Annotated in this window: 55 protein-coding genes and 1 tRNA gene (1 of these 56 running past the window's edge); 29 read left to right on the forward strand and 27 right to left on the reverse strand. The window is 65.1% G+C overall.

What is annotated here, in order from left to right:
- The 4 genes from ACOJTD_RS04465 to ACOJTD_RS04480 form a co-directional block, all read right to left on the reverse strand.
- Window positions 1–936 (reverse strand): DUF2339 domain-containing protein (locus ACOJTD_RS04465; protein ID WP_420131725.1); only part of this gene is annotated, 936 nt, incomplete at its 3' end.
- A 53-nt stretch (window positions 937–989) separates the two neighbouring features.
- A complete protein-coding gene (locus tag ACOJTD_RS04470; RefSeq protein WP_420131726.1) occupies window positions 990–2,012 on the reverse strand; it encodes an NUDIX hydrolase in 1,023 nt (340 codons plus the stop codon).
- Between the two features lie 13 nt (window positions 2,013–2,025).
- Window positions 2,026–2,532, reverse strand: coding sequence for a tyrosine phosphatase family protein (locus ACOJTD_RS04475; protein WP_420131727.1), 507 nt, complete (start codon window positions 2,530–2,532; stop codon window positions 2,026–2,028).
- Between the two features lie 129 nt (window positions 2,533–2,661).
- Window positions 2,662–3,297, reverse strand: coding sequence for a YfbR-like 5'-deoxynucleotidase (locus ACOJTD_RS04480; protein ID WP_420131728.1), 636 nt, complete (start codon window positions 3,295–3,297; stop codon window positions 2,662–2,664).
- Between the two features lie 213 nt (window positions 3,298–3,510).
- On the opposite strand from ACOJTD_RS04480, the gene ACOJTD_RS04485 reads away from it, so the two are divergent.
- Window positions 3,511–3,684: a hypothetical protein gene (locus tag ACOJTD_RS04485; protein WP_420131729.1), complete on the forward strand. Its 174-nt coding sequence runs from the start codon at window positions 3,511–3,513 to the stop codon at window positions 3,682–3,684.
- On the opposite strand, the gene ACOJTD_RS04490 is transcribed toward ACOJTD_RS04485, so the two are convergent.
- Together ACOJTD_RS04490 and ACOJTD_RS04495 are read right to left on the reverse strand one after the other, a co-directional pair.
- Window positions 3,675–4,331 (reverse strand): DNA-3-methyladenine glycosylase I, encoded by a 657-nt coding sequence (locus tag ACOJTD_RS04490; protein WP_420131730.1) that lies wholly within the window; start codon window positions 4,329–4,331, stop codon window positions 3,675–3,677. The two genes, ACOJTD_RS04485 and ACOJTD_RS04490, sit on opposite strands and share 10 nt — an antisense overlap.
- Complete coding sequence (locus ACOJTD_RS04495) at window positions 4,328–5,209, reverse strand: YgfZ/GcvT domain-containing protein (RefSeq protein WP_420131731.1); 882 nt, start codon at window positions 5,207–5,209, stop codon at window positions 4,328–4,330. Before ACOJTD_RS04495 ends, ACOJTD_RS04490 begins: the two co-directional genes overlap by 4 nt.
- Before the next feature lie 177 nt (window positions 5,210–5,386).
- Here ACOJTD_RS04495 and ACOJTD_RS04500 point away from each other — a divergent pair, with 177 nt between their 5' ends.
- Both ACOJTD_RS04500 and ACOJTD_RS04505 read left to right on the forward strand, forming a co-directional pair.
- Entirely contained in the window at window positions 5,387–6,721 is a 1,335-nt protein-coding gene (locus ACOJTD_RS04500) for a dihydroorotase (protein ID WP_420131732.1), read from the forward strand.
- Window positions 6,722–7,053: 332 nt separating this feature from the next.
- Complete coding sequence (locus ACOJTD_RS04505) at window positions 7,054–7,209, forward strand: hypothetical protein (protein ID WP_420131733.1); 156 nt, start codon at window positions 7,054–7,056, stop codon at window positions 7,207–7,209.
- 91 nt (window positions 7,210–7,300) lie between these two features.
- On the opposite strand, the gene ACOJTD_RS04510 is transcribed toward ACOJTD_RS04505, so the two are convergent.
- The 4 genes from ACOJTD_RS04510 to ACOJTD_RS04525 form a co-directional block, all read right to left on the reverse strand.
- On the reverse strand, window positions 7,301–7,564 hold the full coding sequence (locus tag ACOJTD_RS04510; RefSeq protein WP_420131734.1) for a hypothetical protein: 264 nt from the start codon (window positions 7,562–7,564) through the stop codon (window positions 7,301–7,303).
- Window positions 7,565–7,690: 126 nt separating this feature from the next.
- A complete protein-coding gene (locus tag ACOJTD_RS04515; RefSeq protein WP_420131735.1) occupies window positions 7,691–8,068 on the reverse strand; it encodes a TIGR02301 family protein in 378 nt (125 codons plus the stop codon).
- Window positions 8,069–8,127: 59 nt separating this feature from the next.
- Entirely contained in the window at window positions 8,128–8,550 is a 423-nt protein-coding gene (locus ACOJTD_RS04520) for an NUDIX hydrolase (protein ID WP_420131736.1), read from the reverse strand.
- Window positions 8,551–8,556: 6 nt separating this feature from the next.
- Window positions 8,557–9,063: a hypothetical protein gene (locus tag ACOJTD_RS04525; protein ID WP_420131788.1), complete on the reverse strand. Its 507-nt coding sequence runs from the start codon at window positions 9,061–9,063 to the stop codon at window positions 8,557–8,559.
- Window positions 9,064–9,127: 64 nt separating this feature from the next.
- Between ACOJTD_RS04525 and ACOJTD_RS04530 the strand changes: the two genes are divergently transcribed.
- Window positions 9,128–9,901, forward strand: a complete 774-nt coding sequence (locus ACOJTD_RS04530; protein ID WP_420131789.1) for an SOS response-associated peptidase — start codon at window positions 9,128–9,130, stop codon at window positions 9,899–9,901.
- Between the two features lie 75 nt (window positions 9,902–9,976).
- Here ACOJTD_RS04530 and ACOJTD_RS04535 read toward each other — a convergent pair whose 3' ends face one another.
- Both ACOJTD_RS04535 and ACOJTD_RS04540 read right to left on the reverse strand, forming a co-directional pair.
- Window positions 9,977–11,404 carry an FAD-binding oxidoreductase gene (locus ACOJTD_RS04535; RefSeq protein WP_420131737.1) on the reverse strand — a complete coding sequence of 476 codons (1,428 nt, stop codon included), beginning with the start codon at window positions 11,402–11,404 and terminating at the stop codon, window positions 9,977–9,979.
- Between the two features lie 122 nt (window positions 11,405–11,526).
- The gene (locus ACOJTD_RS04540) at window positions 11,527–12,510 is read right to left on the reverse strand and encodes an L-threonylcarbamoyladenylate synthase (RefSeq protein ID WP_420131738.1); all 984 of its coding nucleotides are present in this window, start codon (window positions 12,508–12,510) and stop codon (window positions 11,527–11,529) included.
- Window positions 12,511–12,746: 236 nt separating this feature from the next.
- Here ACOJTD_RS04540 and ACOJTD_RS04545 point away from each other — a divergent pair, with 236 nt between their 5' ends.
- The 5 genes from ACOJTD_RS04545 to ACOJTD_RS04565 all read left to right on the forward strand — a co-directional run bounded on the left by ACOJTD_RS04545 (window position 12,747) and on the right by ACOJTD_RS04565 (window position 17,322).
- Window positions 12,747–13,649, forward strand: coding sequence for a helix-turn-helix domain-containing protein (locus ACOJTD_RS04545; protein WP_420131739.1), 903 nt, complete (start codon window positions 12,747–12,749; stop codon window positions 13,647–13,649).
- Window positions 13,650–13,773: 124 nt separating this feature from the next.
- A complete protein-coding gene (locus ACOJTD_RS04550; RefSeq protein ID WP_420131740.1) occupies window positions 13,774–15,060 on the forward strand; it encodes an MFS transporter in 1,287 nt (428 codons plus the stop codon).
- Window positions 15,053–15,955 (forward strand): amidohydrolase family protein, encoded by a 903-nt coding sequence (locus tag ACOJTD_RS04555; protein WP_420131741.1) that lies wholly within the window; start codon window positions 15,053–15,055, stop codon window positions 15,953–15,955. Before ACOJTD_RS04550 ends, ACOJTD_RS04555 begins: the two co-directional genes overlap by 8 nt.
- A gap of 122 nt (window positions 15,956–16,077) precedes the next feature.
- Window positions 16,078–16,154, forward strand: a tRNA-Pro gene (locus tag ACOJTD_RS04560).
- A 190-nt stretch (window positions 16,155–16,344) separates the two neighbouring features.
- The gene (locus ACOJTD_RS04565) at window positions 16,345–17,322 is read left to right on the forward strand and encodes an NADPH:quinone oxidoreductase family protein (protein ID WP_420131742.1); all 978 of its coding nucleotides are present in this window, start codon (window positions 16,345–16,347) and stop codon (window positions 17,320–17,322) included.
- Between the two features lie 8 nt (window positions 17,323–17,330).
- On the opposite strand, the gene ACOJTD_RS04570 is transcribed toward ACOJTD_RS04565, so the two are convergent.
- A complete protein-coding gene (locus ACOJTD_RS04570; RefSeq protein ID WP_420131743.1) occupies window positions 17,331–17,486 on the reverse strand; it encodes a hypothetical protein in 156 nt (51 codons plus the stop codon).
- Window positions 17,487–17,637: 151 nt separating this feature from the next.
- Here ACOJTD_RS04570 and ACOJTD_RS04575 point away from each other — a divergent pair, with 151 nt between their 5' ends.
- The 6 genes from ACOJTD_RS04575 (at window position 17,638) to ACOJTD_RS04600 (ending at window position 23,381) form a co-directional block, all read left to right on the forward strand.
- Entirely contained in the window at window positions 17,638–18,231 is a 594-nt protein-coding gene (locus ACOJTD_RS04575; protein ID WP_420131744.1) for a cytochrome c oxidase subunit 3, read from the forward strand.
- Window positions 18,232–18,236: 5 nt separating this feature from the next.
- On the forward strand, window positions 18,237–18,506 hold the full coding sequence (locus ACOJTD_RS04580; RefSeq protein ID WP_420131745.1) for a cytochrome C oxidase subunit IV family protein: 270 nt from the start codon (window positions 18,237–18,239) through the stop codon (window positions 18,504–18,506).
- Between the two features lie 105 nt (window positions 18,507–18,611).
- Entirely contained in the window at window positions 18,612–19,064 is a 453-nt protein-coding gene (locus tag ACOJTD_RS04585) for a c-type cytochrome (protein ID WP_420131746.1), read from the forward strand.
- A 36-nt stretch (window positions 19,065–19,100) separates the two neighbouring features.
- The gene (locus ACOJTD_RS04590) at window positions 19,101–20,447 is read left to right on the forward strand and encodes a cbb3-type cytochrome c oxidase subunit I (RefSeq protein ID WP_420131790.1); all 1,347 of its coding nucleotides are present in this window, start codon (window positions 19,101–19,103) and stop codon (window positions 20,445–20,447) included.
- 63 nt (window positions 20,448–20,510) lie between these two features.
- Complete coding sequence (locus tag ACOJTD_RS04595) at window positions 20,511–21,323, forward strand: CbbQ/NirQ/NorQ/GpvN family protein (RefSeq protein WP_420131747.1); 813 nt, start codon at window positions 20,511–20,513, stop codon at window positions 21,321–21,323.
- Between the two features lie 147 nt (window positions 21,324–21,470).
- Window positions 21,471–23,381: a nitric oxide reductase activation protein NorD gene (locus ACOJTD_RS04600; protein WP_420131748.1), complete on the forward strand. Its 1,911-nt coding sequence runs from the start codon at window positions 21,471–21,473 to the stop codon at window positions 23,379–23,381.
- Between the two features lie 12 nt (window positions 23,382–23,393).
- Here the strand turns inward: ACOJTD_RS04600 and ACOJTD_RS04605 are convergent, their stop codons facing one another.
- Entirely contained in the window at window positions 23,394–24,377 is a 984-nt protein-coding gene (locus ACOJTD_RS04605) for an HAD-IIA family hydrolase (RefSeq protein WP_420131749.1), read from the reverse strand.
- Window positions 24,378–24,544: 167 nt separating this feature from the next.
- Here ACOJTD_RS04605 and ACOJTD_RS04610 point away from each other — a divergent pair, with 167 nt between their 5' ends.
- From ACOJTD_RS04610 to ACOJTD_RS04625, 4 genes are all read left to right on the forward strand, one after another.
- Window positions 24,545–26,107, forward strand: coding sequence for an ABC transporter substrate-binding protein (locus tag ACOJTD_RS04610; protein ID WP_420131750.1), 1,563 nt, complete (start codon window positions 24,545–24,547; stop codon window positions 26,105–26,107).
- Between the two features lie 75 nt (window positions 26,108–26,182).
- Window positions 26,183–27,163: an ABC transporter permease gene (locus tag ACOJTD_RS04615; RefSeq protein WP_420131751.1), complete on the forward strand. Its 981-nt coding sequence runs from the start codon at window positions 26,183–26,185 to the stop codon at window positions 27,161–27,163.
- 2 nt (window positions 27,164–27,165) lie between these two features.
- Window positions 27,166–28,080 (forward strand): ABC transporter permease, encoded by a 915-nt coding sequence (locus tag ACOJTD_RS04620; protein WP_420131752.1) that lies wholly within the window; start codon window positions 27,166–27,168, stop codon window positions 28,078–28,080.
- On the forward strand, window positions 28,080–29,906 hold the full coding sequence (locus ACOJTD_RS04625) for an ABC transporter ATP-binding protein (protein WP_420131753.1): 1,827 nt from the start codon (window positions 28,080–28,082) through the stop codon (window positions 29,904–29,906). The genes ACOJTD_RS04620 and ACOJTD_RS04625 overlap by 1 nt, the downstream gene beginning before the upstream one ends.
- 391 nt (window positions 29,907–30,297) lie before the next feature.
- Here the strand turns inward: ACOJTD_RS04625 and ACOJTD_RS04630 are convergent, their stop codons facing one another.
- The gene (locus tag ACOJTD_RS04630; protein WP_420131754.1) at window positions 30,298–31,515 is read right to left on the reverse strand and encodes a Zn-dependent hydrolase; all 1,218 of its coding nucleotides are present in this window, start codon (window positions 31,513–31,515) and stop codon (window positions 30,298–30,300) included.
- Between the two features lie 11 nt (window positions 31,516–31,526).
- Window positions 31,527–32,927 (reverse strand): amidase, encoded by a 1,401-nt coding sequence (locus ACOJTD_RS04635; RefSeq protein WP_420131755.1) that lies wholly within the window; start codon window positions 32,925–32,927, stop codon window positions 31,527–31,529.
- A 202-nt stretch (window positions 32,928–33,129) separates the two neighbouring features.
- On the opposite strand from ACOJTD_RS04635, the gene ACOJTD_RS04640 reads away from it, so the two are divergent.
- Window positions 33,130–34,083 (forward strand): phosphotransferase, encoded by a 954-nt coding sequence (locus ACOJTD_RS04640; protein WP_420131756.1) that lies wholly within the window; start codon window positions 33,130–33,132, stop codon window positions 34,081–34,083.
- Window positions 34,083–35,039, forward strand: a complete 957-nt coding sequence (locus tag ACOJTD_RS04645) for a phosphotransferase (RefSeq protein ID WP_420131757.1) — start codon at window positions 34,083–34,085, stop codon at window positions 35,037–35,039. Before ACOJTD_RS04640 ends, ACOJTD_RS04645 begins: the two co-directional genes overlap by 1 nt.
- Before the next feature lie 367 nt (window positions 35,040–35,406).
- Here ACOJTD_RS04645 and ACOJTD_RS04650 read toward each other — a convergent pair whose 3' ends face one another.
- From ACOJTD_RS04650 to ACOJTD_RS04660, 3 genes are read right to left on the reverse strand one after another with little or no spacing between them, the layout of a single operon-like run.
- Window positions 35,407–36,201 (reverse strand): inositol monophosphatase family protein, encoded by a 795-nt coding sequence (locus tag ACOJTD_RS04650; protein WP_420131758.1) that lies wholly within the window; start codon window positions 36,199–36,201, stop codon window positions 35,407–35,409.
- Between the two features lie 46 nt (window positions 36,202–36,247).
- Complete coding sequence (locus ACOJTD_RS04655; RefSeq protein ID WP_420131759.1) at window positions 36,248–37,183, reverse strand: helix-turn-helix domain-containing protein; 936 nt, start codon at window positions 37,181–37,183, stop codon at window positions 36,248–36,250.
- A 59-nt stretch (window positions 37,184–37,242) separates the two neighbouring features.
- Window positions 37,243–38,079, reverse strand: a complete 837-nt coding sequence (locus ACOJTD_RS04660; RefSeq protein ID WP_420131760.1) for a DeoR/GlpR family DNA-binding transcription regulator — start codon at window positions 38,077–38,079, stop codon at window positions 37,243–37,245.
- A gap of 358 nt (window positions 38,080–38,437) precedes the next feature.
- Between ACOJTD_RS04660 and ACOJTD_RS04665 the strand changes: the two genes are divergently transcribed.
- Window positions 38,438–39,778: an aspartate aminotransferase family protein gene (locus tag ACOJTD_RS04665; RefSeq protein WP_420131761.1), complete on the forward strand. Its 1,341-nt coding sequence runs from the start codon at window positions 38,438–38,440 to the stop codon at window positions 39,776–39,778.
- Between the two features lie 18 nt (window positions 39,779–39,796).
- Here the strand turns inward: ACOJTD_RS04665 and ACOJTD_RS04670 are convergent, their stop codons facing one another.
- Together ACOJTD_RS04670 and ACOJTD_RS04675 are read right to left on the reverse strand one after the other, a co-directional pair.
- A complete protein-coding gene (locus ACOJTD_RS04670) occupies window positions 39,797–40,492 on the reverse strand; it encodes a sulfite exporter TauE/SafE family protein (protein WP_420131762.1) in 696 nt (231 codons plus the stop codon).
- A gap of 148 nt (window positions 40,493–40,640) precedes the next feature.
- Window positions 40,641–42,599 carry a primary-amine oxidase gene (locus ACOJTD_RS04675; RefSeq protein WP_420131763.1) on the reverse strand — a complete coding sequence of 653 codons (1,959 nt, stop codon included), beginning with the start codon at window positions 42,597–42,599 and terminating at the stop codon, window positions 40,641–40,643.
- 322 nt (window positions 42,600–42,921) lie between these two features.
- On the opposite strand from ACOJTD_RS04675, the gene ACOJTD_RS04680 reads away from it, so the two are divergent.
- Entirely contained in the window at window positions 42,922–43,962 is a 1,041-nt protein-coding gene (locus ACOJTD_RS04680; RefSeq protein WP_420131764.1) for an AraC family transcriptional regulator, read from the forward strand.
- A 230-nt stretch (window positions 43,963–44,192) separates the two neighbouring features.
- Here ACOJTD_RS04680 and glnT read toward each other — a convergent pair whose 3' ends face one another.
- From glnT to ACOJTD_RS04710, 6 genes are all read right to left on the reverse strand, one after another.
- A complete protein-coding gene (gene glnT / locus ACOJTD_RS04685; protein ID WP_420131765.1) occupies window positions 44,193–45,491 on the reverse strand; it encodes a type III glutamate--ammonia ligase in 1,299 nt (432 codons plus the stop codon).
- A gap of 33 nt (window positions 45,492–45,524) precedes the next feature.
- Entirely contained in the window at window positions 45,525–46,850 is a 1,326-nt protein-coding gene (locus ACOJTD_RS04690) for an FMN-binding glutamate synthase family protein (protein WP_420131766.1), read from the reverse strand.
- Between the two features lie 11 nt (window positions 46,851–46,861).
- Window positions 46,862–47,548, reverse strand: coding sequence for a protein glxC (locus ACOJTD_RS04695; RefSeq protein ID WP_420131767.1), 687 nt, complete (start codon window positions 47,546–47,548; stop codon window positions 46,862–46,864).
- Window positions 47,548–47,676, reverse strand: coding sequence for a hypothetical protein (locus ACOJTD_RS04700; protein WP_420131768.1), 129 nt, complete (start codon window positions 47,674–47,676; stop codon window positions 47,548–47,550). The genes ACOJTD_RS04695 and ACOJTD_RS04700 overlap by 1 nt, the downstream gene beginning before the upstream one ends.
- Window positions 47,677–47,688: 12 nt before the next feature.
- Complete coding sequence (locus tag ACOJTD_RS04705) at window positions 47,689–48,444, reverse strand: glutamine amidotransferase (protein ID WP_420131769.1); 756 nt, start codon at window positions 48,442–48,444, stop codon at window positions 47,689–47,691.
- Window positions 48,445–48,652: 208 nt separating this feature from the next.
- Entirely contained in the window at window positions 48,653–49,306 is a 654-nt protein-coding gene (locus tag ACOJTD_RS04710; RefSeq protein WP_420131770.1) for a helix-turn-helix domain-containing protein, read from the reverse strand.
- Between the two features lie 440 nt (window positions 49,307–49,746).
- On the opposite strand from ACOJTD_RS04710, the gene ACOJTD_RS04715 reads away from it, so the two are divergent.
- The 6 genes from ACOJTD_RS04715 to ACOJTD_RS04740 all read left to right on the forward strand — a co-directional run.
- Entirely contained in the window at window positions 49,747–51,063 is a 1,317-nt protein-coding gene (locus tag ACOJTD_RS04715) for a transporter substrate-binding domain-containing protein (RefSeq protein WP_420131771.1), read from the forward strand.
- Window positions 51,064–51,204: 141 nt separating this feature from the next.
- Window positions 51,205–52,107, forward strand: coding sequence for an urea ABC transporter permease subunit UrtB (gene urtB, locus ACOJTD_RS04720; protein ID WP_420131772.1), 903 nt, complete (start codon window positions 51,205–51,207; stop codon window positions 52,105–52,107).
- A 27-nt stretch (window positions 52,108–52,134) separates the two neighbouring features.
- The gene (gene urtC, locus ACOJTD_RS04725; RefSeq protein WP_420131773.1) at window positions 52,135–53,241 is read left to right on the forward strand and encodes an urea ABC transporter permease subunit UrtC; all 1,107 of its coding nucleotides are present in this window, start codon (window positions 52,135–52,137) and stop codon (window positions 53,239–53,241) included.
- Between the two features lie 10 nt (window positions 53,242–53,251).
- A complete protein-coding gene (gene urtD / locus ACOJTD_RS04730) occupies window positions 53,252–53,992 on the forward strand; it encodes an urea ABC transporter ATP-binding protein UrtD (protein ID WP_420131774.1) in 741 nt (246 codons plus the stop codon).
- Between the two features lie 2 nt (window positions 53,993–53,994).
- Window positions 53,995–54,693: an urea ABC transporter ATP-binding subunit UrtE gene (gene urtE, locus ACOJTD_RS04735; RefSeq protein WP_420131775.1), complete on the forward strand. Its 699-nt coding sequence runs from the start codon at window positions 53,995–53,997 to the stop codon at window positions 54,691–54,693.
- A gap of 33 nt (window positions 54,694–54,726) precedes the next feature.
- Window positions 54,727–55,166, forward strand: partial view of a N,N-dimethylformamidase, small subunit gene (locus ACOJTD_RS04740; protein ID WP_420131776.1) — the 5' portion only. It continues 1 nt past the right edge of the window; the window shows 440 of its 441 coding nt (coding positions 1–440); it begins with the start codon at window positions 54,727–54,729; the stop codon is cut by the window's right edge — 2 of its three bases fall inside, at window positions 55,165–55,166.

Here is a 55,166-nt window from a genome sequence, read left to right on the forward strand (position 1 = left end):
GAAGGCCGGCGGCGCCAGTGATTGCGCCGCGATGTCGAGGCCGGGCAGCGTCCACATGAAGGCCAACGCGATCGTCGCCAGCGCCAGCCAGCGCCACAGCCGGATTCGCGCGAGGCCGAACGAAGCCGCGGTGATCACCGCGAGATAGATGTACAGCGCCCAGTAGTCCGGCTTGTCCGACGACACCAGGATCGGCGTGACGAAGCCGGCGACGACGCCAAGACCAGCGAGCGCGGGACCGTGGAGCAACGCCGCCGCGAGCGTGCCGAGCGCCACCAGACCGAGCAGGATGAAGGCGCTGGCCGGCGCGAGGAAGTCGTATAGCGCGTAGGCCGCGTACACGGTCGCGAACGCCACCGCGGTGCCGGCGGCGGTGAGGATCGCTGGGATGTTGGCGATCGGCAGCGCGCGGATGTTGGTGATGTCCTCCTTGCGCCGCGTCCATTCGCCGGCGCCGAGCAGCGCCAGCGCGAACAGACCGCCGAGCAGCACGCGCACGCCGGGGCCGAGCAGGCCTTGCTCGATCGAGTAGCGCACCATGAAGAAGCCGCCGAGCGCCAGCGTCAGGCCGCCGACCCACACCACCCAGCGCGTGCCGATGCGTTCCTCGAAGCCGGGCTTGGCCAGCGGCGTGCTCGCCACCTCGGGCGGGACGGCCGCGGCGGCCGGCTGTTCTGTCGCGGCGAGTGGCGGTTCGACCGGGGCCGTCGCAGTCGTCGCGACCACCTCCGGCTGAAGCTCGGGTGCAAGCGGCGCCTCGCTGACGGCGGGCTCCTGCGACGGCGCTGCTGCGGTTGGGACGCTTGGCCTCGGCGCCAGCGGCTGCCCGGCTTGCAGCGCGTCGAGCCGCGCCTGCAGCGCCAGCGAGCGGGTGTTCGCCTTGCGTGCCAGCACCAGGGCGACGATGGCGATGATGATCGACAGCAGTTCGAGCATTGGGTCTCCAGGCGCGGCGCCCGGATTCGGGGCTCGTCGCGAATATTACGGGATCAGCGGCGGCCGCGCACGCGCAGGCCGGGGGCGGGGCGCTCCTGCAGCACTTCGCGGCGGAAACGAAACAGCGCGGCGGGACGTCCGCCTGTTCGTGTCGACATCTCGCCGGTTGGTTCGACGAGCTTGCCGGCTTCGACCAGCCGGCGGAAATTCTGCTTGTGCAGATGCCGGCCGGAGATCGCCTCGACGGTGTGCTGCAATTCCGTCAGCGTGAATTCCGGCGGCAGCAATTCGAAAACCACCGGGCGGTATTTCAGTTTGGCGCGCAGCCGCGCGATCGCGGTGGCGAGGATGCGGCGATGATCGAACCGCATCGCGACGCCGAGCGGCGGCAGCTTGGCGCGGGCCAGCGCCGCCGGGCGGCCGTCGCGCCGCGCCTCTTCGATCAGGCCGGCTTCGTACAGCAGCTCGTAGCGGTCGAGCACGCGCTCCTCGTCCCACTGCGCACCATCGATGCCGAAATACAGCCGCACCCGGTCCTTGCGCGCCAGCGCACGCGCCGTGTCCGGCTGTTCGGCCTGGTTGGCCCAGGTCGTCAGTTCGGGAATGATGCTCCGCTCGATGATCGCGGGCCGCTGCTCGCGCCAGTCTTCCCACGGGAAGAACCGGTACCACGGTTCGAACGTCGCCCCGGCGGCGCGGGCCGCGTTGTCCACCGCGCGGGTCAGCGCCAGATAGCCGATCGAAGCGACGTGGACGTCGGTGTCGCCGATCCGCGCATGACGGCCGCGGTCGCCGAAGGTGTAAAGCTGCTCGACATAGCCGAGCCGCAGCCCGGTCTGCTCCTCCACCCAGGCGCGCAGCCCGATCTCCAGCGTACGGTGCGAGATCGCGTCGAACGGCCCGTAGGGCAGGCCGAGGCCGGCGCTGCCGCCGGAGGCGGTCAGGATCAGAGGCTCGTTGTTTTCGATCGCCACGATCGCGGCGGTGAGGCCGATCTCGATCGGGATCGGCAAGCCGTCGCCCGAAACCTTGTCGCCGCCTGGAGCCTCGTTGCTGCTCGAAAGCCTGTCGCTCATGCGGTGGCGGTCGTCATTCGAGGTCGACGCGGAACGGCTGTCCCTCGACGCCGAGATTGCCCGGCCCGATCGCGTCCAGCGCGCGCAGCATCCGCCCGTCGCGGCCGAGTGCGCGGTCGGCCAGCGTGACGATCAGCCGATTGGGAAAGGCGCTCGGCGAAGCATCGCGGATCTGCTGCGCGATCGTCAGTTCGTCGCGATGTGGATTGAGCGCGCAGGCGGCCGCGAAGGCGCTCGCGGTCGAGCGGCTGATCCCCGCATAGCAATGCACCACAAGCGGCGCCGCGCGGTCCCAGCCGCGCACGAAGTCGAGCAGGTCGGCGACGTGCGCTTCGTTCGGCGCGACGAAGCCGTCCATATGCTCGGTGATATCATCCATCGAGATCCGCAGATGGTTGACCTCGAGCACCGAAGCGGGGCGCTGCACCTGCTCGACATTGGCCATCACCGACAGGATATGGCTTGCGCCGGTCGCCGCGACGGTCGGGTGCAGGGCTGCGAGGGAGCAGACGTGAATCATGAGGTCTTCCGAAGGTTGCGGGCGATCTTAATCCTGCGCCGGAGGCGGTGAAAGCGCGATGACGCGAGCGATTGCCAACTGGGGACGGCGGCGGAGCCGGCAGATGCTAACGCATCGCAGCAGGCGGCGTCAGCCGGCGAATGCCCCAAGTTTGCCACATAAAGCTTCGAACCGGGCGAGGAACCGCTTTTCCGCCTTCCCGGCCGACCACGGCGTCAGATAATCGTCCTGCATGCTCGCCGGCAGCCCGGGATCGCTGCCGAACAACCGCTTCGCTTCGGCTTTTGTGAAACCGGCCAAGCAGGTTGCCTCAAGGTAAGCGGCGCCGCGATCGGCCGCCTTGATCTGCCGCTCGATCGCCTCGTCGAGTTCCGCCGGCAGCCCGAAGCGAATGTGAATCGCTCCCAACAACCGCTTCTCCACGCTCTTGTAAGACGCCCCAATCACCGCCTTGAACGGCGAGATCATGTCGCCGATGACGTATTCGGGCGCATCATGCAGCAGCGCGGCGAGGCGCAGCCGCGCGTCAACGCGCGGGCTTTTCTCGCGCATCACTGCCTCGACCAGCAGCGTGTGCTGCGCCACTGAGAAAATATGCGCGCCGCTGGTCTGCCCGTTCCAGCGCGCGACCCGTGCGAGTCCGTGGGCGATATCGGCGATCTCGATATCGAGCGGCGACGGATCGAGCAGGTCGAGACGACGGCCGGACAACATGCGTTGCCAGACGCGTTCGTCCGATCGAGAGGGCGGGCCAGCTTTGCTCATGCGGGTTCGTCAGTAGTGCGATTCGGTCCCTATATCGACGACAATCCGCGGTTGCGCTCTCGCCCGGACGCATGTGCCCGATCTCGGCCGCCATGCTGTCGAACTTTTGCGCAATCCGACTGAGAGATTGAGCGGCATTTCAAAATTAAATAAGAAAGAGTAAATTAAATTGGTGGATTCGCCGTCGAGCCGCGTTGTGAGGAGTTTTATTAAATGGCCGGACAGTCTGCCCGCCTTGATCCGAAGCGCTCACCGCCCGATGGCGTACAGGATGTGCACGCGTCCGAGCCTACGCTGGAGTCATTGCAGCAGGAGAACGAGTCGCTGAAGAAGCTCGTCGTAACACTGTCCGAGATGGTGCTGCGGCGGACGGTCGATCAGCGCTGACGTGTAGTCTGCTTCGGCAGTTTTGAGCTGGTGCGCCGCTGCGGCTTGGTCATGGTGCCGCATCGCGCATGGCAATGACAATCGACCAGGTGATCGTTGACCATGCCGACCGCCTGCATGAAGGCGTACACGATGGTCGGCCCGACGAATTTAAATCCGCGCGCCGACAGATCCTTTGAAATTTTAACCGACAGCGGCGTCGAGGCCGGTACGCCCGCGGTGGTCTTGAACGCACTCACCTTCGGCGCACCGCCGACGAAGTCCCACAGCAGTTTCGAAAAGCCGGGGCTTTCTTCCTGAATTTTCAGCCACGCCTTGGCGCTGCCGATCGCCCCCTCGATCTTGGCGCGATTGCGCACGATGCCGACGTCGTTCATCAGCAGCGCGATCTTGTCGGCATCGTAGCGTGCGATCTTGGCAGGTTCGAAATCGTCGAAGGCGCGACGAAAATTGTCGCGCTTGCGCAGGATAGTGATCCACGACAGGCCCGCCTGGAAACCATCGAGGATCAGCTTCTCGAACAGCGCACGATCGTCGTATTCCGGCACGCCCCATTCGGTGTCGTGATAGGCGACATATAGCGGATCATCGCCCGGCCAAGGGCAGCGCATCAGTCCATCGGCGCCGAGGCGGGGACCGCGGCTCATGTGCCGGTCCTGCGTTGCGCAGGCGTCAGTTCCTCCGGGTCGGTGATCGTCAGCGTGGCGCCACCGGCGCTAAGCGGCTGTCCGGCCTCGCGCGCCTCGGCAACACGATCGATCCGCAGCAATGCGAGCCCGCTGCGGGCCCCAGACGAGCCCATGGTGCCGACAGTTTTCTCGCCGGCCAAGATGTCACTGCCAGGTTGCGGGGCCGAGCCTTCGAAGTTGACGCGCACGATGCGCGTGCGCGCGGTGCCGCGATGATGCATCCGCGACACCACTTCCTGGCCGATGTAACAACCCTTGTTGAAATCGACGCCGTGCAACCGGTCCATATTGGCTTCATGCGGGAAGGCGTCCGCATAGCCGAAATCCGTGCCGCCGTTCGGCACGCCACAGGCGATCCGTTGTGCATCATAGTCGCTGATGGCGACCAGCGTTGCGCCCAGCGCGTCGGCGGTCGCCTTTGCCAGCAACTCCGGCACGATGATACGCCAGCCCATCTGCTCCGAGCGCGGGTCGGCGAAGCCCATCTCGGGCGGCTGCGACGGTTCGCCGTCCCACAACGCCAGCACGCCGAGCCGATCGGACAGATTCTCGATCAGCACCTTGGCGCGAAGCTTGTAGAATTTCAGCTTGGTGGCGAGCGGTTCGGCCAGCGCCTTGGGGCAGTCGAGCAGCAGGCCGCCATCGTCTTCGGGCGGCAACTCCGTGATGAAGAAATCGCTGACGATCTTGCCCTGCGGCGTCAGCAGCGCGCCAAACCGGCCCTGTCCGGCGGCGAGCCGCGTCAGGTCGGTCGTGACAAGGCCGTTCAGCAGGTGCCGCGCGTCAGGACCGCTGATCTTGAGCACGCCGCGGTCGGGGAGAAATGTCGCCTTCATCAAATTCTCGATCGAATTCTGTCGAAACGCCGGTCAGGAACATCCTTTGCGGAGACGCCCGGTCCGGCTATGACTGCCAAAATAAGCGGCTCCACTGCGCGCAACAAGGCTGGCTCGAACAAGGCTCGGTCAACAAGCCTTGCAAGACGCGCACCGCCGAGAGGCTTTCGAGGAACCATGACCGGCACATTCGACACGATTCTGAAGGGCGGCACCATCGTCAACCAGGACGGCGAGGCCATCGGCGACATCGGCATCAAGGACGGCCGGATCGCCGCCCTCGGCTCGCTCGGTGCCGAGAAGGCCGGCGAGGTCATCGATTGCCGCGGCCTTCATTTGCTGCCGGGCGTCATCGACACCCAGGTGCATTTCCGCGAGCCCGGCCTGACGCATAAGGAAGATTTGGAGACCGGATCGCGCAGCGCCGTGATGGGCGGCGTAACTGCGGTGTTCGAAATGCCGAATACCAATCCGCTAACGATCACCGAAGAAACCTTCACCGACAAGGTGAAGCGCGCCGAGCATCGCATGCATTGCGACTTCGCGTTCTTCATCGGCGGCACTCGCGACAATGTCGAAGAGCTGCCGAAGCTCGAGCGCGCACGAGGCTGCGCCGGCGTCAAAGTGTTCATCGGCTCGTCGACCGGCAGCCTGCTGGTCGAGGACGATCCCAGTCTGAAGCGCATCCTGTCTGTGATCCAGCGCCGCGCCGCGTTTCACGCCGAGGATGAGTACCGCCTTAACGATCGCAAGGACGAACGCATCGAGGGCGATCCGCGCTCGCATCCGGTGTGGCGCGACGACGTCGCCGCCCTGCAGGCGACGCAGCGGCTGGTAGCGATCGCGCGCGAGACCGGCAAGCGCATCCATGTGCTGCACATCTCGACCCGGCAGGAGATGGAGTTTCTGCGCGAGCACAAGGACGTGGCGTCGGTCGAGGTGACGCCGCATCATCTGACGCTGGTGGCGCCGGAGTGCTACGAGCGGCTCGGCACCAAAGCGCAAATGAATCCGCCGGTGCGCGATGCCTGGCACCGCGACGGCATCTGGCATGGGCTGGCGCAGGGCGTGGTCGACGTGCTGGGCTCCGACCACGCGCCGCACACGCTGGAGGAAAAGGCCAAAACCTATCCGGCATCGCCTTCGGGCATGACGGGGGTGCAGACGCTGGTGCCGACCATGCTGGATCACGTCAATGCCGGCCGGCTGTCGTTGGCCCGCTTTGTCGATCTCACCAGCGCCGGCCCCGCGCGGCTGTTCAACATTGCCTGCAAGGGCCGCATCGCTGCCGGTTTTGACGCCGACTTCACGGTGGTCGATCTCAAGCGCAGCGAGACCATCACCAACGACTGGGTCGCCTCGCGCGCCGGCTGGACACCCTATGACGGCGTTCGCGTCACCGGCTGGCCGGTCGGCACATTCGTGCGCGGTGCCAAGGTGATGTGGCAAGGCGAGCTGACCACGCCGTCGCGCGGTGAGCCCGTGCGGTTTCTGGAGACGCTGAAGGCGTAGGCAAGCCGGCTCGCTTCGCGACCTTTAGTTAGTTGGATTTCTCCGTCGTGGCCGGACTCGTCCCGCTTGCCCGGCCGTAGCCGCTTCGCTGCGCGAACGCTCGCGGGCGGCAACCTGCGTCGTTTTGTCAGTACCTCCGGGGAACTCCGGTGGGGGATTCTGCGTATCCTCGCCGCAAGCATCTTCAGCGATGATGCATCCGATTCGGCTGGCGCCCGCCGGATCGGGTTCGAACGTTGGTTAATAGCAAATCAACGAATGCGGCGCAGCCTACGACAGTCGCAACGATCGCCGGGTCGTCGAGTGACCGATACGCTTGAGGGGGATTCCAGATGGAAGCTCAGAAGACCGCGGTCGATGCCATCGTGACCTTGACCGGATGTGACCGCGCCGCCGTGACCGAGTTCATCCGCCGTTTCTATCTGGCGGGCGTCAAGGATCCAAAGCGGCTGACGTTCAAGGGGCTGCAGGCCTTCGCTCGCAGCTGAGACGCGAACCTCTACCTAGGCTGGCCTGCGGTCGTCGAGGCGCGGCGCACTTGTGGCTTGCTGATCAGAAGGTGTTAGCGCTTTGTCGCGCTTACTGCTTCGCCAGCGCGACAGAGAACTCGCCATTGCGCACGCGGCCGGGTAGGCCCTCGACGAACTTCGCCACGGCATCTTCGCCGTAGGTCCCGACGAGCTCCGCGAAGGCGGTGAACAGGCTCGCCTGCGCCAAGCAGTCGCCGTCCACACCGTCGTGCAAAGCTTCGGCCCAGGCTTCGCTGAGATAGCTGAGGGCAGTCTGCTTCTGCTCGCGGTCAGCCTGCAGGTCGCGCTCGGAAGGGTAAGTCGTGACGCTCATGAATCTCAACAAGGTATGGCCCGGTCCACTGCGGACCGGCAATATCGAAGTGTTACCACGCGCAGTGGCGCCCGCTAGGCAGTTCTTTAGGAAAGGTTAACGGCCTGGGATAATTCCCAGGTGTGCTCAGTTCGCGTAACGGGCGGTCAGGTCCCGCGAGATCTTGGAACCCTCTTCGAGATATCGGCGAATCGCCACCTTGGCGGCCGGCGTGCAGGTCCGATAGGTCTGCTGGAACCCGTTATAGCCGCGGTTGAATCCAGCGATCAGCCGGGTGCGACGCTCTCCCGAGGGAGTTTCCGCGTCGATCAGGGCTTGCATTTCGTTGCGCCATTTGGCGCCCTCGTTGCTGCCGCAGATCCCGCGCAGATAGTGCAACGTCCCCAGAATTTCGGCGAATCGCTGGAGGTCGGCATCGAACGGCGCGGCGCCGTCCTGCGCACGCGCCGGTGCCAGGCTGCAGGTCGCAACCACGAGTGAAATGGCGAACAGGCGCTTCAGCATGAGGGGATCCCGACGCGGCCTGATAGGCCTTTTCGCCCGCAGCGGCAAGCGATGGCGGATCAGGTGCCGATCAGGGCATATGCGGTGGCGACAATGCCGGGAAGGCCTTCGGTCACCTTGAAATCGCCAACCGCCGCTGGCGCCACCCAGACCGCATCGTCGAGTTCGTCATTCAGCGCAGGCTCGCCCCGGGTCCAGCGAGCCGCGAAAGATAGAATCACATAGTGGCCGGCATGGCTTGGTCCCGGCACCACTTCGCGCCAGCCGGCGAGGCCGGCGATGGAGACCGTCATCGAAGTTTCTTCCGCGATCTCTCGGGCCAGAGCGGTCTCCAGCGTTTCGCCGTATTCGACCCGTCCGCCGGGCAGTGAATAGAACCCCTTGCCGGGCGAGCGGGCGCGGCGCACCAGCAAGACGCGGCCGTCGCGGAAAATCGATGCGCTGACGGCAAGCTGGGGATGGCGGGGAGGCTCGGGCGTCACGGCAGCTCAGTGCGACATGATGAAATCGACGTCGGCGGCGCTGCCCTGGCCGTTGATGATGCCGCCCGCGCGGCCGATCAGCGGCTTGATCCAGCCGACCGCTTCCTCGGCCAGCTTGGTGCGCGTCGAGTCCTGACTGGCGCTGCGCATTGCCTCGCCTATCGCCGAGAGAATCGCCGTCATGTTGCTGGTGACTTCGTCGAAGTCCTGGCGAATGCCCGGGTCGGCATGCTCATAGGCTTCGATCGCCAGATCCCGCGCCTTGAAATTCGAGAGCTTGAAGTGTTCCGCATAGGACAACGGTTGCCAGCCGAGAAAATCCTCGGAGCACTCCGGCATATCCGGGATCATCTCCAGCAGCATGATGGCTTCGTTGAAGTGATTCAGATAGTCGGTGGCGAGACCGGTTTTCGGATTGATATTGGCAGCCGACAGTTCCGCCGCACGCGCTGCGGCCTCTGCGCCACCCGATGCACTTGGGCGCTGTGTGGGGCTGGTCTGCATGGATGCCATCATTGGTATTCTTCGGATACCGGGGTTAATAGGCTCTGAAGAATCCACCTGGGATAAACGCGCAATGTGCGGACGCTTTGTCATTACTTCTGCACCGGCCGCGATCCGCCAGGCGTTCGCCTATGTGGATCAGCCGAACTTCCCGGCCCGCTACAACATCGCGCCCACGCAGCCGGTTCCAGTCGTCATCGCGGATGGCGGCGCGCGTCGATTCCGGCTGATGCGGTGGGGCTTCCTGCCAGCTTGGGTGAAGGATCCGAAGTCCTTCTCCCTCGTCATCAACGCGCGTGCCGAGACGGTGCTGGAGAAGCCGGCGTTTCGTAACGCGATCCGGAGACGGCGCTGTCTCGTGCCCAGCGACGGCTACTACGAGTGGAAAGTGACGGGATCACGCAAGCAACCGTATTTCATCCATCCGCAAAACGACGCGCCGATCGGCTTTGCCGGCATCTGGGAAACCTGGGTCGGGCCGAACGGTGAGGAACTCGATACGCTTGCGATCGTCACCACGGCCGCCAAAGGCAGCATGACCGAGTTGCACGACCGGGTGCCGGTGACCGTCGCGCCGCAGGACTACGCGCGTTGGCTCGATGCCGATGAGACCGATGTCGAAAGCGTCATCGCGCTGTTGCGGCCGCCGCCGGAAGGTCAGTTCGTCTGGCATCCGGTATCTGCCGCAGTCAATCGCGCCGCCACCGACAATCCGCAACTGATCCTGCCGATCTCGGACGAAGAATTGCGGGCTATCGAAGCGCCGCCTCCCACACAGTCCGCAACGAAGCGGGCCGTGCGGACGAAGCCTTCGACCGACGACAGCGGGCAGGGCTCTCTGTTCTAATCAGCGTGATGCGCAGGTCTTCCGAGCCGGAGGCAATCTGTCTCGGAAGATGGCCGTTGTGCCCGAGCGGCGAGACTACACTACCTTGCCCGGGTTCATGATGTCGTGCGGATCGAGCAGCGACTTGATCGACCGCATCAGCTCCATCGCGGTGGCGTCTTTCACGCCGGGTAGCTCGTCGCGCTTCATCACGCCGATTCCGTGTTCGGCCGAGATAGAGCCGCCATGGCGCAGCACGATGGCGAAGACGACGCTGTTCACCTCGTGCCAGCGCGCGAGAAACGCGGTTTTGTCGGCCCCCGGCGGCTGGCTGACATTGTAGTGGATGTTGCCGTCGCCGAGATGGCCGAAGGGCACCGGCCGGGCACCGGGGATCAGCTCGACAACCGCAGCGTTCGCCTCTTCGATGAACTGCGGCACCGCGGCCACCGGCACCGAGATGTCGTGCTTGATCGAGCCACCTTCAGGCTTCTGCGCCGGCGAGATTTCCTCGCGCAGTTTCCAAAACGCTTCCTGCTGCTGCAGGGACGCGGCGATCGCCGCGTCATCGACGATGCCGTCCTCGAAACCACGCTCGAGAATTGCTTCCAATGCGCCGCGGATATCATCGCGCATTGAGGATAGTTCCATGAGTACGTACCACGGATAACGGCTTTCCAGCGGATCGCGGTTGTGAGCGTGGCGCACCGAGAAATCGAGAGCGATTTCGGCGATCAGTTCGAAGCTGGTGAGGCTGCCGGCGGCTTGACCCTGGGCGATTCCGAGCAGCTTCAGCGCAGCTTCGGGCGATTGTAGCCCGACAAACGCGGTTTCGACCGCGCGCGGTTTCGGAAACAGCTTCAGCGTCGCCGCCGTGATGATACCCAGCGTGCCTTCGGCACCGATGAACAGATCGCGCAGATCGTAGCCGGTGTTATCCTTCTTCAGCTTCGACAGCAGGTTCAGCACCCGGCCGTCGGCGAGGACAACTTCGACGCCGAGGGCCATGTCGCGCGCAAGTCCATAAGCGAGCGCTGCCGTGCCGCCGGCATTGGTCGAGAGATTGCCGCCAATGGTGCAACTTCCCTGCGCACCGAGCGACAGCGGAAACAGTCGATCGACGCTGGCGGCTCGCTCCTGCGCGGTCTGCAGGATGACGCCGGCTTCGACCGTCATGGTGTTCGATGCGAGGTCGATCTCGCGGATCTTGTCCATCCGCTTCAGCGAAATCACCACCTCGCCATTGTGCGGCGTCTGACCTCCGACAAGGCCCGTATTGCCGCCTTGCGGCACCAGCGCGATGCGCTCTTCGTGCGCCAGTTTGCAGATCGCAGAAACTTCATTCGTCGAGCCGGGGCGCAGCACCAGCGGCGAGTGGCCGTGATACAGATTGCGCTCCTCGGTGACATAGCCCTCGAGTTCGAGCGGATCGGTCAGCGCGTGCTTGTCGCCGACGATCGCCGTGAAGCGCGCGATCAGGTCGGGCGACAAGGAGACGGGCGAAGCTGATGTGGCGATATTCATGTTGTTTCCTCTTCCCTGTCGTTGCGAGAAGGCCGGCGACGAAGCGATCAGGATCGTGGGTCAGGAATCTCGAGATTGCTTCGCGCCGCTCGCCGCGACGTAACGATTTGTTTGTCCCGTAATCATGGGCGCGGAGCCGCGGCACGACGCAGGCGATCATTGATTGCTTCGCCGAGCCCGTGCGTTGGGATGGGCATCACCGCGATTGCGCGTACACCAGCGGCATCGAGCTCGCGTAGCGCGCCGAACAGATGCGCCGCGGCTTCGGCAAGGTCGCCGCGCGGTGACAGATTGCGGACTGCAACGGCCGCTTCTGAGCCCGGAGGCAGATCCGATCCGAAAGCGAGCAGCGCTTCACCCTGCTCGATCCGCGTGGCGCCGAGCCGGACGTTCGCGTGAGGCGCGTAGTGCGACGCCAGCATTCCCGGGGCGACCGGCGCGTGGCCGGCATCAGCAACCGTCGCCGCCGCGATCAGAGCGCGCCCGAGGACACGCTCGATCGCTTCCCGCGGTACGCCGCCGGGCCGCAGCAGCACGGGCGAGCCGAGACAGCCGACGATCGTGGACTCGACGCCCACGATCACCGGGCCGCCATCGACGATCGCATCGATACGTCCACTGAGATCAGCCGCCACGTGAGCTGCCGTGGTCGGTGAGACATGGCCGGAGCGGTTCGCGGACGGCGCCACCACGGCACCGCCGAACGCGCGCAGCATCGATTGCGCGATCGGATGAGCCGGCACCCGAAGCGCCACACTGTCGAGCCCGGCGGTGGCCAGATCGCAGACCGGACAATTCTCCGCCTTCGGTAGCACAAGCGTGAGAGGGCCGGGCCAGAAGGCCTCGGCCAATCGCAACGCCACGTCGTCGAACCGGGCGATCGTGCGAGCCGCATTGAGATCGGCGACATGAGCGATCAGCGGATTGAATGACGGCCGCCCTTTGGCGGCGTACAGCCGGGCCACGGCGTCGGCATTGGAGGCGTCCGCCCCCAGCCCGTACACCGTCTCGGTCGGGAACGCGACCAGGCCACCGCGGTGCAAAGTCTGCGCGGCAGTCTGTGCGTCCTCGGCGGTCAGCAAGATGGTGGTCGGGTCGAGCATCATGCCCGGTTCATAGCTCAATTCGTGCAGATGCGAAGTAGCAAAGTCGACGCGCTGCGCTGCATCACACGCGGGAGCCACCCTGCTCGACCGGGAGGCGACGCTCGCGCAAATCGCGAATCCGGCATTGCTCCGCGCCCGATATCACCGCGGAAGAAGCTCGCATAATGCTGCGCGGCGGGCTTGCAACGGATTTCAATATAGAGTGAGGATAGTTTGTTCACACAGGCGCTTCTTCAATGCAACTCAACCCGCTGCTTCATGCCGAACGCGTCACCGGCCGCAGGCAATCCGCACTGATCGATCTTTGGTCAACGACCGGATTTGCCGCCGCCGTGAGCGAAGTGACGGGGCCGCACCTCTATGAGTTCGGCGAATTGCCGGTCCCGACCGTGGCCATCACGCTGTACGACGTCCGCCGCCACGTCCTGATCGAGAACGGCAAGGTGCGCCGCGATGCGCCCGTCCGCGCCGGACGGTTTCGCATCGGTCAGCCGGGACGGCGGGTCGTTGTGGATGCCGTGCCCGATACCAATCAGGGCAAGCTGTTGCTGCTTTATCTCGGCGAGCCGCTGCTCAAGGATGTCGGACGTTCGCTGGGCGCAGCCGATGCGATCGCGCTGCGCGACACCGCCTGGGACGTCGACGATGCGCTGCTCGAAGTGGCGGCGAAGCGCCTCGTCGAGGCCAGCGAAAGCGGTGGGCGGCCGAACGCGCTGCTCGCCGAGCAGCTCGCCTACACGCTCGCGCTGCATCTGACGGACCGCTATTCGGCGCTTCGGTCGATCGCGGCCGAGCAGACCGTACTTCTGGAAATGCCGGTGCGCGATCGGATCGCCGAATTCGTGCGTTCCGATCCCGGGGCGCCGATTACTTTGGCCGCGATGGCAGAGGTGGCGGGGATGAGCCCCTCCAACTTCATCCGCAGCTTCAAACGCTCCACCGGAATGACACCCCATCGGTTCGTGGTGGAACAGCGCATTGCCGCCGCCCGTCGGCTGCTGGAAGCCTCTGATCTGCCGATCGTGGAGATCGCCTTGGGCGTCGGCTTCTCGTCGCAGTCGCATTTCGGTGTCGCGTTCCGTCAGGTGACCGGTGAGAGCCCGGCGCGCTATCGCCGGCTGCAGCGCGGACGCGAGTAATTTTTCGACAGAAAGCTGCGCGCTCCGCAGTCGCCCGGCGATTTTTCGGCAGACGCATTCTCGCGATTGATAAATTTGTCGCGCACGACGGTCGCCCGGTGAAGGCGAACGAGGGAGGATACGTATGACGACATCTTCGAGCACGGTGGCGCCGATCACGGACACCAGCCTGACCGGCTTCTACAAAGACATGACCGTTCCCGAGAAGCGGACCTTCTGGGCCTGCGCGACCGGTTGGGCGCTCGACGGCATGGACTTCATGATCTACCCGCTGGTGATCGGCACGATCATCGCGCTGTGGAAGGTCGATGCCGGCTCGGCCGGGCTCGCCGGCACCGTGACGCTGCTGGCATCGGCGGTCGGCGGCTGGGCTGCCGGCTACCTGGCGGACCGGATCGGACGCGTCCGCACGCTGCAGTTCACCATCATCTGGTTCTCGCTGTTCTCGCTGCTGTGCGCGTTCGCGCAGAACTTCGAGCAATTGCTGATCCTGCGGGCGCTGCTCGGCTTCGGCTTCGGCGGCGAGTGGGCCGCCGGCGCGGTGCTGATCGGCGAGACGATCCGTCCGCAGTATCGCGGCCGCGCGGTCGGCTCGGTGCAGTCGGGCTGGGCCGTCGGCTGGGGCATGGCGGTGCTGGCGCAGGCTGCGCTGTTCTCGCTGCTGCCGGCCGATCAGGCGTGGCGCTGGATGTTCGCGATCGGCGCGCTGCCGGCGCTGCTGGTGCTGTATCTGCGCGCTTATGTGAAGGAGCCCGAGGTTGCTGTGCAAACGCGCGCCAAGCTGACGGCGGCGGGCGGCAGCCGTTCGATTCTTGCGATCTTCCAGGGCCGTATTCTCAAGACGACCATCCTGGCGTCGCTGGTCGCGACCGGATGTCAGGGCGGTTACTACGCGATCACCTTCTGGGTGCCGCGCTTCCTCACGACCGAGCGCAAGCTGTCGATCGTCGGTTCGACCGGCTATTTGGCGACGCTGATCGTCGGCTCGTTCGTCGGCTATCTGGTCGGCGCGTGGTTCGCCGATCGGTTCGGCCGGCGCAATTTGTTCCTCACTTTCTCGCTGGGCGCGATGGTGGTGGTGCTGGCCTATACGCAGCTTCCGCTGTCGAATGAACTGCTCTGGGTGCTCGGCTTCCCGCTCGGCTTCTTCGCCTCGGGCTATTTCTCCGGCATGGGGGCGTTTCTGACGGAGTTGTTTCCGACCAGCCTGCGCGGCTCGGGGCAGGGCTTCTGCTACAATTTCGGCCGCGGCGTCGGTGCGTTGTTTCCGTTCCTGGTCGGCTATCTGTCGCAGGTCACGACGCTGGCGAACGCCATCTGCTTGTTCGCTGTGTTCGCCTATGTGCTGTTCTTCGCGGCCGCCTACGCGCTGCCGGAGACGCGCGGCACGGTGCTGAGCGCCGATGAGTAAGCCGGGAATGCCGACGGATTCGGCCCCGGCCTGTCCGGGGCCTGATCCGTCGCCGCGCCGACCGACGCGATTCGTCGTGCCACGGGGGGCAGTCGATACGCACGCCCATGTCATCGGCCTGCCGCCGGCCCATCCTTTCGTCGAGGCCCGCAGCTACACGCCGCCAGCGGCCACGCCGGAATCCTATCTGGCGATGCTCGATGCCACCGGCATGACGTACGGCGTGCTGGTGCAGGTCAGCGTGCACGGCACCGACAACAGCCTGATGCTGGAAACGCTGCAGGCCCATCGTGATCGGCTGAAGGGCATCGCGGTGATCCCGCTCGGCCTTTCGGACAGCGAACTGGCGGCGCTCGAAGAGGCCGGCGTCGTCGGGCTGCGGCTCAACATTCTGTATGGCGGCGGCATCGGCTTTGAACGCGTCGGCGATTACGCGGCGCTCGCCAAGGAGTTGGGGTGGCACCTGCAATTCCTGATCGCTGCCAAGGATCTGGTGCCGCTGGCGCCACAGCTCGGGCGGCTGCCGGTGCCGTTCATCGTCGACCATTGGGGGCATTTTCCGGTGTCGCGCGGCATCGACGATCCGGGCTTTCAGACCCTGGTGTCGCTCGTGCGCGACGGCGGCTGGGTCAAGCTATCGGGCGCCTATCGCAACTCGGTCGCGGGCTTCCGCTATGCCGATACGATCCCGTTCGCCCGGCTGTTGCACCACACCGCTCCGGATCGCTGCGTGTGGGGCAGCGACTGGCCGCATGTGGCGACTTGGAACCATATGATGAATGTCGGCGATCTGCTCGATCTGCTCGCCGATTGGGTGCCTGATGCGGCCGCCCGCGACGCCGTCCTTACCTCTAACGCGCACCGTTTGTACGGCTTTTCGCCTGCGCCGCGCTGAAGCCGGCCTCGCTCGCCTGCCGCACGGCCCGCAGGGCGGCGGTTGGATCAAAATCCTGCACAATATCCCCATAGGAAAGCTTGCGAAGCCGGAAGGTGGACGCTATAAGCCGCCCACCTTGTCGGAGTGTGGCTCAGCCCGGTAGAGCACTGCGTTCGGGACGCAGGGGTCGCAGGTTCGAATCCTGCCACTCCGACCAAGATTTCCCCGAAAAATCATAATCCTGTCCAATCCGGTGGCGAGATCGCCAGCGGGCTCGGCCGGCTGCCGTTTTCTGATCCTCATGGCCCGTTGAAGGCGTGCGCGTGTCGCCATCCATGCGCCGGCGCGCCTGTTCACGGCTGCGGTTTTCCGGCTATGCAGAGGCTAGGTCTCGCCAAGAGGATGTCATGAAAGCAGTCGTGGTCGACGAATTTAACCGCATCGAGAATATCGGCATCAAGGATGTGCCCGAACCATCCCTGTCGCCCGGCATGGCGCGGGTGCGGATCCAGGCGGCCGCGGTGGGATTCGTTGACGGACTGAAAGTTCAGGGGCTTTACCAGACCAAAGATCCCTTGCCGTTCACGCCCGGAACGGAATTCGCCGGCGTTGTCGATCAGGTGGCTGACGGCGTCACGCTGGTGCCCGGCACGGCGGTGATCGGGATGGCCCGGAACGGTGGCCTGGCCGAATACATCTGCCTGCCGGCGACCGACCTGATGGCGGCGCCGCAGGGGCTTTCGCCGGAAATGGGCGCGTCGTTCTTCGCCAACTATCTGACGGGGCTGTATGCGCTGCGCTATCGGGCAAAGCTGCAGGCCGGCGATATTCTGCTGGTCCTCGGCGCGGCCGGCGGCGTCGGCATCGCGGCGGTGCAGATCGGCAAGCTGCTCGGCGCCCGTGTGATCGCGGCGGCTTCGAGCGAGGAGAAGCGGCAGTTCGCGCTGAAGCACGGTGCCGATGCGGCTGTCGACTACACCAGCGCTGACTGGCGCGACCAGCTGAAGGATCTCACGGCGGGGCACGGTCCCGATGTGATCTATGATCCGGTCGGCGGCGAGGTCAGCCTGCAGGCCTTCCGTTCGATCGCCTGGAATGGCCGCCACCTCGTGGTCGGCTTTGCGGCCGGCACCATCCCGGCTCTGCCGTTCAACCTGCCGCTGCTCAAGGGGGGCGCATTGCTCGGCGTCGATCTCGCCCAGATCGGCCGCCGCGAGCCTGCGGTGCGCGATGAGGCGATGCGGCAGCTGTTTGCCTGGTTGCGCGATGGCGAACTCGTCCCCGTCGTCGGCCGGGTGTTTCCGTTCGCGGAGTTTCGCGCTGCCTTCACGGCAATGACGACGCGCGCGGCGCTAGGCAAGATGGTGGTGCGGATCGGCGCGTAGTCGTGCCGCTACTGCGTCAGGAACAGCGACCCCGCAATCACGAGCGTGACGACGATCGCCGTCACGGTGCCGGCCGTCCGCAATGCGCCGACCGAGCGCATCGCCATGGCGAACGCAATGATGATGGCGGAAACGACGATCAATCCCCATTGCGCTTCGGTCATGGCGGCCTCCGGTGGACTTGGCGTGACCAGACCCTAGCGTCTGCCGGCAGATCGTGATTGCCGCAGCACAATCTTCGCGGCGATAGCCGGAAAAAACCGCGAGGTTGTTCGGCGACAAACGGCGCGCGGATGCGACCGCTAGGGTCGCGGCATGAGTTCCTGTCCTACTGCGACCGTGTCCGACGTACCGTCGGCTATTTCCGAAGCCTCCGTGCTGGACACGCTGCCCGGCTATCCGATGATCTGGCTGCTGATCTTCAGCGAACTCGCCGCATTTGGCGCACTGCTGGCGGCGTTCTCGGTGGCGAAAGCGCTCGACCCGGCGACGTTCGCGGCGGGGCAGGCGCAGCTCGATCCGCTGATCGCGGCCGTCAACACCTTCTGCCTGGTCACCAGCGGCTGGTGTGCGGCCCGCGCCTGTGCGGCGGCCCATGCCGACGCGCGCGCCGCCGCCCGGCGATGGCTCGCGGGCGCCAGCCTGCTCGGTGGTCTCTTCATCGTGCTGAAACTGACCGAATATGCCGACGAGATCGGCCGCGGGATCGACGTCGAGACCAGTGCGTTCTTCACGCTGTATTTCCTGCTCACCGGCTTCCATCTGCTGCACGTCGTGCTGGGCCTCGTCATTCTGGGCGTCGTGGCCTGGCGCGCCGAGCCGGCCAATGTCGAGACCGGCGCCGCGTTCTGGCACATGGTCGATCTCGTCTGGCTGATGCTCGTCCCGATCATCTATCTGATGCGGTGAGCGTGATGATCAGGCTGATCCATCGCCGCGATCGCGCCGTGCTGTTGTTGCTCGTCTTCACCGGCGTAACCGTCGCGCTCAGCCGCAGCCCAGCTGCCGCCTTCGCCGGTGGCGCGCTGCTGATCGGCGTCGCAGCGTTCAAAGCACGGTTGCTCGTGCTCGATTACTTCGGCTTTCGAAACGCCGCAGGCCCTTGGCGTGCCATCCTGCTAATGTGGATCGGCTTCGTCGCACTCGCCGCGCTGATCCCAGGTCTCGCGCAACTGCTGCGCTGATCGCACTGAACGTTGTGCCAGCACAACGTAGCTCCGACCGCCTTCGATAGCATCCGTTGCGAAGCTGCAAGCTCCGCATTGCCCCGCATCGAAAGGAACCAAGTGATGGCCGAACGCCTCACCAAGTCCGCCGCCCGCACCGTCTTTTTCGGCGGCTCGGCATTCTTCTTCGCAATCTTCGTCGGTCTCACCGCGCACAGCCATTACTACATCGTGACGCGGTCGACCGACACGGCAACGCTGACCGACTCCGTGGCGCGCGGCAAGCACGTCTGGGAAAAGAATTCCTGCATCAACTGCCACACGCTGCTCGGCGAGGGCGCCTACTACGCGCCCGAGATCGGCAACGTCTGGGTGCGATGGGGCGGCGACAAGGATCCCGCGCAGGCGCGTGAGATGCTGAAATCCTGGATGGCGTCGCAGCCCTCCGGCGTCGAAGGCCGTCGCCAGATGCCGCAGTTCCATCTGAGCGATCAGGAGGTCAACGACCTCGCCGATTTCCTGGAATGGACCAGCCGCATCAAGACCCAGTCCTGGCCGCCGAACAGCGCCGGCTGATCGCTTTCACCCGCCCTCCACCGGAAGACCGTCATGATCAAATATCAAACCCAGAGGGTCGCGCTGCTGTATTTCTACGGCGCGCTGACGCTGTTTCTCGCCCAAGTCTCATTCGGCGTGCTCGCCGGCACGATCTATGTGTTGCCCAACACATTGTCGGAGCTTCTGCCCTTCAACATCGTCCGGATGATCCACACCAACGCGCTGATCGTGTGGCTGCTGATGGGCTTCATGGGCTGCACCTATTATCTGGTGCCGGAGGAGAGCGAGAACGAGCTGTTCAGCCCGTTTCTCGCCAAGCTGCAGTTCTGGCTGTTTTTCGGCGCCGCGGGTGCTGCCGTGGTGGGCTATCTGTTCCATTATCACGAAGGGCGCGAGTTTCTCGAGCAGCCGTTCGTGATCAAGATCGGCATCGTCGTCGTCTGCCTGATGTTTCTGTTCAACATCACCATGACGGTGCTGAAGGGGCGCAAGACCACCGTCACCAACATCCTCTTATTCGGGCTGTGGGGCGTCGCGATCTTCTTCCTGTTCTCGTTCTACAACCCGGCCAATCTCGGGCTGGACAAAATGTACTGGTGGTACGTCGTCCATCTGTGGGTCGAGGGCGTCTGGGAATTGATCATGGCGTCGGTGCTGGCGTTCCTGATGATCAAGCTCAACGGCATCGACCGCGAAGTCGTCGAGAAGTGGCTCTATGTCATCATCGGCCTGGCGCTTTTCTCCGGCATCCTCGGCACCGGCCATCATTATTACTGGATCGGCGCGCCGGGCTATTGGCAGTGGATCGGCTCGCTGTTCTCGACGCTGGAAGTCGCGCCGTTCTTCACCATGGTGGTGTTCACCGTGCAGATGACCTGGAAGGCCGGCCGCAAGCACGAGAACCGCGCCGCACTGCTATGGTCGGTCGGCTGCTCGGTGATGGCGTTCTTCGGCGCCGGCGTCTGGGGCTTCCTGCACACGCTGTCCAGCGTGAACTACTACACCCACGGCACCCAGGTCACCGCGGCGCACGGCCATCTCGCCTTCTTCGGCGCCTATGTGATGCTGAATCTGGCGATGATGACTTATGCGATCCCGCAGCTGCGCGGCCGCGCGCCGTACAACCAGATGCTGTCGATCGCCTCGTTCTGGCTGATGTGCACGGCGATGAGCGTGATGACTTTTGCGCTGACCTTCGCGGGCGTCATCCAAGTGCATCTGCAACGCGTGCTCGGGCAGAGCTTCATCGAGGTGCAGGACCAGCTCGCGCTGTTCTATTGGGTGCGGCTCGGCTCCGGCGTCTGCGTGCTGATCTCCGCACTGATGTTCGTCTGGGCTGTCCTGCTGCCCGGACGCACCAAGCAGGCTGCCCTCAGCGGCGCCCTGCAGCCGGCCGAATAGGCCCAACTGGCGGCCACGATGACGCCGTGGCCGCCAGCCTTTTCCTCCTTCGGAGACATCGCCATGAAGCCTGTTCTGCACGCCGTCGACGCCGTCGTCTCGCCACCGCCTTACTACGCGCCGGCCGGCCATGAATGCGCGCTGTTCGAACAGGCCTGGAAGCGCCGCGTGCCGCTGCTGGTCAAGGGCCCGACCGGCTGCGGCAAGACGCGCTTCGTCGCGCATATGGCAGCCAGGCTCGGCCTGCCGCTGTTCACCGTGTCGTGCCACGACGATCTCACCGCCGCCGACCTCACCGGCCGCTATCTGCTCAAGGGCGGCGAAACGGTGTGGACCGACGGCCCGCTGACGCGCGCGGTTCGGCAGGGCGGCATCTGCTATCTTGATGAAGTCGTCGAGGCGCGCAAGGACGTCGCCGTGGTGCTGCATCCGCTGGCTGACGACCGCCGCGTACTGCCGCTGGAGCGCACTGGCGAGGCACTGATCGCGCCGCCGCATTTCATGCTCGTAGTGTCGTACAATCCCGGCTACCAAAGCCTGCTGAAGGCGCTGAAGCCATCGACCCGGCAGCGCTTCGCCGCGATTGAGTTCGGCTTTCTGCCGCACGCGCAGGAAGTCGCCGTGGTTGCCGCCGAAAGCGGCCTCGCCCCCGACCGCGTCGCGCCGCTGGTGACGCTCGCGGCGCGGCTGCGCCAACTTAAGGGACATGATCTCGAAGAGGGCGTCTCGACGCGTCTGCTGGTGTACTGCGCCAGTCTGATTGCCGAAGGCCTGCCGCTGCGCGACGCCGTACTCGCAGCAATGATCGAGCCGCTGACGGACGATGCGGATGTGAAGGCGGCGCTGATCGAAGTCGCGAACGCGGTGATCGCATAACTCTTGCCTCTCGTCATTCCGGGACGCGCCTCTTGGCGCGGGCCCGGAATCCATAACCCCTATCTGTGACTATGGATTCCGGGCTCGCCGCTTTGCGGCGCCCCGGAATGACAAAAGAGAAGCGTTCCTACTCATTGGACGATGACGATGCTCGACTTTCTCGAACTCGAAGAAACCGTCGGCCGTGCCTGGCACCGCATGGTCGGACGCGCGGCGAGTTATCCGGACTATCCGGAGGCGGCGGCGCTGCTGCGTGACGAGCGGACCGCGCTCGGCGTGATGTATCGCGGGCTCGGCGGTGAGGTCGGCGTGCAGATCGCGCCGGCGGGCGCCCGCACGTCGGGTCATCGGCTCGGCTGGAAGCAGCGCATCGGCCTTGGCGAAGAGCGGCTGGCGCAGCCGGGACGGGATGCGGCGACGCTGTTTCTGCCCGAGCGGATCGCGCTGTTTCCCGACGTCGAGCTCAATCGTACGCTGTATCGTTGGCTTGCGGCATGGTTCGCCGTAGCGCCGGATGAGCCGATCAGCGAGGCCGATCCGCTGCGGCGAGATCTCCGCGTACTGCGCCGCGCGGAGCGAACGACGCGCACGGTGCTCGCAGCGTTTCCGGGCCTCTCCACGGCACATGCTGCGGTTGGCGATGCGCTGGCCCAAACGCGGCCGCATCGTTCGCTGTCGCGCACCGAGCGCGACATCGAAATGCTGATCCTCAGGTTGCTCGGCGCCGACGCGCGGCCCGATCCTGCACTCTGGCGGATCATCGTCGGCGATGCAGACCTGCCGCCCAACGCTCCCCCCGGCTATCAGACCTTTCTGCCGTGTCCGTTGTGGGGCGAGGTGTGGGCTCGTTCGGATGACGCCCCGCGCCGTGAAGCCGACGAGCCGGGGGACACCGCGTCGCGTCAGACCTCCGAACCACGTCGTAAGGCCGCTAAGCGCAAGTCTAACGACGGACCGCAGCGCGATCCGCTTGCGCTCAATCGCTTCGAGAAGATCCTGGCGATGGCCGAAATGGTCAATGTCGATCGCCCGACCGATGAGGACGACGATGAACACGCCGACAAGGCGGCCGATGATCTCGACGAGATCACGCTCGGCAAGTCCACCAAGAAGCCGTCGAGTAAATTCCGGTTCGATCTCGATCTGCCGCCGCAGGCGGTGGAGGCCGGGCGTCTCATGGCTGGCAAGCTGTATCCAGAGTGGGACTACAAGCGCGCCGCCTATCTGCCGGATCACTGCCGCGTCGTCGCCGCGCCGGCGTCCGCCAAGGGCGAAGCCTGGCAGTGCAGCGAAGCCACGCGCGTGCTGATCAAGCGCGTGAAACGCCAGTTCGAGACGCTGCGGCCGCGCCATGAACTGCTGCGGGCGCAGCCCGATGGCAACGATCTCGACCTCGACGCGGTGGTGCGGGCGCGTTGTGATTTATCAGCCGGCGGCGCCGGCTCGGAGCGGTTGCATCTCGCGGCGCGGCCGCAGGCGCGGGATCTCGCGGTGACGCTGCTGGTCGACGTGTCGCTGTCGACCGATGCGTGGATCGATAACCGTCGCGTGCTCGATGTCGAGAAGGAGGCGCTGACGGTGCTGGCGCATGGGCTTTCCGCTTGCGGCGATGCGCACAGCATCCTGACCTTCACGTCGCGCCGCCGCGATTGGGTGCGGGTCGAGACCGTGAAGGCGTTCGGCGAGCAAATGGGGCCAATCGTGGAGCAGCGTATCGCAGCGCTGCGGCCGGGCTACTATACGCGGATTGGCGCCGCGTTGCGCCACGCCACGGCCGAGCTTGCGGCGCAGCCACAGCGCAAGAGGCTGGTGTTGCTGCTCACCGACGGCAAGCCGAACGACGTCGATCACTACGAAGGCCGCTTCGCGCTGGAGGACAGCCGCAAGGCGGTGCAGGAGGCGCGGCGCAATGGCGTCGCGGTGTTCGGCGTCACCATTGATGTCGATGCGCAGGACTACTTCGCGCCGCTGTTCGGCCGCGCCGGCTATGCGATCGTCGGCCAGGTCGAGCGGCTGCCGTCGGCGCTGCCGCGGATCTATCAGCAGCTGATGTGCTGACCGTCCCTACTGCTAGGGTCGACCGACTTCGTCGATGAGATCGCGCAGGCTGGCAATCACCCGATCCGGTGTCACGCCGGCCACGGGGGCATGTGGCAAACCTGTGGCAACCAGAAACGACCGGATGCCGGCGCGCTGGCCCGCGATGATGTCAGTTGCGACTTGATCGCCGATCATGATCGTCTCGGATTTGTCGGTCCCGACATGCGCCAGCGCCGCCTCGACCATGAACGGCTGCGGCTTGCCGACCACGATCGGCTCCACCGCCGGAACTGCGGCGGTCACGGCGGCGGCGAGTACGCCGACGCAGGGCTCGAGGCCGTCGTCGGCGGGAGTCAGCAGGTCGGGGTTGGTGACGACGACGCTCGCACCGTTTAGCGCGGCGCGCACCGCAGTGCGTAGCTTGTCGTAGTTGAGTGCGTAGTCGAAGCCGAGCACGACGACCTCTGCGTCGTCGCCCGCGAGTGTGAAGCCGCTCTCTTCAATCGCCTCGAACAGCGGCGCCTCGCCGATCGCGAAGACGCGCGTGCCCTTCCGCCAACGCTGCTGCATCAGGCTGGCTGTGGCCGATACGGCGTTGAACACCTGGGCGGCGGTGGTTGGGACGCCCATGCGTTGGAGCTTGGCGGCGAACTGAGCGGCGGATTTGGTCGCGTTGTTGGTGACGAACGCATAGGGCACGCCGCGCGCGTGCCAGGCCTTGAAAGCTTCCACCGACTCCGCGATCGGCTGATCGCCGCGATACAGCACGCCGTCGAGATCGGAGATGATACCCCGGATCGCCCGTTTGTCTTCGCCGGCCATAGCCAAGTCGCGTCTCCTTCTGCTCATGATTGCCCCGGGACGATAGGCGAGGGCCGTTGTCCAAGCCATTTCTGCCCATGCACCGTTCATGTTCTGCACGTCGAAAGGGCGCTGTGCGCGTGCAATGAGCCGCACTGCAGCAACCGACATAGCCCGGATTCCGGGCAATGCCTGCGGGAGAAGCGTGAGCAACGGAATCGTGGAGCAGCGGGTATCAGGTCGCGCAGGCAGTTGGTCTAGGCTTCGCACTGTCACGGGGACGATGCCGCCCCGGTGTCCTTGCGCTGCGAGCGAAGCGACTGAACGCGGTCGGCGGCATTCGGCGTCACCTGATTATCACCCCGAGGGGAAAGGGCACCATGATCAATCGCAGAAACCTGTTGCTGGGCGGCGCCGCGGGTGCGGCCGCACTGGGATTCGGACGCGTCGATCCCAATTTTCTATTCAACTCCGCTTTCGCGGCGGAAGGGCGGACGCTGCGCTTCCTCGGCGCCGAAGCGCTGAGTGGCAATTGGGATCCGACCACGCACACCAATCTCGGTCAGCTGATCGTCGAGGGTTTCGTGTTCGGCTATCTGACCCGCGCGCCGATGAAGCCGGAGAAGCCGGACGAACTGATCTTCGAGCTCGCCGAGTCGCTGACGCCGATCGATCCGTTCACCTTGGAAGTGAAGCTGCGCAAGGGCGTCAAGTTCCACAATGGCGCGCCGTTCACCTCCGCCGACGTCAAGGCGACCTACGAGTACGGCTGTCTGCCGGATCGCCCGGCGCAGTGGTACCCCGGACTCGTCAAGGTCGATATCGTGGACGACTTCACCTGCCGCATCAACACCAAGGAACAGGGCTATCCGGCGACGCTGTTCTACTATCTGTCGTCGTTCCTGCCGATCATGTCGGCCAAGGACGTCGCCAACAAGGCGCAGCTCTCGGCCCGCATGAACGGCACCGGCCCGTACATGTATGTCGAGCAGAAGGGCGACACCACGGTGCTGAAGGCGAACCCGGATTTCTTCATGGGCGCGCCGAAGATCCCGGGCGTCGAATACAAGTTCGTCGGCGACACCACAACGCGCACGCTGTCGCTGCTGAACGGCGAGGCCGACATCATCGAGCGGCTCGAGCAGGAGCAGGTCGAGACCATCTCCAAGGACAAGCGCTTCAACATCCACAAGGCGGTCTCGGTCGAGAACAAATATCTGTTCTTCCGCTGCTCGAAGAAGCCGTTCGACGATCCGCGCATCCGGCTCGCCGCCTGCCATTCGATCGACCGCAAGCAGATCCTCGAAATCCTCGGCGTCTCGGGCACCTTCTCCAAGGCGCACATCTCGCCGGTGAAGTTCGGTTACACTGAAGTGGCCGAATATCCTGAATACGATCCGGACAAGGCGCAGAAGTTGCTCGCCGAAGCCGGCTTCCCGAAGGGCGCGGGTCTGCCGGAACTGACCTACTACACTTCCGTCGGGTTTTATCCGAAGACCAAGGAGTACGCCGAACTGATCACCGGCATGCTGCAGGAACAGGGCTTCAAGGTGAACCTGCAGACGCTGGAAGTCGCGGCCTGGGGTAACCTGCTGTACGACAAGCCGGGCGGCGGTGAAGGCAACATGATCGACTGCGGCTGGTGCACCGGTTCGCCGGAGCCCGACCTGGTGCTGCGCACCCATTTCCACTCGTCGTCGAAGCGTATCACCGGCATCGTCGACAAGGAGATCGACGCGGTGCTCGACAAGGAGCGCAACGCGCCGTCTCTGGAAGAGCGCAAGAAGATCCTGCAGACCGAGACGCTGCCGACCATCGCCAAGAAGGCGCCGGCGCTGGCGCTGTTCACCTCGGTGTTCATCCACGCTTACAGCAAGAAGCTGGAGGGGCTCTACATCTACCCGAACGGCATGCAGGACATGACCAAGGCCACGCTGGCCTGATCGGTCATCCACGCGGCGGGCCGGGGGGCATCCCGGTCCGTCGTACCTTCTTCTGTCAGTGCATAGGATGCCTTCATGCTGATCCTCGAATTTCTGATCAAGCGGATCCTGCAGGGCTTCCTGATCATCGGCATCACCTCGTTCATCATCTTCACGCTGCTGCGCGTGGTGCCGGGCGATCCGGTGCGGCTCATCGTCGGCGGCATGGCGCCGCCCGATGTGGTCGAGAAGGTCGCGACCAAGATGGGGCTGCGCGACCCGATCATCGTGCAATACGGCCGCTACATGGTTGGCCTGTTGCAGGGCGATCTCGGCCAGTCGTATTTGCGGCCGCGGAGCGGCATGGTGGCGGCCGGCGGCCAGTATGTCGATCCGACCAAGTCCGACATGGCGCCGGTGATCGACCTGATCCTCGAGCGGCTGCCGTTCACGCTGCAACTCGGCGCCGTCGCTCTGGTGTTCGCGCTGCTGCTGTCGTTTCCGGTCGGCATCGCCGGCGGGCTCAGACCTGACGGCTGGCCGAACAAGCTCGCCTTTGGACTGCAGTCGCTGTTCGTCTCGATTCCGAATTTTTGGCTGGCGATCGTGCTGATCCTGTTCCTGTCGGTGAAGCTCAATCTGCTGCCGGCGCTGGGCTATCAGGGTTTCTCCTACGTGCTGCTGCCGGCGCTGGTGCTGTCTGTGGAGATCGCGCCGTTCATCATCCGCACGCTGACGACCTCGCTCGGCGAGGTGATGCAGGCGCCGTTCATCGACGAGGCGCGGGTACGCGGCCTGTCGCGGCGCCGGATCGTCTACGCGCATGCGCTGCGCAACGCCGCCGTCCCGCTGGTCAATCTGCTCGGCATCCAGCTTTCGACGCTGATCGGCGGCGTGCTGGTGATCGAATACATCTTCGACTATCCGGGCCTCGGCAACCTCACCGTGGTCTCGGTGGTCGGCCGTGATTTCCCGGTCATTCAGGGCATCGCCATCACCACCAGTGCGGTGTTCGTGTTCATCAACATCATCGTCGATCTGGTCGCCTATCTGATCGATCCGCGCGTGGAGCTCTGAAGATGACGCTGGCCTCGACCGTGACCATCGCGCCCGAGCCCGCCGCCGCGACGCAGTCGGTCAATCGGCGCATCCTTTCGGCCGCCTGGGGCATGACCAGCTTCCGCATCGGGCTGTTCGTGTTCCTGGCGCTGCTGCTGGCCTCGGCGATCGTGCCGGAAATCTCGTCGATGAGCGCCACCAAGATGGTGGTGAAGGACAAGTTCCTGCCGCCGCTGTTCCTCGGCGACAAATGGAGCTGGGGCCATCCGCTCGGCACCGATCAGCTCGGCCGCGACATGCTGCTGCGCTGCCTGATCGGGCTGCGCTACTCGCTGCTGATCGGCATCGTCACCGTGTTGCTGATTTTCATCATCGGCTGCGGCCTCGGCCTGTTCGCCGGCTTCAAGGGCAAATGGTGGGACACCATCATCATGCGCATCACCGACGCGCAGCTCTCGATCCCGATGATCATCCTCGCCATCACCATTTTGGGCGTGTCGCGCCCGACGGTGCCGACCATTATCATCGTGCTGGCGCTGTCCGGCTGGCCGCTCTACGCGCGCGTCGCGCGCAGCGCCGCCGTCACCGAGCGAGGGCTCGAATATGTCCGGGGCCTCCGCGTGCTCGGCGCCGGCGACTGGCGCATACTGCTGCTGTTCGCCGCGCCCAACATCCTGCCGCCGATCGCCTTCGTGGCGGTGCTCGACGTCGCCCGCATGATGATCTTCGAGGCCATCCTCGGCTTTCTCGGCCTCGGCATCCAGCCGCCGACCCCGAGCTTCGGCAGCATCATCGCCGACTCGCGCAAATATCTGATCAACGCCTGGTGGATCGCCACCAGCCCCGGCGTGTTCCTCGCGGTCGCGCTGACCTCGATCAACCTGATGGGCGCCGCGCTCGAGAAGGCCCGCAACCGGGTGTACGGAGGCCTGTAATGGATCTGTCGCTGATCCTCGAAGTCGACAATCTCACCGTCGGGCCGCGCGCCGAAGGCACCGCGCCGATCCTCGACGGCATCAGCTTCCAACTGCACACGTCGGAGATCTTCGGCATCTATGCGGAGAGCGGCGGCGGCAAGACGATGCTGAGCCGCGCGCTCGCCGACTGGCTGCCGGACAGTCTGACCTATCGGTCCGGCCGCGTCCTGTTCGCCGGCCACGATACGCTGAAGAAGACCTCGACGGGTACGTTTCGGGTCGGCCGCGACATCGCCTATATCGGCTCCAAGCCGCAAAGCTCGCTCGATCCGACCATGCCGGTCGGCATTCAGATCGCCGAGAAGCTGCACAGCGTGCGGCCCGAATGGGCGCCGAACGAATGCCGCGAGCGTGTCATCCAGTTGCTCGGCGAGGTGCGGATTCCGTCGCCGGCGGAGCGCTACTACGAGTATCCGTCGAAATTCTCCGGCGGCATGATGCAGCGCGCGATGATCGTCGACGCGATCTGCGCCGAGCCGGCGGTGCTGATCGCCGACAACATCACCCAGCCGCTCGACGTCACCATCGCGGCGCAGATCGTCGCGCTGCTGCACGATCTCTGTCTGCGCCACAAGATGGCGACGATCTATCTGACCTCGTCGCTGCCGATCCTCGGCCAATTCGGCAAGCGCACCGCGCTGATGCATCACGGCCGCTTCGTCGAGCAGCAGCCGTTCGAGGATCTGCTGAAGACGCCGCAAACCGACGCCGCGCGTAGCGCGATCGACAGCGTGCCGCGGATCTGGTCGGCGGGCGAGGGGCCGCCGATCCGCCGCCATGCCGAGGGCGAAGCGCCGTTGATGCGGGTCGCGGGCGTGCAGCGCACGTATCGCCAGCGCAAGCGCGGCACCTTCAACACCTATCGCAACATCCAGGCGGTGCGCGGCGTCACACTCGACATCATGCCGCGCGAGAATTTCGGCATCGTCGGCGAGTCCGGCTGCGGCAAGTCGACCTTGACGCGGATGCTGGCGTGGCTTGAGACGCCCGACACCGGCACGATCGTGCTCGGTGGCACCGATCTCGCCAAGCTGTCGCCGCGCGAACTGATCCGCAAGCGCAACGAATTCCAGCTGCTGCTGCAGGACCCCTACACGGCGCTGCCGCCGCGCACCACGGTCGGCCGCATGATCGAGGAGAGCTTGCGGATTCGCGGTGAGGTCCCGCGCAAGGAGATGCGTGCGAAGGTCACCGCCGCGATGGCGGAGGTCGGCCTGCCGGCCAAGCTGTACGATGCGCTGCCGAATGCGCTGTCGACGGGCGAGCGTCAGCGCATCTCGATCGCGCGTGCGTTGATCCTCGATCCGAAGCTGCTGATCCTCGATGAAACGCTATCGGCGATCGACCAGCGCGAACAGGGCAAGCTGATCGACCTGTTCTCGCGACTGCAGGCCAAGAACGATCTGACTTACGTGTTCATCTCCCACGACCTCGCGATGGTGCGAAAGGTCTGCACCCGCATCGCCGTGATGTATCTCGGCGAGATGGTGGAGATCGCCGACAACCGCGACCTGTTCTTCGATCCGCAGCATCCCTACACCAAGGCGCTGCTGTCGGCGGCGCCCACGCTTGAAGAGAAGCCGTTCAATGCCGGCGACTTCCTGCTCGAAGGCGAACCGCCGAGCCCGATCGACATCCCGCCCGGCTGCAGCTTCGCCTCACGCTGCCCGCAAGCCTTCGGCCGCTGCCGCGTCGAAACCCCGCGGCTGCAGGAACATCAGCCGGGGCGGTTCGCGGCGTGCCATTTGCTCGACAATGTGGACGCGGAGCCGGCGGCGGCGTAGCTCTCGCCTCTACGCTGCGGAAAACCAGCCGCAGCCTCTCCCCGCGTCATTGCGAGGAGCACTCGGATCGCCCGCTTCGCGGCGTCCGAGCACCGGCTCCGCCACGAAGCAATCCAGCTCGGTGCACGGCACTGGATTGCTTCGCTTCGCTCGCAATGACGGAGAGGCTGGGTGTGAACAGATGGTGAGCCGCGACGTGAGCTTCAAACTTCCTGTTCCCCGGACGCAGCGCAGCGCGCCGCTCTTCGCGGCGTGGTGCGCTGCAGATCCGGGGCCCCGGTTATGCGCTCAGGAAGAAGCCGGCCCTGGTTTCTGTGGCTTCAACCGGGGTCCCGGGTCTGCGAAGCGGCATTGCATGCCGCATCGCGCCCGGGACACGGGGCGGAGAGCGCTACTCCGCCGTCACCATCTCCCACAGCGTTTCGGTCAGCACCGCCAGCCCTTTGTCCAGCGCTTCGGGCGCGGTGAATTCGTGGGCGTTGTGGCTGAGGCCGTTGTGGCTGGGGACGAAGATCAGCGTCGCCGGCACGCGCTTCTGCAGCGCCAATGCATCGTGGCCGGCGACGGTTTTCATCCGCATCGAGCTGAAGCCGAGATCATCGGCGACGCGCTCCACGATGGCGACGCCGGCGGCGTCGAGGGAGGCTGTGCCGCGGCGTTCGTCGATCGCGATCGAGGCCGAGACGCCGAGTGGTGCGATCGCCGAGTCGATCCGCGACAGGAAGCGGTCGCCGATCGCGGTGGCGACGGCTTCGTCCTCGTGGCGGATCTCGAACCACACCTGCACGCGCGACGGCACGACGTTCGGCGAATTCGGATAGACGCTGATCCGCGCCGCGGAGGCGTGCGCGCCGTCGTCGAGGTCCTCGTACAGAATATCGATGCAACGCGCGGCGGCGCGCAGCGCGTCGCGGCGGCGCGGCATCGGCATCGGGCCGGTGTGCGAGGCCTCGCCTTCGAACACGATCGATATTTTGCGGGCCGACCAGGCGCCTTCGACCAGGCCGATTTCGGTCGCGCTGTCTTCGAGCCGCGCGCCCTGTTCGATATGCAGTTCGACGTAACGGAGCGGCGTCAGCGCCAACGCGCCGCTGCCGCGATAACCGATCGCCGCGAGCGCATCGCCGAGCGTCACGCCGTTGCCGTCGGCGAGCGCCAGCGCGTGATCGAGCGCCTGCGTGCCGGCAAAGACCGAACTCCCCGTCAGGCTCGGCTGAAACCGCGCACCTTCCTCATTGGTCCAGTTCACTACGGCAAGGTTGCGCTTCGCCGCGCCGGGCGTCGCTGCCGCACGCGCCGCGATCGTCTCCACCGCGAGCAGCCCCGCCAGCACGCCGTAGACGCCGTCATAGCGCCCGCCGGTCGGCTGGCTGTCGAGATGCGAGCCGACCAGCACGACATCGGGCGAGCCCGGTGCCAGCAGCGCGGTGCCGAACATGTTGCCGATCGGATCAATCTCGAGCCGCAGCCCGCGCTGCGCCAGTTCGACGACGAAGCGGTCGCGGGCGGCTTTGTCTTCCGCCGTGCCGGTGAGGCGGCACACCCCGCCATTCTCGGTGGCGCCGAAGGTGGCGAAGCCGGCGATCAAATCGTGCAGGTGTTGCGCCACGTGCGTCTCCTTCAGGCGCGCGGCGTCAGCGGCCAGTCGATCGTCACTTCGCGCAACTGCTCGAGCGCCTTGGCGATCTGCAGCACGCCGAGATCGTCGCAGCGATGGCCGATCACCTGCACGCCGATCGGCAGATGCCGCTCGTCGAACGCGGTGCAGACCGTCGCGGCCGGTTGGCCGGTCTGGTTGAACATCGCGGTGAACACGGTGTGGGCGAGCGGCACCTCGCGCGACACGCCGGGCTCCTCGGCCGGGAAGTTCACCACCGGCAGCACCGGCGCGATCACGTAGTCCCAGCCTTCGAACGCGGCGAGCAGCGCGGTCTTCATCTTGGTAATCGCGCCCAGCGCCCGATACATGTCGGCGCCGGAATGCCGTTCGCCACCGAGCGCCCAGGCCTTCACATACGGATTGATGCCACCATCCTGGTGCGGCGGCAGGCCGCTGACTTCGACGAAGCCGCGCACCTGGAGAAACAGGTCGATCGGCGCGTAGCCGTCGACATCGAGCGGCGGCGCCATCGGCTCGACTATCGCGCCTGCGCCGGCGAGCAGCCGTCCCGCAGCTTCCACCGCCGCGCGCACCGCCGGCTCCGGCTTGGGGCCAAAGCCCATGTCGGTGAGGACGCCGATGCGCAGGCCCTTGATGTCGCGGCCGAGATGCTGGTGATACTGCGTGCCGTCGTTCGGAAAGCTCCAGGTATCGCGCTCGTCGGCGCGGGTCAGGACGGTGAGCAGTCGCGCGGCGTCGTCGACGCTGCGCGCCATCGGACCAGCCATCCGCATCGTATCGGCCGGCAGATGCGGGATGCGGCCGTGCGTCGGCTTCAGCGAGGCGAGGCCGCAATGCCCGGCCGGCAGCCGCACCGAGCCGGCGATGTCGGTGCCGACTGATACCAGCCCCGCGCCCGCCGCGACGGAGGCGCCGGCGCCGGCGGAGGAGCCGCCCGTATTCCACTTCAGCCCCCACGGATTGCGGGTGATGCCGTGCATCGAGCTGACGCCGGCGGCGAGCAGGCCACAATCCGGCATCGTCGTCTTGGCGAAGATCACCGCGCCGCTCTCCTGCAGGGCGATCGCCGGCGGTGAATTGTAGTTGGACGGCGGCAGCTCCGCATTGGCCTTGATGCCGTGCAGGTAGGGCCAGCCCACCATCGCGACGCTGTCCTTCACGGTCATCGGGACGCCGTCGAGCGGGCCGGCCGGCGTATTCGTCTTCCACCGCCCCTCGGAAGCCCGCGCGGCGCTGAGCGCTTCGTCGGGGCGGAAGCAGAACAATGCGTTGATGGCAGGATTGACGGCTTCGGCATGCGCCATGACGGTTTGCAGCACCTCGACCGGCGACAGCGTCCGCGCCGCGTAGGCGTCGGCGAGGTCGCCGAGATTCATGGCAATCAGCTCTTCAATCGACATCGACAACTCCGCAACCGCCCCGAGACAAGCGGGGCCTTCCCTTCGGGATAGCGGACTTTGCGGACCGGCAAACGACGGGAGATTTCATCGGCACGATTTGGTGGAACGGCGGGCATCCCCTTTGCGGCGATCCTGAGGAAACTTCACGCAGATGAAGGCCGCCGCCGGGATGGCGTCGGTGCGCGCAGGGTCCGGAGATTCGATGATCAGTTTCGACGCGCAAATGGAGCAGGTTCGCAGCCACGTCGCAGCCGTGCCGGGCTGGAGCGGCCGATCGCTGGTGATCGAGCCGGCGCTCTCCGTGCTGGCTTCGCCGAGCTGGCGCGGCGTCGACGGCGCGCCGTGGCGGGCCACCGACAAGGCGAGTGGCGAGAGCCTGTTCGTCAAGGCGATGGACCCGGATGCGGCGCTGTATATCGATGTCGCCTGCGCGTTCGAGGCGGCGCAGCGCGCCTCGGATCTCGGCATCGGCCCGAAAGTGTTCGTCGCGGATGCCGCCACGGGCGTGCTGGTGATGGAAGACCTCAACGCCGGCTGGCGCGTCGGCACGCTGGAGCGGATGCTCGATCCCAAGCTGGTCGACGCGGTGATCGCAACCCGCAAGAAATTCCACGAGGGGCCGCCGCTGCCGCGCAGCGCCGGCGTGTTTACCGAGATCGAGCGGTTCTATCAGGCGGTGAAGGAGATCGGGGCGCAGCTGCCGTCCGACATCGACTGGATGATGGCCGAGCTGCGCTTCGCTGCGGCGGCGCTGGCGAGCGTCAAGGTCGAGACGGTGCCGATCCATGGCGACGGTAACGTCTCCAACATCCTTATCAGCGATGCCGGCGAAGTGCGGCTGATCGACTGGGACCGCGCCGGCAATGCCGATCCGCTGGAAGACCTCGGCAGCTTTCTGGTCGAAGCGTTCGACCGCGAGCCCGAAGCGCGCGACGCGTTCATCCGCGCCACCGGCGGCTTCGACGAGGCGGCTTACAATCGCACGCGGATCTACGGCATCGCCGACGATCTGCGGCACGGGCTGATCGGCGCGCTGCTGTCGGCGCGATCGCCGCGCAACACCTTCGAGTTCTACAAATTCGCGAGCTGGCGTTTTCTGCGCTGCTCGATGGCCGTGCGTGAGCCGCGCTTCGGCGACATGGTGCGGAGGGTCTGATGTCGATCAAGCGGCGCGCCGGCGAGGCCGGCACTGACCACGAACAGGCGCTCGAAGCGGCGGTGAAGCGTGTCCCGCAATGGCAGGGCCGCAGCTTCAGCTATGCGTCGCTGGTCGGCGGGCTGATGAACCAGAACTGGATCGTCGAGGTCGACGGCGACGACCGCCGCTACTTCGTCAAGGTGCCGGGCGAGGGCTCGGAGATGTTCATCGATCGCGTCACCGCCAATGAGGCGGCGCGCAACGCGCATGCGATGGAGATCGCCCCGGAGGTGGTGTTCTTCGATGCCGAGGATGGCCTCGAAGTCAGCGAGTTCCTCGAAGGCTACCGCGCCTGCACCAACGGCGATTTCGGCGATGCGGCAATCCAGTCGGACGTGCTGGCGCTGTATCGGCGGCTGCATGCCGGCCCGGCGCTGGCGCAGACCAAGACGATCTTCGACATGATCGAGGAGCATATCGAGCAGGGCCGCGAACTCGGCGCGCACTTTCCCGCCGACATGCCCTGGATCGAACATCGCTATCGGCAGGCCAAGGACGCCTTCATGGCGTCAGGCCTCGATCTGGTGCCGTGCTTCAACGATCCGATGCCGGGCAACTTCCTCATCAGCGCCGATCCGTCGGCGCCGAAGCCGATGCGGCTGATCGACTACGAATTCGCTTCCAACAACGAGCGCAGCTACGAGCTCGGGGTGCTGTTCGCCGAGATGTTCTTTGACGAGCAACTGACGTTGAGCCTGATCGAGCAATATTGCGGCGAAGTCCGCCCGTCGATGGTCGCGCGCGTGATCCTCAACCGCGCGCTCGCCGACGTGAAGTGGGCGTCCTGGGCGGTGGTCAATCGCAAGCTCAAGGAATGGGATTTCGATTACCAGAAATATGGCATCTGGAAATACATGCGCGCCCGCAGCCTGATGTACGATCCGCGCTGGGATAGCTGGTTGCGGATGGTGTGAGGCGAAGTCGTGCCCAGGGCACTGCGCACCTCTCCCGCCTGCGGGAGAGGTCGACGCGCGAAGCGCGGCGGGTGAGGGGCCTCCTCTCCGCGAGCCTCTGAGTCACTGCCTGGGGCGCCCTCACCCCAGCCCTCTCCCGCAGGCGGGAGAGGGAGCGCGCTGCGATCGGGGAGGGGCCTCGATTTTATCGCTTGGTACCATCAAATTGTTAGTTTGTCGGAGCGGCACTGCGCACCTCTCCCGCTTGCGGGAGAGGTCGGATCGCGCAGCGATCCGGGTGAGGGCCCTCCGCTCCGCGAGTCGCTGACTCGCTGCCCGCGTCGCCCTCACCCCAGCCCTCTCGCGCAAGCGGGAGAGGGGGCGCGGCTCAGCTGGTCTCGATGATCTCGAGCGCCTGCTCTAGCAGCTTCTCGTTGGCCGCCGCGATGACGCGGCCGTCGGACGTCGGGTCCAGAGGCTTGCCGGACCAGTCGCGGATGATGCCCCCGGCGCCTTCGATGACCGGGACCAGCGCCATGAAGTCGAACGACTTCAGCGAGGTTTCGACCACGAGGTCGCAATAGCCCGATGCAAGCAGGCCGTATTGATAGCAGTCGCCTCCGAAGCGGCGGAACATCGCCTTGCGGCTGAGCGTGTCGTAGCGCTCCCAATCCTCCGGCGTGAAGAAGTCCGGCGACGAGGTGTAGATCTGTGCGTCGGCCAGCTCGGTCGTCGCGCTGACGCGGACCGGCAGGCCGTTGAAGGTGGTGCCGTCCGCGGTGCCGTACCAGCGTTCGCCGAGCGCCGGCATGTCGATCATGCCCGCGACGACGCGGCCGCTGCGATCGTCGTTCAGCGCGATCAGCGTGCCGAACAGCGGCATGCCCGAGATGAAGCTCTTGGTGCCGTCGATCGGGTCGAGATACCAGGTGTATCGCTCACCCGGCGTCGACCCCATTTCCTCGCCGAGAATGCCATGGTCCGGGAAGCGTGCTTCGATGCGCCGCCGCAGCTCGCGTTCGATGCCCTGGTCGGCGATCGTCACCGGCGACAAATCGTCCTTGCGCTCGAAGTCGATCCGGGTGCGGAAGTGATGCCGCGCAATGACGCCGGCGGCGTCGGCGAGATCGTCGAAGAACGGCGCAAGGTTCGCTTCGATCGAAGCGTGATCGGGCGTGGCCACAGGACCCTCCGGCAGGGGCAGTTACAAACAAACAGGTGGAGACGGACTACGCCGTCTCCTGCAGCCGATCGGCTTCCCAATAAGTCGTTCCGTAGCGGGACGCTGCCGGCTTGCGCGCCTTTGCCGGCGTTGCGGCCGGATCGGCGCCGACCTGGCGCACGTCGCGCGGCGCGATGCTGAAGTGTCGGCTGAAGCTGCGCGAGAAGTGGGAGACGTTCTTGAAGCCGACCTCGTAGGCGACTTCGGCGACGGTGCGATGGCCTTTGGGATCGGCCACCAGCAGCTCATACGCACGCTGCAGGCGCTTGACCTGAACGAACTGGCCGACTGTGGTCTCGTCGTCGTTGAAAAGACTATATAGATAGCTCATCGAGATCCGGCTGCTCTCCGCGATCTTGCGCGGCGAGAGATTCTGGTCGCCGAGATGTTTCTCGATGAAATCGAAGATCCGGCGGCGCAGCTGATAGCGGGTGTTGCGGACGTCGATCGCGGCGCCGCGATCCTCGGCGCCGAGCGTCAGCGCCACGAAGCTGACGATCTCGGTGGCGAGCGCCTGCGGGTTCGGCGGGGCGCGATCGGCGAACAATTCGGCGATGCCCTTCACCAGATCGACCAGCAGGCAGGTCATGCGCTCATTGGCGCAGAACCGGCCGCCGACGTGATCTTCCACCGAGACCAGCCGGCCGCGTAGTTCCGTCGCCGGAATATGCAGCATCAGCAGGCGGAGCCCGGCGGCGGCTGACAGCGCCGTCGAACCGCGCTGGCCGAGCAGGACATATTCGCCGGCACGGACCACCTTGGTCTCGCCGCACTGGGTCAGCGTCATGCAGCCCGAGGTCGGGATCGCCAGGATGTAGCAGGCGTCGCGGTCGACATCGGCATTCTCGCTTTTCCAGACGTAAGCCTGGTCGGCGGAAACGCCGTCGATGCGCAGGCGGCCGATCTGGATCTGCCGCGTCGTCGTCGGGGTGCTTCTGGTCATGGTGTCATGCATGGCAATAACCCTTTCTGGCGGGGCGGACGAAGAGGAGGTTCGCGAGGTCAGCATGGGGCGACGATGAGTTCGGTGCCGGCTTCGCGCACGGCAGTGGCGAGTGCACCTTCCGGGGCGCTGTCGGTGACGAAGCGGTCGATCTCGGTCCACTGCGCGAACACCGTGAGGGCGCGCTGCTCGAACTTGCTGTGGTCGGCGACGATGATGGCTTCCGCGGCGCGCTTGACCATCGCGCCATAGACCGCGCCGGCTTCCTCGTCGGCATCGTTGATACCACGTGCACCGACGCCGGTGGCACCGACGATCGCGCGATTGGCCTCGTACGTATTGATGCTCGCGATGGTCTGCGTGCCGAACACGTAGCCTTCGGTGGCGTGATAGCGGCCGGGGCAGCACAGGATGCGGATCGAGGCGTTGGTGGCGAGCGCGCCGGCGATCGCGAAATCATTGACGATGACGGTGATATCGCGCGCGGTGGCGGCGAGGCGACGGGCCACGTGAAAGGTCGTCGCGCCGGCGCCCAGCATCAGCACTTCGTTCGGCTGGATCAGATCGGCGATCGCGGCCGCGATGGCTTCGCGCTCGGCGATCAGCAGGCGCTTGCGATCGACCAGCGACGGCTCCAGCGCGAACGGCCGCGAGGCGCCGCCATAGGTGCGGTTGATCAGCTTCTGCTCCTGCAGCTCCATCAGGTCGCGCCGGATTGTCTCGGTCGAGACGCCAAGGACGGCTGCGAGTTCGGAGGCGCGGAGCGTCGGCGCGGCGGTGAGTTGCGAGATGATGTGCTGGTGGCGCGCCGTCTTCGACAGCCGGTCCCCGTCGGCGCGCCGCGGCTTGCGGGCGGCGAGCGGTTCGGCGTCTGCTGTGACGGGGATGCTGACCATGCGCACTCGATGTTGGTCCGGATGCGCATCGTCCGAAGGATCTGCGGTCCGGCTCAGGTGTTGAGCTTCAGCGCAATCGAGTTGTGAGTCCACACCAAGAATGTGGCAAGTCCCCCATAAAGTGAGCGGCATTCTGCGCAAATAATAGGCTTTGACGCGAGCTGTTACTCCGATCGCGCGATCAATTCAGCCGTTATCAGCCGCACGTTGCGGTGCTTTGCGGAAAATAGACCCGCGATTCCGCAATGCCGTTGCCTGCATTGTGGTGAGGTTGTGGGAGATTCCACCTTGGCTCACAGTGGAGTGGCAGGATGTGCTGCGATGCACAGCACAAGCCCAAACCGCAAAAGGAGAGGATGTGGCGCGCGACAAGGAGATCCTGGCGTTGAACGCCTTCGATCCGAGCGCGGCGGCCTCCGCCGATCCTGAGCTGCGCGCTGCGCTGCAGCGACGGATGCGCTCGTTCGGCTCCGGCTCGGTGCTGTTCTATCAGGAGCCGATCCGGATGGTGCGGGCGGAAGGCGTGTGGATGCACGACGCCGACGGCCGCCGCTATCTCGACGTCTATAATAACGTGCCCTCGGTCGGCCATTCGCATCCCGCCGTCGTGGCGGCGATCAGCCGGCAGGCCGGCCAGCTCAATACGCACACGCGCTATCTGAACGACGTCGTCGACAGCTACGCCGAGCGGCTGCTCGCGACTTTCCCGGAACCGATCAGTCAGCTGGTGCTGACCTGCACCGGTAGCGAGGCCAATGACCTGGCGCTGCGGATGGCCAGCGCTGCGACCGGCGGGCGCGGCTTCATCGTCACCGAGAGCGCGTATCACGGCAACACCACGGCGGTCAGCGATGTGTCGCCGTCGTCGTGGCCGGGGCGGGAGCCGCCCGCGCATGTCCGCGTCGTGCCCGCGCCGGAATCGTTCCGCAATCCGGGCGACGATATCGGCGCTCGTTTCGCGCAGAGTATCGAAGCGGCGATCCTTGATCTGCAGCGTGCCGGCATTCCGTTCGCGGGGCTGCTGGTCGATACGATCTTTTCCAGCGACGGCGTCTATGCCGATCCGCCCGGCTTTCTCGCGCCGGCGGTGGAGATCGTGCGCGCGCATGGCGGCGTGTTCATCGCCGACGAGGTGCAGCCCGGCTTCGGCCGCACCGGAGCGGCGTTCTGGGGCTTTGCGCGGCACAATGTGGTGCCGGATATCGTCACCATGGGCAAACCGATGGGCAACGGCTTTCCCATGGGCGGCGTGGCGACGCGGCCCGAACTGATCGATCGCTTCACGGGGCAGACCAAGTACTTCAACACGTTCGGCGGCAACCCGGTGGCCGCCGCCGCCGGTCTCGCGGTGCTCGACGTGATCCGTGACGAAAGCCTGATGGACAATGCCAGCCGGGTCGGCGGCTACCTGATGGACGGCCTGCGCGAGATCGGCAACCGCCACATCCAGATCGGCGACGTGCGCGGCAGCGGTCTGTTTGTCGGCCTCGAACTGGTACGCGACCGCGAGACCAAGACGCCGGCGCCGGAGATTGCCACCCAGGTGATCAACGGTCTGCGTGAGCATGGCATCCTGATCGGCGCCGCGGGGCCGTTCGGCAGCACGCTGAAGATCCGCCCGCCGCTGTGCTTCACCCGCGAGCACGCCGATCTCGTCGTGTCGGCCTGTGACGAGGTGCTGAAGACGCTGGCGGCTTAGTTCGAGTTTTTTGGATCGTCACGCGCCGAGGCAGAGCGCCGTGAGCGACATCGCCGGCTCGATCATGCTGGCGGCACCGAGCGCGACCAATGCGGCGCCGAGCGCGCTACGAAAGCCACGCCGCGAGACGCGGGCGCTGGCGAGACTCGTCACGCCGAAGGCCGCAGCGGCGACGGCCGGAATGGTCGCGAGTCCGAAGCCAGCCATGAACTCGGCGCCGGCCACCGACGAGCCACTGAGCATCGCATTGAGCAGCGCGGCATAGACCATGCCGCAAGGTGCGAAGCCCCAGGCGATGCCGAGGGCCAGCGACGGCGGAAGCCCACGCGGTGAGCGAGTGCGCATCGAGGTTGCGACTGCGAGAACGCGATCGAGCACTCGAAAGCCGGGGACCAGGCCCGCAACCGACAGTCCGGTCCAGGCCAGTGCGCAGGCCGCAGCGATCCGCATTGCTGGCTGGAAGCCGGCCAGCGCCACCAGTCCGCCGAACGCGGCGCCGCCAGCGCCGACCGCTGCGCCGAACAGCGTGTAACTCAGCGCACGGCCGAGTTGGATGCGAAGCAGCGTTGCGGCCCGGCCGGACGCGGCCGCATCCGGCGCCGATGTTGCGAGCAGCAGCGACGAAGCGATACCCCCGCACAGCCCGGCGCAATGCAGGCTGCCGGCAAGTCCGAGCACAGCGCCGCCGATGAAAGGGAGTCCGGTGGTGATCATCGCGTGTCGCTCACCGCGCTCGATCGGCGCCGACGTCTCTCCCCGTCATTGCGAGCGCAGCGAAGCAATCCAGTCCGATGCGCTGGGCTGGATTGCTTCGTCGCTGCGCTCCTCGCAATGACGGAGTGGCGCATCACTGCTACTGCCTTTACGCCTTGGTCGCGTTGGCGCAGCAGCTGGCGGCGTTGACTTCCGCCGGCAGGTCGATGCACGGGTTGCCGTCGAAGAAGCCGTGCGGCACCAGCTTGAAGCCCGTCGAGATGCAGGGCTGCACCGGGAAGTCCTCGAGCCGCACCGGATGGTGCAGGCCGAACACGTGCCACAGCACGATGTCGGTGTTCTGGATCGGGCGGTCCTGCTTGATGAAATCCGGCAAGCCGCCGCTGCCGTCCGAGTGGTTCATGTATTCGCCGGCGGGAAAACGCTCGTCCGGATCGAATGCCGTCACCCAGACGTGGTTCTGGGTGAAGGCCGAACGTTTGCCGGACGGCGAGGCGGGACTGACGAACGGCGTGACGCAGTTCATTGCGTCGAGCTTGTAGCCGACCGGCGTGCCGGCGTAGTTGAGCTTGTTGGGATTGACGACCTTCCAATAGCGGTGCGAGGCCGCATCGGCACGGCGCGCCGCCTTGCTCTCGGTGTCGAGGACGGTCTCGGCTTCGTAGAAGGCGTTGCCGTACGGATTGTCCGGGCCGGCCGGCTCCGCATAGGTGTTGCACTCGACGACGCTGTTCTGCTCGCCGTCCACCGCCATGTCGAGACGGGCGCAGAAGATGTGCTGATGGATATGGCCGACGACGCCGGGCAGCACTTCGCGGGCGTATTTACCCGGCTTGCCGGGAATGCAGGCGGCGGTGTTGATGATGCCGGTCGCCTTCATTTCGAACTCGATCGAGCCGTCGATGTGGAAGTACCAATACAGCGCGTATTCGTAGTTGCCGACCGTGCAGATCGTCGACACCACCAGCTTGCGGGCGCGACGCACCTCGGCGCGGTCGGTGCGGAAGTCCCAGTGCTTCCACAGCAGGCCGGAATCCTCCTCGTGGATGCAGATCGCCTTCTCGATCGTGAGCACCTCGCCGTTCATGGTGTTGAGATGGACGTCGAGATATTCGATCGCGCCGAGGCAGTCGCAGCCGAGGCTGAGCGAATTGGCGAGCTTGCCGATGCCGTATTCGCCGACGTCGAATACGTTCTTGCGGAAATGGCCGTTGTCCGGGCTGCCGTAAGGCACCACCATCTCGACCAGCGAGGCGCGATGCGCCACCGAGCGGCCGTCGTATTTGATGTCGTGCAGCGTCAGCGCCTCGCGGGCGTTGAAGCCGACCACCAACGACCATTTATCCCAGCTGAGATGCCGCCCCTCGATCTTGAAGCTGACGCCCTCGGGCTGGGTGACGTTAATCGGCTTCAGCGGCGCGCGCGGCTTTTCGATGAATTGGCGCTCGTAGTTGGCTTCGATCGTCGGGATCGGGATTACGCCGTAATCGTCGACCCGGATTACTTCCCAGGTCTTCAGATCGATCACCGCGTTGAGGCCTTCGATCGGATGCGCGTAGAAGTTCTCGTTTTCGCGCAGCCGCTGCCAGGCGAACACGTGGCACAGATGCCGGCCTTCCTCGCCGGGGATCGAGAAGTTGCCGGCCGACCAGGGATCGACGCAGACCGTGGTCATGTCGGTGATGCCGCGGCGCGCACAGCCGGCGATGAAATCGGGATGCGCGCGGACATAGCCCTCGATGGCGAGAAACTGTTCGAGCTGGATCATCGGGCGCGCGGTCGGAAAGTCCTTGCGCGACAGAATCGTGCCGCTGTCGAGCGAGACGGTCATCCGCGTCACGCCGAGTGCCTCCGTGCTGAACACGTTGACGCGCGCGCTGCGGGCGATCGGCATGCCCGGCTTGAAGGCGTGAACGACGCTTTTCTCCGGCTCGAGCAGTTCGATGGTCTCGAACCGCGTTGCCGCGCCGTAGGGCGGGGCGGTCCGGACAATCGCGGCGGCACGGGTGATTTCGTCGGGCGTGAGCGGCTGCAACGGATGCAGGATGGATGACGTGGGCGCGGTTGTGGCGCTGTGACAGCAGGTCGTGTCTTCCGCGAGGCTCATGTGTTGCTTCCCTTGATTGTTGTGGCTGCGCGTCGAGCACGCTGTTCGCCGCCATGCTGCATCGGCCAGTGGGAAGCAGGATTGACACTAGCCGCCAATCTCAGCGACGCTGAGTGCTGATCACGTGAACGCGTAGTGGCAGGCTCGGCGCGAGGCGATGGTCCGGCCGATTGCTGCGGCGCCAAATTCGGCAGTGTTCTGTACTTCTTGTTTGTCGTGCCTCTGAGACTGGCTCGAGTTTCCCGACCCCAGGCGCGGGTCGGAGACGCTCTGGTGTAGTTCTTGCTTAGAGATCCTTCGTCTTCCTCTGGAGTCGTCGGAGATGTCTTCATCGGGAACCATCACGGCGGGTGCCGTGCAGGAATTGCTATCCGCGCTGGTCCGGCTTCGGCCGGAATCGGCTGGAATCAACGCGCGTGCGGGCATTTCGCGGGCGAAGCTCGACGATTCCGCCGAGATGCTGCCGCTCGCCGCGTTCACCTCGATGCTCGAGGCGGCTGCGCACGAAAGCGGCAACCGCACGCTCGGCCTCGAGCTCGGCAAGGATTTTCGCCTCGCTGCCCTCGGCCCGATCAGCGATCTGGTGCATAGCGCGCAGACGGTCGGCGACGCGCTGGAGAGCTTCAATCGTTTCTTTGCCTGCGTGCAGACGAATACCCACACAACTCTGTCGGTGAGCAACGGCGTCGCCCGGCTGGCTTATGCGATCCAGGATCCGGCGATCCGGTTTCGCGAGCAGGATGCCGGCTTCTCGCTTGCGATCGAATACTCGATGCTGAAAGGCTTGCTGGGACGGTCCTGGCGACCGATCGGGGTGGAGTTCGAACACGCCGCCGGGGATGATCTGCCGTTCTATCAGCAGCATTTCGATTGCCCGCTGCGGTTCGGCCGGCGCGACAACGCGCTGCTGTTTTCCGCGCGGCTGCTGGACGCGCCCGTGCCTTGGGCGGATCGCGCGCGTCATGCGCGGCTTCGTGCCGATCTCGCCGACGTCATGCTGCGGCGTGCGACGCTGCTCGATCTGGTGCGTGGTGTCGAGGCCTGGATCGCGGCTTCGCTGTGCCGTTCGGTGCCGACCGATATCGAAGTCGCTGCCGGTGATTTTGGCATGAGTACGCGCTCGTTCCAGCGCAAGCTCGCGGATCACGGCGTCAATTATCTCGATGTCCGCAATCGTGTCCGCGCCGATATCGCGCGTTGCATGCTGCTCGAAACCCGAACCCCAGTAACCTCGATCGCACTGCAACTCGGTTACAGCGAAACCAGCGCCTTCTCACGCGGCTTCAAGAGTCAGGTCGGCGAGACGCCGGCGGAGTTCCGCAAACGCCGCCGCGGCATGGACTTCGCAGCCAGCGCGGCGTGATCGCGTCGCCTTCTGGCGGGCCAGTTGCGGCCTCTATCCGGCAAAGCGTCGTCCTGAGCGCCCCGCCAGTTCGCGCTGGCGCGGCGCGACGGGGCTCGAAGGATGAGCCATAGGCAATCATCTTGGTCTCTTCGAGGCTCGCTGCGCTCGCATCTCGGAATGACGTCCGATGAAACGAAAATGGCCGGCGTGAGCCCGGCCATTCTGCGTTGCGGATCCGTGGATCGCCCTCAGCAATCCAGCGTCATGTCGCGTTCCCAGTCGGTCAGGTGGCGCGAGAAGTCGTTCCATTCCTGGTGCTTCAGCTTCAGATAGGCCGGAACGTATTCGCCGAGACTGTCCTTCAGCAGTTCGGAGGCTTCCAGCGCGCGCAGCGCGTCGAGCAGGTTCAGAGGCAGCCGCTTGGCGTCGGCGATCTTGTGGCCGTCCTGATACATGTTGATGTCGAGCCGCTTGCCGGGATCGCGCTGGCGCTCGATGCCGTCGAGGCCGGCGGCGAGGATCGCGGCCTGCATCGCGTAGGGATTGGCGGCACCGTCGGCCAGCCGCAGTTCGAACCGTCCCGCTTCCGGAATGCGGATCATGTGGGTTCGGTTATTGCCCGAATACGTCACCGTGTTGGGCGACCAGGTCGCGCCGGAGGTGGTGCGCGGCGCGTTGATGCGCTTGTAGGAATTGACGGTGGGGTTGAGGATCGAGGCGAGCGCGTCGGCCGAGTGGATGATGCCGCCGATGAAGTAATAGCCGAGCGACGAAACGCCGAGTTCGCCGCCCTCGTCCTCGAAGGCGTTCTTGCCGTCCTTCCACAGCGACACGTGGACGTGGCAGCCGTTGCCGGTGAGGTTGGTGAAGGGCTTGGGCATGAAGGTCGCCCGCATGTCGTGCTTCTCGGCGATCGACTTCACCATGTATTTGAAGAAGGCGTGGCGGTCGGCGGTCACCAGCGCGTCGTCGTAGTCCCAGTTCATCTCGAACTGGCCGTTGGCGTCCTCGTGGTCGGTCTGATAGGGCTTCCAGCCGAGCGCCAGCATGCCGTCGCTGATCTCGCGGACCACGTCGAAGCGACGCATCAGCGCGGATTGATCGTAGCAGGGCTTGGGCTGGCGATCGGCGCCGTCCTTGATGCTCTGGCCGTCGGCGGCGATCAGGAAGAACTCACATTCGACGCCGCTCTTGAGCTGAAGCCCTTTCTCGGCGGCCTTTGCCTTAAGTTTCTTCAGCAGGTTGCGCGGCGCCTGGTCGACCGGCTTGCCGTTCATCCAGAGATCAGCAGCGAGCCAGCCGACTTCCGGTTTCCACGGCAATTGGATCAGGCTGTCGGGGTCCGGGATCGCGAACAGGTCGGGATCGGCCGGGGTCATGTCCAGCCAGGTCGCGAAGCCGGCGAAGCCTGCGCCGTTCTTGGCCATCGTGGCGATCGCTTCTGCCGGCACTAATTTGGAACGCTGGGTGCCGAGCAGGTCCGTGAAGGATATCAGAAAGTACTTGATGTTCTTCTCTTTGGCGGCCGCTACGAGATCGACGGTCATGGAGTCCTCTTGATCCTGGGCTGTGAGGCTTCGTCAGTAACGTTGTCCGGGAATCCAGTCGGTGCCGACCAGCGGCACGCGTGCGATCGCAGCCGCTTCGACCGTCAGGGCGACGAGGTCTTCGGGCTCGAGATTATGAACATGGCTCTTGCCGCAGGCGCGCGCGATCGTCTGCGCCTCGAGCGTCAGAACCGAAAGATAGTTGGCGAGGCGGCGGCCGGCGAGGATCGGATCGAGCCGGCGCGCCAGCTCCGGATCCTGCGTGGTGATGCCGGCCGGGTCGCGGCCTTCGTGCCAGTCGTCATACGCGCCCGCATGGGTGCCGAGCGCTTCGTAGTCTTTCTCCAGCGCCGGACTGTTGTCGCCGAGCGCGATCAGCGCGGCGGTGCCGATCGCCACAGCGTCGGCGCCGAGTGCAAGCGCCTTGGCGATATCGGCGCCGTTGCGGATGCCGCCGGAGATGATCAACTGCACCTTGCGGTGCATGCCGAGGTCCTGCAGCGCCTGGACTGCGGGGCGGATCGCCGCCAGCGTCGGGATGCCGACGTTCTCGATGAAGACTTCCTGCGTCGCCGCGGTACCGCCCTGCATGCCGTCGATGACGATAACGTCTGCGCCGGACTTCACCGCCAGCGCCGTGTCGTAATACGGCCGTGAGGCGCCGACCTTCACGTAGATCGGCTTCTCCCAATCGGTGATTTCGCGCAGCTCTTCGATCTTGATTTCGAGGTCGTCGGGGCCGGTCCAGTCGGGATGGCGCGAGGCCGAGCGCTGATCGATGCCGGCCGGCAGCGTGCGCATGTGGCCGACGCGTTCGGAAATCTTCTGGCCGAGCAGCATGCCGCCGCCGCCCGGCTTGGCGCCTTGGCCGATCACGATCTCGATCGCATCGGCGCGGCGCAGATCGTCCGGGTTCATGCCGTAGCGCGACGGCAGGTACTGATAGATCAGCGTCTTGGAGTGGCCGCGCTCCTCCTCGGTCATGCCGCCGTCGCCGGTGGTGGTGCTGGTGCCGGCCAGCGTCGCGCCGCGGCCGAGCGCTTCCTTGGCGGCGCCGGACAGCGAGCCGAAGCTCATGCCGGCGATCGTCACCGGGATCTTCAGCTCGATCGGCTTCTTGGCGAAGCGGCTGCCGAGCACGACGCCGGTGCCGCACTTCTCGCGATAGCCCTCCAGCGGATAGCGCGACATCGATGCGCCGAGAAACAGCAGATCGTCGAAATGCGGCAGCCGCCGCTTCGATCCGCCGCCACGGATATCGTAGATGCCGGTCGCCGCGGCGCGCTGGATCTCGGAGATGGTGTAGGGATCGAACGTCGCCGAAACCCGCGGGGTCGTACGTGGAGGTGCTGCAGACATAGGAAATCCCGTCAGTAGGAAGCGGCGTTGTCGACGTGGAAGTGGTAGAGCGTGCGCGCGGAGCCATACATCCGGAAGTCGTCGACCTTGGTGTCGTCGAGGCCGGCGCGGCCGAGGAGCGCGCCGAGCCGCTCGCGGTCCTCGTCGGTCATCGGCTTCTCGATGCAGTCGGCACCGAGGCTCTTCACCTGGCCGCGGACGAAGATGGTGGCCTCGTAGATCGAGTCGCCGAGCGCCTCGCCGGCGTCGCCGAGCACCACGAGGTTTCCGGCCTGCGCCATGAAGGCGCTCATCGAGCCGATCGAGCCTTTCACCAGGATGTCGATGCCCTTCATCGAAATGCCGCAGCGCGCCGAAGCGTCGCCGTCGATGATCAGCAGTCCGCCGCGACCTGTGGCGCCGGCGGACTGGCTGGCGTCTCCCATCACATGCACGGTGCCGGACATCATGTTTTCGGCGACGCCGGTGCCGGCATTGCCGTGAATCCGCACGCTGGCGAATTTGTTCATGCCGGCGCAGTAGTAGCCGACATGCCCCTTGATATCGATTTCGATCGGAACGTTGATGCCGGCGCCGATGGCGTGCTTGCCTTGTGGGTTGTCGATTTCCCACGCGGTCTGGTTGGTGTCGGGCGTGAGGCGATGGAGCGCTTCATTCAGCTCGCGGACGGAGCTGACGGCGAGATCACAGGTCGGCATTACGAACGTTCCCAGGCATAGACGGTGGCGGGTTCGGGCTCGAACACGCGGGCTTTCTCGATCGCGGGCAGCACCGACAGCGCGCGATACTCCGAGCCGAACGCGACGTAGTCGTCGGACTCCGCCATGATGGCGGGATTTCAGGAGATCGGATCGCGCAGCACCGCGAAGCCGTCGCGCGTGCCCACCACGAAAGTGAAGAAGCCGTCGAGATCGTTGAGGCTCGATGTCAGCGACTGTTTCAGGGTATCGCCCTGGTTCATCCGCCACGTCAGATAGCCGGCAGCGACTTCCGAGTCGTTCTGCGTCGAAAAGCTCATGCCTTCGCGCACCAGCGTGCGGCGGATGCTGTTGTGGTTGGACAGCGAGCCATTGTGCACCAGGCATTGATCCTCGCCGGTCGAGAACGGATGCGCACCGTTGATGGTCACCGCAGATTCCGTCGCCATGCGGGTATGACCGATGCCGTGGCTGCCGCTCATGGCCGGCAGCGCGAACTCATTGACCACGTGTTCGGGCAGGCCGACGTCCTTGTAGATCTCCATGTGGGTGCCGACGCTGACGAGTTGCACCTGGCCAGCGTTCGCCTTGACCCATTGCAGCGCCTTCGCCTCGGCGTCGCGCGGCAGCCGCGCCACGATGTGATTGGCGCGGATCGTCATGTCCACCGGGCCGCCGAGGGCTGCCGAAAATTGCTGCGCGAGAACTTCGGTTGCGCCGGCATCTTCAGCGCGGATCGTCAGCTTGACCTCATCGGCGCTGCCGGCGCCGTACACTGCAACGCCGGCGCTGTCCGGGCCGCGTGCCGACATCGTCACCAGCATTTTCGACAGCATCGCGCCGAGTTGCGGCTCGAGCGCCTTGTTCTTGAGGAAAAGTCCTACGATTCCGCACATGCGATGACTCCGTTGTTGGAGCCAGCATATCCACGGACAAATCGTCCCGTCAACTATGGGGAACGTAAGTTTCCTGACAAGAAATTAGCCAGTCCGCCCGAATTGGTGGCGGTGGCATCCGGTTCCGAGCCACTGGGGAGCGGCGCTCCGGCAGCCTGCCTTCAGACAAAACCGGCGCGCGGCTGTGAGAGCGCGCCGGCTTCAACGATCAGCTGCGCGGATAGACGATGATCGACAAGTAGGTCATCGGCAGCTTCACCAGCGTCTCCGGGCCGTGCAGCGCGCCGGAATCGAACAGCATCGAGTCACCGGGACGCAGCCGATAGGAGTTGTCGCCGTGGCGATAGATCACTTCGCCGGTAAGCATGTAGATGAACTCCATTCCGGCGTGCTGAAAGGCGGTGTAGGTGGTGGCGCCGGACTGCAGCGTGATCAGATACGGCTCGACCACGACCTCGCCGCCGATCACATGGCCGAGCAGCTGATACAGATGTCCGGCCTTCGAGCCGCGACGTTCAATCGTCACGCCCTGCTTGGCGCGGACAAAGGAACAGTCCCGACGTTGCTCGGAGGCGGCGAACAGCAGGCTGAGCGGCACATTGAGGGCACCGGCGATCGACTGCAGCGTCGATAAAGACGGCGAAATCTGGCCGTTTTCGATTTTTGACAACATGCCGGCGGAGATCTTCGAGGCGCTGGAGAGGTCCGAGACCGACAGATCCCGCTCGCGGCGGATCGCGCGGATCTTGGCGCCGAGTGCACGCTCGAGGCTGCGCTCGCCGTCCTGCGGCGCGTTCGACCCGGTGCGATAGTCGGGAGAGCCGCGGCCCGGCTCGCCCGGCTTGGCTTCGGTCTTCTTCATTGCTCGGGAATTCCTTATGAAATGAGGCTGTTCGTTCATCAATATGCCGCAGGCCCGCACGGTTTCAACTGATCAATCGCGAGTTGTGGGGCCGGCAGGCGACGATTTTCCGTGCACCCTCGCGACAGCTTTATCGGAATCTCGGACACATCGTGTTTGCATCGGTGACGGAACGCCGACGTTCGCGCGAATGATCACCGTCGGTGATTTGCACAAGCGCAGTGCGTCACTGCCTTCCCAGCTATCAGTTCCCTGCTGATCAACTACGCAGAGGTTGAAGCATCCCGGCGAACCACAAAACAGGTGGCGCGGCTTTCATCGCTAATCGCCGAAAGCTGTGACTCACAGTGCAATAAGTTTACTCTTGAGAATAAGTCGCCGCTCGATATCGTCCGGAAACTAGATTTCGTGGTGAGAAAACACCTCCTGGAGGCGATCGAATGCGAACTAGTCGGCGGTCTTTTCTGAAAACTACGGCGCTCGGGGCGGGTGCCGCCATCGCCGCTCCCTACACCTTCGTACGGACCATCGACCAGGCGTGGGGCGCCCAGTCATGGATCAAGAAAGGTGAGCCGATCAAGGTCGGCCTGCTGTTCTCGCTGTCCGGCGGCCTCGCCGTACCCGAGGAAGACTCCACCTTGGTGATGCAATACGCGATCGACGAGATCAACAAGGCGGGCGGCGTTGCCGGCATGCCGATCGAGCCGGTGATCGTCGACGCCAAATCGGACTTCAAGGTTTACTCCGAGAAGACCAAGGAGCTGATCCTTCGCAACAAGGTGGTATCGATCTTCGGCTGCTACACATCGGCGAGCCGTAAGGCCATCCTGCCGACCGTGATGGCGCAGGACCATCTGCTCTACTACCCGACTTGCTACGAAGGCGCGGAATGCACGCAGAACACGATCTGCACCGGCCCGCTCGCCAACCAGCATTCCAAGGACCTGATCCCCTACATGGTCCAGCAGTTCGGCAAGAAGGTGTTCTTCGTCGGCTCCAACTATGTGTGGCCGAAGGAGTCCAACAAGAACGCCAAGATCTGGCTGGAAAAGGCCGGCGGCGAACTGCTCGGCGAAGAGTATATCCCGCTCGGCAGCTCCGAATTCGGCCCGGTGCTGAACAAGATCCGCGACGCCAAGCCGAATTTCATCTTCTCGACGGTGGTCGGCGCGTCCGATATCGCGTTCCACAAGCAGTTCAAACAGGAAGGCTTCAAGGTCGACTCGATGCCCATCGCCTCGCTCACCACAGGTGAGATCGAGACCCGCGCAATGGGCAACGAGTTCGGCGCCGGCCACTTCCTCTCCGCGCCGTACTTCCAGGCGCTGGACAATCCGACCAACCACAAGTTCGTCGAGGGGTTCCTCAAGAGCAAATACGGCAAAAACGGCACAACGCATTACAACATGGAGGAGACGTATCTCTCCGCCTATGTGTTCAAGGCCGGGCTCGAGAAGACCATCGCAGCGGTTGGCGTCGAGGGCGTGACGCCGCGGGCGATCCGCGATCACTCCGGCGGCGTGAAGGTCGAGGACAACATCTCCCCTGAGGGGCTGATCTGGATCGACGATCAGAACTTCAACACCTGGCTGAAGCCGAAGATCGGCCAGTGCCAGGCGGACGGCAGCTTCAAGATCGTCAAGGCCGCCGAGGAGCAGGTCGCCCCGGATCCGTATTCGATTTACCCGGACATCGGCAAGTGCACCGCCGACGGCCTCAAGGGGCCGGACGGAAAGCTACGCAAGAGCGTGATCTGACGCGTTCGTAGCGATCGAACCTTCGTGACGACGGCGACGGCCGGGCTCAGCCCGCCCGCGCCGCTCCTTCGACAACGTGCAACGGCGATGCCGCCGTCGCCGAACCCTGCCGCACGACCTGCGGCATGATTTGGAGCGCATATGGCCGTCGGATCGTTCTTTGGCTCGTTCGACTGGAACGCCTTCATCAACGCGCTGATCCTCGGCGTCTCGATCGCCAGCATCTGGCTGATCGCGGCGCTGGGCCTGACGATCATCTACGGCACTGCCGGCGTCATCAACATGGCGCATGGCGAGTTCATCATGCTCGGCGCCTACAGCTCCTACATGCTGCAGAGCTATGTCGGGCTGCCGTTCTTCCTCTGCGTACCCGCCGCCTTCGTGATCGTTGCGGCGGTCGGTCTGGTGCTCGAACGCGGACTGATCCGATACCTCTACAAGCGACCGCTCGACACGCTGCTGGCGACCTTTGGCGTGTCGCTGGTGTTGATGCAGGGCGTGCGGCTGATTTTCGGTAGCGATCCGAAATATCTAGCGGTGCCGCCGATCTTCACCAGCAATTTCCAGTTCGGCTTCGTCAACATCTCCGCCTTCCGCGTGGTCGTGCTGGCGATCACCATCGGGCTCGTGGTGGCGCTTTGGGCGCTGTTCTACCGCACCCGGTTCGGCGTGCAGGTTCGCGCGGTGATGCAGGACAAGGAGATGGCCGCCTCGTTCGGCATCAACTCCGACCGCATCTACATGCTGACCTTTGCGATCGGCGCGGGGCTCGCCGGCATCGCCGGGTCGCTGTTCGGCGTGCTCAACATCGTGCTGCCGACGATGGGCACCGGCTACGTCGTGCAGGCCTTCCTGGTCGTGGTGGTCGGCGGCGGCACGTTGGCCGGCAGTGTGATTGCCGGTGGTGCCACCGGCGAGTTGCAATCGATCTTCGCTTATTTCACCAACGATACCTTCGCCCGCTTCGTTCTCTACGTGCTGATCGTGGTGTTCCTGCGCATTCGGCCGCAGGGCCTGTTCGCACCGTCGGCCAAGCGACGTTAGTCCCTTCGAGCGATCAGCGAGGCGATCATGAACATCTATCACAACGTCAAGGCGCAGTGGCTGGCCTACGCGGTGTTCTTCGCGGTGCTGGCTGTGGTGCCGATGGTGGTCAGCGACTCCTTCCTGCTGAACCAGTTCGCGACCTACGGCGTGTTCGGGCTGCTGGCGCTGTCGATCAGTCTGTGCTGGGGCTTCGGCGGCATCCTCAATCTGGGGCAGGGCATCCCGTTCGGTCTCGCCGCCTACGGCATGGCGATGACTATGCAGATGCAGACACAGGACGCCTCAAACCCGCTGCCGCCCTTCATGCTCAACAACAGCCTCGATCACCTGCCGCTGTTCTGGGAGCCGTTCCGCAACACCACGCTCGGCATCATTCTGTCGCTGCTGGTGCCGACGCTGTTCTGCGCGATCTTTGGTGGCCTGATGTTCCGCGCCCGTGTGTCGGGCCCGTTCTTCGCCATCATGACGCTGGCGATGCTGAGTGCTTGGTACACGCTGATCCTCGACGTGCAGCCCTACACCAACGGCGCCAACGGCATCACGCCGCCGTCGCCGCTGAAGTTCGGCGAATACAGTGTCGATCCCTACAGCCCGGTGGCCTACTGGACCGTGCTGGTGCTGCTGCTGGTCGCGACCGTCACCGCCAAGCTCATGACGCTGAGCCGGTTCGGCCTGGTGGTGCAGGCGGTGCGCGGCGACGCGGAGCGCGTGCGCTTTCTCGGATACAACGTCGCCGGCTACGAAACGCTGGTCTACACCATCGCGGGCTTCATCGCCGCCGTCGCAGGCTGCTGCTGGGTGATGCTCACCCAATATGTCTCGCCGGCACAATTCGACACCACATTCAGCCTGTCGATGGTGATCTGGGCCGGAATCGGCGGCCGGTTGTCGCTGCTCGGCGCGATCGTCGGCGCGTTCCTGATCCAGGGCGCGCAGAGCTACCTCGGCGACACTTTCCTCAACACCTGGCTGCTGGTGCTCGGCGCCTTCTTCATCCTGGTGGTGCGGTTCCTGCCGAAAGGCCTCGCCGGTCTTGTTGAAAGCGCGCTCGGCCGGCTCACGGCGCGGCGCGACCGCGACGATGGCAACGGCGTCGCCACCTCGCGCCTCGTTCCGCAACCCGGCGAATGAGGGGGATGCGATGAGCTTTCTCGAAATCAAGAATCTCAGCAAGAGCTTCGACACCACGCAGGTGATCAACGATTTCAGCATCGAGATCGTCGAGGCAACGCTGTGCTGTCTGGTCGGGCCGAACGGAGCCGGCAAGACCACGACGATGGATCTCATCACCGGCCGGCAGAAGCCGACCTCCGGGCAGATCCTGTTCTGCAACGACGACATCACCGGGCTCGATGAGCACGAGATCGCGCGCCGTGGTATCGGCCGCAAATTCCAGGTGCCCGCAGTGTTTCGCGATCTCACGGTGCGGCAGAATCTCGAAGTCGCGTACAGCAAGAGCACCAGCCCGATCAAGAACATGTTCCGCTTCCGCTCGTCCGGCTTCGCGCAAAAGCTCGATGAGGTCGCGGCGCTGGCCGGCCTCACCGAGCGGCTCAACACCGAGGCCGGCATCCTGTCGCATGGCGAAACGCAGTGGCTCGAGATCGGCATGGTGCTGATGCAGGACCCGCGGCTGTTGCTCCTCGACGAGCCGGTCGCCGGGATGACCGAGGCCGAGATCGAGAAGACCGTGCAGATCTTCAAGGGCCTGAAGGCCACCAACACGCTGGTGGTGGTCGAGCACGACATGGGGTTCGTGCGCGAGATCGCCGACGTCGTCACGGTGATGCACATGGGCAGCCTGCTGGCGCACGGGCCGATCGCGGAGATCGAGGCCAACGCGCGCGTCCGCGAAGTCTATCTCGGCGACGCGGAGGCCTGACCATGCTGCTCGCGATGGACAACGTCACGTCCTATTACGGCAAGACACCGATCCTGAAGGGTTTCTCGTTCGGGCTCGAACAAGGCAAGTGCCTTTGCGTGCTCGGCCGCAACGGCGTCGGCAAGACGACGCTGATGCGCACCATCATGGGGCTGACCGATCGCTCCACCGGCGCGATCGCGATCAACGGCGCGGATATCAGCGCCGCGCAGACCTACGACCGCGCCAAGCTCGGCATCGGCTATGTGCCGCAGGGGCGCGGCATCCTCTCCGAATTCACCGTGCGCGAGAACATCCTGCTCGGCACCTTTGCGCGGCCGGATAGCGACGGCCAGATTCCCGAGATCTGCCTGCGGCTGTTTCCGTATCTCAAGGCCAATCTCGATCGTCGAGCCGGTCTGCTGTCGGGCGGCCAGAAGCAGCAGCTCGCGATCGCCCGCGCGCTCGCGGTCGATCCCAAGGTGCTGCTGCTCGACGAGCCGACCGAAGGCATCCAGCCCAACATCGTTCACGAGATCGGCGAGACGCTGATGATGCTGAACAAGCAGCTCGGCATCACGCTGCTGCTGACCGAGCAGCACATCAAGGTCGCGCGCCGGCTCGGCGACGATTTTCTGATGATCGACAACGGCCGTGTCGTCGCCACCGGCGCGATCGGTGAACTCGACGACGCGCTGATCCACAAGTATCTGACGATCTGATCGCCCAACAAGCAACCGCACAGGAGGATTACGATGATTCCCATTCCTCGCAAGACCACTGCCGACGCCGAGCGAATGATGAAGGTGCACAAGGAGTGCATCGACTCGATGAAGGGCGTCGCCGGCAACAGCGTGCTGAAATGCGCGACGCCGGGCGACACCACCACGGTGACCGGCGGCATTCACGAAGACTTCCAGCTCAATCGCGTGCTGCTGCGGATGCGCGCCGCGCCGGCCAAGGGCAAGCTCGTCGTGGTCTGCACCAAGATCGAGAAGGAATGGCGGATCGCGCGGCTCAGCGGCATCCGCGGCGTGCCGCCGGAATTCGTCACCGACAAGGTCTACGACAACGAGCAGGACCCGCAGCACGACATCTTCGTGATGCGGCTCGACGAATTCGCCGAGACCGACGGCTTCCCCGAGCACTTCCGTGAAGGCTGGAAGCGCCGCGACGATTTCTGGACCGTCACCTG

Origin of the sequence: Rhodopseudomonas sp. (genome assembly GCF_048594845.1) — a bacterium.
Lineage (GTDB): Bacteria > Pseudomonadota > Alphaproteobacteria > Rhizobiales > Xanthobacteraceae > Rhodopseudomonas.

Bases quoted from the DNA above. Each gene is read 5' to 3' on its own strand.
- ACOJTD_RS04470 (WP_420131726.1), bottom strand. From the start codon at position 2,012: ATGAGCGACAGGCTTTCGAGCAGCAACGAGGCTCCAGGCGGCGACAAG.
- ACOJTD_RS04475 (WP_420131727.1), bottom strand. From the start codon at position 2,532: ATGATTCACGTCTGCTCCCTCGCAGCCCTGCACCCGACCGTCGCGGCG.
- ACOJTD_RS04480 (WP_420131728.1), bottom strand. From the start codon at position 3,297: ATGAGCAAAGCTGGCCCGCCCTCTCGATCGGACGAACGCGTCTGGCAA.
- ACOJTD_RS04485 (WP_420131729.1), top strand. From the start codon at position 3,511: ATGGCCGGACAGTCTGCCCGCCTTGATCCGAAGCGCTCACCGCCCGAT.
- ACOJTD_RS04490 (WP_420131730.1), bottom strand. From the start codon at position 4,331: ATGAGCCGCGGTCCCCGCCTCGGCGCCGATGGACTGATGCGCTGCCCT.
- ACOJTD_RS04495 (WP_420131731.1), bottom strand. From the start codon at position 5,209: ATGAAGGCGACATTTCTCCCCGACCGCGGCGTGCTCAAGATCAGCGGT.
- ACOJTD_RS04500 (WP_420131732.1), top strand. From the start codon at position 5,387: ATGACCGGCACATTCGACACGATTCTGAAGGGCGGCACCATCGTCAAC.
- ACOJTD_RS04505 (WP_420131733.1), top strand. From the start codon at position 7,054: ATGGAAGCTCAGAAGACCGCGGTCGATGCCATCGTGACCTTGACCGGA.
- ACOJTD_RS04510 (WP_420131734.1), bottom strand. From the start codon at position 7,564: ATGAGCGTCACGACTTACCCTTCCGAGCGCGACCTGCAGGCTGACCGC.
- ACOJTD_RS04515 (WP_420131735.1), bottom strand. From the start codon at position 8,068: ATGCTGAAGCGCCTGTTCGCCATTTCACTCGTGGTTGCGACCTGCAGC.
- ACOJTD_RS04525 (WP_420131788.1), bottom strand. From the start codon at position 9,063: ATGGCATCCATGCAGACCAGCCCCACACAGCGCCCAAGTGCATCGGGT.
- ACOJTD_RS04530 (WP_420131789.1), top strand. From the start codon at position 9,128: ATGTGCGGACGCTTTGTCATTACTTCTGCACCGGCCGCGATCCGCCAG.
- ACOJTD_RS04535 (WP_420131737.1), bottom strand. From the start codon at position 11,404: ATGAATATCGCCACATCAGCTTCGCCCGTCTCCTTGTCGCCCGACCTG.
- ACOJTD_RS04540 (WP_420131738.1), bottom strand. From the start codon at position 12,510: ATGATGCTCGACCCGACCACCATCTTGCTGACCGCCGAGGACGCACAG.
- ACOJTD_RS04545 (WP_420131739.1), top strand. From the start codon at position 12,747: ATGCAACTCAACCCGCTGCTTCATGCCGAACGCGTCACCGGCCGCAGG.
- ACOJTD_RS04550 (WP_420131740.1), top strand. From the start codon at position 13,774: ATGACGACATCTTCGAGCACGGTGGCGCCGATCACGGACACCAGCCTG.
- ACOJTD_RS04555 (WP_420131741.1), top strand. From the start codon at position 15,053: ATGAGTAAGCCGGGAATGCCGACGGATTCGGCCCCGGCCTGTCCGGGG.
- ACOJTD_RS04565 (WP_420131742.1), top strand. From the start codon at position 16,345: ATGAAAGCAGTCGTGGTCGACGAATTTAACCGCATCGAGAATATCGGC.
- ACOJTD_RS04570 (WP_420131743.1), bottom strand. From the start codon at position 17,486: ATGACCGAAGCGCAATGGGGATTGATCGTCGTTTCCGCCATCATCATT.
- ACOJTD_RS04575 (WP_420131744.1), top strand. From the start codon at position 17,638: ATGAGTTCCTGTCCTACTGCGACCGTGTCCGACGTACCGTCGGCTATT.
- ACOJTD_RS04580 (WP_420131745.1), top strand. From the start codon at position 18,237: ATGATCAGGCTGATCCATCGCCGCGATCGCGCCGTGCTGTTGTTGCTC.
- ACOJTD_RS04585 (WP_420131746.1), top strand. From the start codon at position 18,612: ATGGCCGAACGCCTCACCAAGTCCGCCGCCCGCACCGTCTTTTTCGGC.
- ACOJTD_RS04595 (WP_420131747.1), top strand. From the start codon at position 20,511: ATGAAGCCTGTTCTGCACGCCGTCGACGCCGTCGTCTCGCCACCGCCT.
- ACOJTD_RS04600 (WP_420131748.1), top strand. From the start codon at position 21,471: ATGCTCGACTTTCTCGAACTCGAAGAAACCGTCGGCCGTGCCTGGCAC.
- ACOJTD_RS04610 (WP_420131750.1), top strand. From the start codon at position 24,545: ATGATCAATCGCAGAAACCTGTTGCTGGGCGGCGCCGCGGGTGCGGCC.
- ACOJTD_RS04615 (WP_420131751.1), top strand. From the start codon at position 26,183: ATGCTGATCCTCGAATTTCTGATCAAGCGGATCCTGCAGGGCTTCCTG.
- ACOJTD_RS04620 (WP_420131752.1), top strand. From the start codon at position 27,166: ATGACGCTGGCCTCGACCGTGACCATCGCGCCCGAGCCCGCCGCCGCG.
- ACOJTD_RS04625 (WP_420131753.1), top strand. From the start codon at position 28,080: ATGGATCTGTCGCTGATCCTCGAAGTCGACAATCTCACCGTCGGGCCG.
- ACOJTD_RS04635 (WP_420131755.1), bottom strand. From the start codon at position 32,927: ATGTCGATTGAAGAGCTGATTGCCATGAATCTCGGCGACCTCGCCGAC.
- ACOJTD_RS04640 (WP_420131756.1), top strand. From the start codon at position 33,130: ATGATCAGTTTCGACGCGCAAATGGAGCAGGTTCGCAGCCACGTCGCA.
- ACOJTD_RS04645 (WP_420131757.1), top strand. From the start codon at position 34,083: ATGTCGATCAAGCGGCGCGCCGGCGAGGCCGGCACTGACCACGAACAG.
- ACOJTD_RS04655 (WP_420131759.1), bottom strand. From the start codon at position 37,183: ATGACCAGAAGCACCCCGACGACGACGCGGCAGATCCAGATCGGCCGC.
- ACOJTD_RS04660 (WP_420131760.1), bottom strand. From the start codon at position 38,079: ATGGTCAGCATCCCCGTCACAGCAGACGCCGAACCGCTCGCCGCCCGC.
- ACOJTD_RS04670 (WP_420131762.1), bottom strand. From the start codon at position 40,492: ATGATCACCACCGGACTCCCTTTCATCGGCGGCGCTGTGCTCGGACTT.
- ACOJTD_RS04675 (WP_420131763.1), bottom strand. From the start codon at position 42,599: ATGAGCCTCGCGGAAGACACGACCTGCTGTCACAGCGCCACAACCGCG.
- ACOJTD_RS04680 (WP_420131764.1), top strand. From the start codon at position 42,922: ATGTCTTCATCGGGAACCATCACGGCGGGTGCCGTGCAGGAATTGCTA.
- glnT (WP_420131765.1), bottom strand. From the start codon at position 45,491: ATGACCGTCGATCTCGTAGCGGCCGCCAAAGAGAAGAACATCAAGTAC.
- ACOJTD_RS04690 (WP_420131766.1), bottom strand. From the start codon at position 46,850: ATGTCTGCAGCACCTCCACGTACGACCCCGCGGGTTTCGGCGACGTTC.
- ACOJTD_RS04695 (WP_420131767.1), bottom strand. From the start codon at position 47,548: ATGCCGACCTGTGATCTCGCCGTCAGCTCCGTCCGCGAGCTGAATGAA.
- ACOJTD_RS04700 (WP_420131768.1), bottom strand. From the start codon at position 47,676: ATGGCGGAGTCCGACGACTACGTCGCGTTCGGCTCGGAGTATCGCGCG.
- ACOJTD_RS04705 (WP_420131769.1), bottom strand. From the start codon at position 48,444: ATGTGCGGAATCGTAGGACTTTTCCTCAAGAACAAGGCGCTCGAGCCG.
- ACOJTD_RS04710 (WP_420131770.1), bottom strand. From the start codon at position 49,306: ATGAAGAAGACCGAAGCCAAGCCGGGCGAGCCGGGCCGCGGCTCTCCC.
- ACOJTD_RS04715 (WP_420131771.1), top strand. From the start codon at position 49,747: ATGCGAACTAGTCGGCGGTCTTTTCTGAAAACTACGGCGCTCGGGGCG.
- urtB (WP_420131772.1), top strand. From the start codon at position 51,205: ATGGCCGTCGGATCGTTCTTTGGCTCGTTCGACTGGAACGCCTTCATC.
- urtC (WP_420131773.1), top strand. From the start codon at position 52,135: ATGAACATCTATCACAACGTCAAGGCGCAGTGGCTGGCCTACGCGGTG.
- urtD (WP_420131774.1), top strand. From the start codon at position 53,252: ATGAGCTTTCTCGAAATCAAGAATCTCAGCAAGAGCTTCGACACCACG.
- urtE (WP_420131775.1), top strand. From the start codon at position 53,995: ATGCTGCTCGCGATGGACAACGTCACGTCCTATTACGGCAAGACACCG.